Origin of the sequence: Sutterella wadsworthensis 2_1_59BFAA (assembly GCF_000297775.1) — a bacterium.
Taxonomy (GTDB): Bacteria; Pseudomonadota; Gammaproteobacteria; order Burkholderiales; family Burkholderiaceae_F; genus Sutterella; species Sutterella wadsworthensis_A.
Window position 1 is genome coordinate 66,759 of the sequence record NZ_JH815520.1, and the last position, 50,594, is coordinate 117,352.

A 50,594-nucleotide genomic window follows, 5' to 3' on the forward strand; every position below is an offset into this window, starting at 1 on the left:
AGATTTTAGGGCGTACAACCGTGGTTGTACGCCCTAATTTAATTCCCCGCTTTCATGCGCAGGGGGGTGGCACTAAAGTGCTACACACCTCTTAGAACACGAGGCCGGCCATGAGGAAGCCGAACGGGATGGCGGCGACGAGGCCAAGGCAGCCCGGGAGGAAGAACGGATGGTTGATCACGTACGTGCCGGACCACTTGCCCATGAAGGAGCCCGTGTCGTCGCAGGAGATGGCGAAGGCGGAGGTCGGGTAGACGTTCGTGACGAAGATGCCCGAGACGGCCACGAAGCAGGCGAGGATCATCGGGGCGTCGCAGCCGAGGCTGGCGGCAACCGGGACGAGCAGGGCCGAGGTGGCACCCTGCGAGAAGAGCAGAGCGGACACGCAGAAGAAGGCGAGGGCGAGGAGGCCCGGGTACTGGCCGAGGAGGACAGTGGCCTGTTCCTTAATCGTCGGGATGTAGATGCCGATGACCGTGGAGGCGAGCCAGCAGATGCCGAGAATCACGACGAGAGATTCATAACCGCCCTTGAAGATCGAGGAGTTCTTGATCTTGGTGAGCTCGACGTCGCAGAACCAGTACATCAGCATCGAGATGAAGAGCATCGTGATGACGATGATGTCGCGGGAACCGAGGGTGTGGCCGATTTCCTTCTTGAAGAGGAGCATGGCAACGATGAACACCACGGAGAGGAGGAAGATCACGACGGAGAGCTTGGCGCCCTTCGGAAGCGGAGCTTCACGCTGTTCCTGAGAGGACATGGCGACGAGACCGGCCTTCATGCGGGCCTGGAAGATCGGGTCCTTTTCAAGGTCGACGCCCTGGAAGGCGGAGATGAGCGAAGCGACGGCGGCGCCGAAGAGGCCGGCCGGCAGAATCACGCAGAGGACCTGGCCGAAGGAGACGCCCATCGTTTCAACGACAACCCACATGGCGGCGGTGGCGGCCGAAATCGGGGAGGCGGAAATGGCGATCTGGGAGGCGACGACGGCGGAGGTCAGCGGCTGGGACGGACGAACGCCGTTCTGCTTGGCCACTTCCTGAATCACGTTCAGGATGGACATCGTCGTGAAGCCCGTGCCGGAGAGGATCGTCAGAAGGAAGGCGATCGCCGGAGCGAGGATGTTGATGTACTTCGGATTGGCGCGAAGAACGCGGGAGGCAACGCGAACCATGTAGTCCATGCCGCCGGCAACGTGCATGACGGAGCAGGCGAAGAGGACGGACATGATGATGAGGATCACGTCAAGGGGCATGGGACCCGGCGGGATGCCGAGGCAGAAGACGGCAATAGCCATGCCGAAGCCGCCGGCCATGCCGACGCCGATGCCGCCGAGCTTGGCGGCGTAGATGATGCACGCGAAGAGCAGTGCAAAGTGAATGTAGACCATACGATCTCCTTTGGCTGTGGAATCCCGCATCCCGGAGGACAGGGGAACCTGTAAATCTTTGTTATACGTGCGCACCTTATCCGACCCGTCGCCTTAAGTCAACGGGGCAAACGCGGATAAAACGGGTTGAAAGCGCTTCCTGAGGGTAAACGATCCATAGGGTTAACCCGCTGCCAAAATAATTCGATGATCTTTGCAAAGCGCTCTGCGACAGTCGTTTCAGGCGGAAAATCGGTCCGATTTTTCCGTGTTTTTCGTGTCGCTTTGAACTTCTGGGTATTTTCCCCTAAAAGTGACGCCGTGAGGCCTTTTGGGGACACCGGCGGGGCGTCGGGGAGAGTGGCCGGAGGGGATGCGGAAGTCGTGTTTTGGGCGCGGTTTCGCCTCAGAATTGCGTAGTTTTCGGTAGTTTTTCGAGAGTCGTGAGGAGTCGCGGGAAATGTTTCAAGGCATTTCGGGAAAGGCGGGCGGACACGAAAAAGGCGCCGCGTCCACGCTTCGGGAGGCGGCGCCCATGATGGGAGCGGTGCGGGTCAGGCGGCTCTGGTCTCGGGCCAGCGCTCGTTCATCCAGACGGTCATGATGTCGGCGCAGCGCACGGCGGCCTCCTCGATCTCCTCGGGCGTGACCTGCGTCTCGGGCGTGCAGAGAATGCGCATGAGAAGGGGGCCGCGGAGCATCTCGATGAAGCGGGCGGCGGCCTCCTCGAGCTCCTCGATCGGGGCGTCGACGTGGTTCTGCAGGACTCGGGCAAAGCACTGGTAGCTCTTCTTCACGCCCTCGCGATAGAAGAACTCGCCGATGTCGCGGCGGGCGAAGGACTGTGCGAAGACGAGGCGGCAGGCGCCGACGGCGCGTTCGGTGAACATGCCCGTGAGGAAGATGCGGCCGAAGGCCTCGAACTCCTCGCGCAGGCTGCGGCCGGGATGATAGTCGCTCACGTAGGCCTGATAGACGTCGTCGGCCATCATGCCGAGGGCGGCGAGGAAGAGCCCCTCCTTGTTGCCGTAGACCTGGTAGATTACGGTGCGCGAGCCGCCCGAGCGTTCGATGATGCGGGAGAGGGACGCGCCCTCGTAGCCGTACTCGATGAAGACGTCGATGGCGCAACGAAGGAGCTCGACCGCACGGTTGCGGCCTCTGGGTGTTTTCGGAAGTCTGTCGGTCATGTCTTGTTGCGGGTCCTGGTCAGCGGATCCCGATTGAATCGGTTGTGGGCCGGATTCCGTGCATTGTACCCGAGCGGCGCCATGCGGGAATGGCGGCGGGATTCGGGATGCCTCTAAAATGGTGTGATTCTCACCGACCGTCCGAGAGACCGCATGCGCCCGCTTCATTTCGCTCGAGAGCTTCTTCTCCTCGCCGCAGCCTTCCTGCTGCACGCGGGCGAGACGTTCGCGGGCGTCATCCTCACGCCCGAGCAGCTCGAGGCGCAGCCGCACAAGCCCGGCGTCGTGCGCTTCGGCTTCCTCAAGCCGATGAAGGCCTATGGCGACAACAACTACCAGCCCGGCGAAGCCGACATCCGCAGGCCGCTGATGGAGCATCTTGAAAGGACGATGCCCGACGTCACCTTCCAGTTCGTCGAATATCATCTTCCCGAGCTCTATGCGGCCGCAAGGTCCCAGAGGATCGACTTCGGGCTCATGAGCGCGGGCCACTACGTGGAGCTTCGCCCCTACGGCGCCTATGCGCTCGGCACTGTCTTCACGAGCCGCTTTCCCGATCCGAACCGCTTTGCGGGCGCGCTCTTCGTGACGACCGACAGGCATCCCGAGATCAGGACGATCGCCGACATGAAGGGCCGTCGCGCGGTGCTCAACTCGAAGGCCAACTTCATCAACTACCAGATTCCGATGGCCGCGGTCGCCGACGCGGGCTTTGATCCCGACGACTTCTTCAAGTCCGAGATCATCACGCACGACCAGCCTCAGCTCACCGTCGAGAAGCTTTTGAATGGCGATGCCGACGTCTCAGCCTTCCGCATCTGCGAGTATGAGGCGCTCCTCGAGAAGTGGCCCGAACTCGAGGGCCGGCTGCGTCCCGTCGCCCCCGCGCACGAGAACACGCGCGCCTGCCTGCGTTCGACGTCGCTCTTTCCCGGCTGGACCGTTGCACGCACCTCGAGCCTCGTCGAGCCCGCCATGACGAAGCGCATGGTCGAGGCATTGATGTCGATGCCCGTCGATCCGAAGAGCGGCATGGGCTTCAGCGTCGCGACCGAGTTCGACCGCGTCGACCGTGTCTTCAAGACGCTCAGGATTGGTCCCTACGCCTACCTGCGCGAATGGACGCTCGAGCGCATCTGGCAGAAGTATTCGGCCGTCGTCGTGACGGTCGTGCTCCTGCTCCTTGGCGGCTTCGTGCATCTTCGCATCGTCGAGCGTCAGGCGCAGGCCCGTGCGCGCGAGCTCAACGAGGCCTATGTGCGCCAGCGCGAGATCGAGAGCAAGGCGATCGAGACCGAGGAGAGGCTGCGCGCCATGTCGAGGCTCGGCGTCGTGAGCCAGCTCTCCTCCATCTTCGCCCACGAGATGGGCCAGCCGCTTTCGGCCATCCGCTACCGCACCCGCGCCATGCAGGCCCTGCTGAGGCTTCCAGAGCTCAAGAAGGGCATGATGGAGGACTGCCTCAGGACCATCGAGGAGCAGAGCGAGCGCGCCGCAGGCATCCTGCAGAAGGTGCGCGCCTACGCCAAGGGAGAGACCTCAAGGCTCGCGCCCGTAAGGCTCGACCTGCTTGTCGAGGCGACGATCGCCGATCTGAGGCAGTCGGGCAGGATCGCGTGTCCCGTCGAGGTCTCGACCGTCAGGGCTGTCGTCACGGGCGACGAGCTCGAACTCGGGCTTGCCGTGCTCAACATCCTCAAGAACGCCGCCGAGGCGGTCGGCATCGACACCGATCCCGGCATCGCCGTCGCCATGCAGGTCTCGGAGAGGAGCGTCGTCCTCGAGGTGAGGAATCGCGGTGCCGTGGTCGATCCTGCCGAATTCCAGAAGCACATCACCGGCGCGCCGAGCAGCAAGACGGGCGGCACGGGACTCGGCCTCATCATCATTCATTCGATTGCGGAGGCCCACGGCGGAAGCTTCGCGATCAGGCCGTTACCCGAAGGCGGCGCGCAGGCCCGCCTCGAGCTACCGCTCGAAGCGAAACGGGACGGGATCGAAGGAAAGAAGGGAGACGCTTTATAAAGTCGAGCCGAGAAAGCCCGCGGTTTTAACCGCCGGGCTGATAGGCGCTCAAACCCTTTTCGCACAAACTCGTGCGAAGCATGCGTTCTCGAAAGGACGGTGTAGGATTGAAGTCATGAAAGCAAACATCGCCTACAAGTTCGAACTGATGCCTACCCGGGAGCAGAAGCGAATCTTCGCTCAAGCTGTCGGGTGTCGGCGTTTCGTGTGGAACAAGGCGATAGAACTGCAGAAGCGGTGCCTAGAACAAGCGGTTCCTTTTCTCAAGTACACGGAGCTGGCTGGGCGGTTGATGCTGTGGAAAAAGGAGGTTCTTCGCAGATTTAATCACTTCCGCGGAATTCCCCATCCAATGCGAAGCGTTGGGTGGGGATGGATAGCGGGCCGAGCGTCAGCTCGGCAATTTCTGCCCTTGAATATCCCGCTTTATGACTCTATCGAGCGTCCGTCTCCGACAGAAACAGCGTAATAGCTATTGGACCAGAATCGATTTCTCCAAAGAAATGGAGCAATGGCTTTTGCATGTGTTTGGCGAATCGCTCTAGTGGTCGCCGTTTTGATGCGGTTGACAAGATCGGAAATCGCATAGCGAGGCGGAATGGAAACCAAGAGGTGGATGTGATCAGCCTCTCCGGAAAAATCGAGAATCCGAATCTCAAGTCGATCCAGAATGCGGTGTAGAACTTCCTGTATAGTACTGAATATGGCTCTTGTGATTGCTTTCATCGATAAGCTACAACCAGTACCAAATGAATGTTGATGTTGTAGACGCAGCGAAGGTTGGAAACAGAATATCAACCTCGGCAAGGTCAATAACCAAAACTTCGTGAACATTCCCTTCAACCGCCTGATTCACATGATTCGCTACAAGGCGGAGGAGTACGGGATCAAGGTGATCGTTCGAGAGGAACGCTACACTTCTCGCCAGTCGGCGCTAGATTTTGATCAGCTCCCTAATTACGGGGATAAAAATGCGAATCTTGTTCCGAGCTCGGGCAAGCGAATTGGTGGGCTCTTCATTCGATCGAATGGTCAAAAAATCAACGCCGATGTGAACGGATGCTTGAACATCGGAAGAAAAGAACTCGGTGATGGCTGGCTCAAGAAGCTTGGAGGGCTGTTTGATGCAGCCCGTTACTGCCCGTATCGGGTAGTGACTAGAATGGGGGTTCCGCCCCCGACACCCCGGCGTTCGCCGCCACGTGGCTCGGGGAAAAGGCGGGCGTTAACGCCCTTGCTTTCCCCGAACCACAGGCTATTTGCGCTGAATCACCTCGTCAATCTGCTTTCGCGGCATATGCTCGGCCTAACGGCCTGCGCTATTCCACGACAGTTTGACGATTCGATTCCGCGCGGGAATTACCCACATGAAACCGCGAAATGCCATAATCTTTGGGGCATGGAGAGGGACGCCGTCTCGAGCTCCTCTCCCGACCGATTTCCCTGACCAAAGGAGAACAGATCATGAAGCGCGTCTGGGAGGATGTCAAGAAGAAGGCAGCCGACGAGCCGCTCATCCGCATCGTGGACGACGAGGACGAGGTCCGCGAATCGCTCGGATTCATGCTTGAGTGCGAGGGCTTCAGGACGGCGTCCTACGCCTCGGGCGCCGAGTTTCTGAGGGACTTCGATTCGGGAAGGCCGGGCGTCGTGCTTCTCGACGTGCGCATGCCCGAACTTTCGGGCCCCGAGCTTCAGCAGCGCCTCAACGCCATGCACTCGAAGGTTCCCGTCGTCTTCATCACGAGCTACTCGGACATTCAGGCGGCGATCGACACGCTCAAGGCGGGCGCAGCGGACTTCCTGCTCAAGCCCGTGGATCCCGAGAAGCTCATCACGCTCGTGAGGATCCTCACGGAGCGCTCGACCCTTGCGGCCGAAGGCGCAGAGGTGCCCTCGAGCCTCGCTTCGGCCGTCGCGTCGCTCACCGACCGTCCCAGGCGCGTGCTCGAACTCATGATGCAGGGCCTCGACAATGCGGCCATCGCCGAGCATCTCGGCCTGTCCGTGAGGACCGTCGAGGTGCACCGCGCCGCCGTCTACAAGGCGCTCGGCGTCCACAGCGTCAGGCAGTTTCAGAAGCTCATGCCCGACCTAGGGAAAATACTCGGTGAGGCGGGCCCGACCTCTTGACGGCGCCAAAAGTACTTAAGCAAAACGCCGAATAATCTTTGGGTCATGGAGAGGGACGCCGTCTCGAGCTCACCTCCCGACCGATTTCCCTGACCTAAGGAGAACAGATTTTGAAGCGTGTCATTCTTGCCGCCGCCGTTGCGATGTGCTTTGCTCCGGCCTACGCCGCCAACCAGACCTACACCGTCGACCTCGTCGTGGTCGGTGCCGGTGCAGGCGGTTCCGTCGCAGCTCTTTCCGCCGTCGAAGGCGGCCTCAAGACCCTCCTTCTCGAAAAGAACGCCTTCGCGGGCGGCGCCGGCAACTTCATGGAGGGCTCGTTTGCCGCCGAATCCTTCATGCAGAAGGAAGCGGGCGTCAAGCTCACGAAGATCCAGGCCTTCAACGAAATGGCCGCCTACCATCACTGGACCATCAACGCGCCGCTCGTCAAGGCCTTCGTCGATGAATCCGCCGAAACGATCCAGTGGGTCTGGGACCACGGCGTGCACTGGAAGGAAGTAAAGACCGCCTGGCGTGAAAAGGCTGACAAGACCTGGCACATCTATCCGAGCGCCGGCTCCCTGCCCAAGGCCATGATCGAGCAGTTCAAGGCCAAGGGCGGCCAGCTGCTTCTCCAGACGCCGGCCGAAAAGCTGATCTTCAAGGACGGCAAGGTCACGGGCGTCATCGCCAAGAACAAGAAGGGTGACACGATCACCGTCAACGCCAAGAACGTCATCCTGGCCACGGGCGGCTACTCCTTCAACACCGAGATGGTGAAGAAGTACTCCGGCATCGACTCCGTTCCGGTTGGCGCTCCGGGTCGTACGGGCGACGGCATCAACATGGCGTTTGAAGTCGGCGCCGTCGGCGACAACATGGGCCCGATGATGCTCAACGGCGCATTCATGCCCGCCGAAGGCGAAGCCATCTGCAACGGCGCCAATAAGGAAGTCCGCGCGCTCTTCCGCCAGGGCCTCCTCTATGTGGACGCCGTGGGCAACCGCTTCTTCAACGAAGAACTGACGATCGACTGGCCTATGTCTTCCAACGCCATCGCCCGCACCGGCGAATGGACCTACATTGTGTTCGACGAGGCCACGAAGCGTGAATTCTCCACGAAAGGCAAGGGCTATCCGAATCCGTGCGGCAACTTCATTCTCCGCCATCAGGCCGCCACGCAGCTCGACGAGCTCCTGAAGGCCAACGAAGCCAAGGGCAACGTCTTCATCGGCAACACGATCGAAGAAGCCGCCAAAAAGGCCGGCATGGATCCGAAGGTCCTCAAGGCCACGTGCGAAAAGATGACGAAGTACGCCAAGCAGGGCAAGGACGAACAGTTCGACAAGGCCCCGTACTACCTGCGCGGTATCTCCGAAGGTCCGTTCTACATCGTCCGCGGCAAGCTCAATACGCTCACCAGTCTCAACGGCGTCAAGGTCAACGCGGGCCTGCAGGTTCTCGACAAGAACGACCACGTCATTCCGGGCCTTTATGCCATCGGTCATGACGCGGGCGGCGTGTACGGCGAAGCCTATGACCTGAAGATCGGCGAAGGCACCGCCTCCGCATTCGCCATCAACTCGGGCCGCATGGCCGTCAAGACGATCCTCGGCAACAAGTAACCGCGGTTAATCGGCGACATGAGGCAGGCCGTTCCCCTGGACCTGCCGCTCCCCAAAGGATCTTCCTGCGCAAGCGGGAAGGTCCTTTCGATTTCTCGGAAGGCGTACAATCGTCAGACACCAAGACCATTGTTCAAAAAATGGAGAACCCCAAATGGCTCTGCTTCTTCAAGACCGTCTTCTGCCCGGCGTCGCCGAACTCGTGCCCGAGCTCGAGGAGATCCGTCACGACATTCATGCACACCCCGAGCTCGGCTTCGAGACCGAGCGCACCGTGGGCCTGATCTGCGACTATCACAGGAAGAGCGGCATCGTCGAGATCGACACGGAGCTCGTCAAGGGCTGCGTCATCGCCGTGATCGAGGGCAGCCGTCCCGGCCACACCATCGCCATCCGTGCCGACATGGACGCCCTGCCGATGAACGACGGCTGCGGCAAGCCCTGGGCGAGCACGGTTGCCGGCCGCGGCCACTGCTGCGGCCATGACGGCCACACGACGTGGCTTCTCGGCGCCGCCCGCTGGCTCGCCGCGCACAACGACTTCCCCGGCCGCATCGTGCTCGTACACCAGGCCGCCGAAGAGGCCGGCACGGGTGCGAAGGCCCTCGTCGAGGCGGGCCTCATCGAGAAGTACGGCATCGAGGAGATCTACGGCGGCCACACCGAGCCCAATCTTCCCAAGGGCGTGATCGGCTTCAAGCCGGGTCCCCTCCAGGCCGCGAGCGACAGCGTCTACATCACGCTGCGCGGCAAGGGCACGCACGGCGGCCGTCCGCACCTCGGCGTCGACCCGATTCCCGTCGCCGCCCAGATCGTGACGGCGCTCCAGACGATCGTCTCCCGCAAGGTCGACCCGATCGAGTCCGCCGTCGTCTCCATCTGCTCGATCAACTGCGGCAACTTCAAGGCCAACAACGTCGTGCAGAGCGAACTGACGATGAGCGGCACGGTGCGCACCTTCCTGCCCGAGATCCGCGACCTCGCCGAGGAGAACATCCGCGCGATGGTGACGGGCATCGCCACCGCCAACGGCTGCACGGTCGAGCTCGTCTACGACCGCATGATCGGCTCCGTCATCAACGGCGAGGAGCAGACGATCGCCGCCCACGAGGTCACGAAGGCCCTGCTCGGTGAGGACAACGTCCGCATCATCCGTCCGTTCATGTCGAGCGAGGACTTCTCCGAGTACCTCAACCGCATCCCAGGCGCGATCATCCGCGTGGGCATCCGCGACGAGGAGCACCAGGTGTCGCTCCACAATCAGCAGATGGACTTCAACGACGAGGTCCTCCCCGTCGCCGTGAGCGTCGTGGCCAACATGGCCGTCAGGCGCCTCGAGGCGCTCGCCGCCCGATGAGATCCTGAACAAGGATCGGCATTGAAAAGGGGCGTCCGATCTGCATGAACGGGCGCCCCTTCTTCGTGGGTGCGGGCGTTGCGCGCAGCTTTCTTTTCGAGATCCGGATCAGACGAAATGCACGATGAAGAGCATCACGGGCAGGGCCGGGATGATGCCGAGTGTGGTCACGCCGATCGCTCTTGAGGCGAAGCGCTCGTCGCCGCCGTAAGTGCGTGCGAGAACGGCGATGACCGACGAGACGGGCAGGGCGGCGGCCGCGACGAAGACCTTGCGCATGATGGGCTCGAGGTCGAACGGGATCGTGACGAGGTACATCACGAGCGGGCGGATCACGAAGCAGGAGAGGAGCACGAAGACGAGTTCGCGGGGCATGCGCTTCATCTCGGAGACGCCGATTTTGAAGATCGTCATGCCGATGAAGAAGAGCGCGAGCGGCGAGGTGACGGAGCCGAAGCTCTTCACGGTGGCCGCGACGAAGTGCGGGATCGGAATCGAAAGGACGACGAAGGCGATGCCGACGATGAAGGAGAGAAGCGGCGGCGAGAAGAGCATTCTGACGCTCTTCATAGAAACGAGCTTTGGACGCGCGCCGCCCGTCTTCGCGACGCCGTCGGTCTGGATGGCGTAGAGGCCGACGGTCCAGATGAAGACGCAGTTGGCGAAGAAGTAGACGAGCAGGTAGGGAATGCCTTCTTCGCCGAAGAGCGCGGTCGTCATGGGCACGCCCACGAAGAGCACGGTTGAGCCCGTGAAGGCCGCGGTGAAGGTGCCCGAGAGCTCCCTGCGCACGAGGCCGAGCCTGATGAGCGCGAGCGAGATGAGAAGGTTGAGGCAGACCGTCACGAACGGCAGCCAGGCCATGCCGAGGAGCTCGACGAGCTGGTCGTGCGTGAACTTCGTCGTGACGGAATTGAAGAGGAAGAACGGAATCGAGAGATTCACGATCTTCGCCGTCGTGATGCGGCCCGTGTCGTCGAGCTTGCCCGTTTGGGCGGCAAGCCAGCCGATCCCCGCCGTGAGGACGAGGACGAGCACGTTGGAGATCGTATGAAGCAGTGCGTCGGACATTTCGTATGTCGTCTTGTAGGAATCCGAGGATCAAATGATTGTAACAGCACGAGGATTCCTTATCCTCAGGACGGACACCTGCGTCGAAATCGGCGGCGGGGATCCTGATCAGGACGTCGTGCTTCGGGCGGGCGCGAATTTTTCCCGCCCGCAAATCGGTGCGGGACGCGGGCTGCGGTACAATAAGCGGCCGGCGGCAACGCCCGCCTGTCTCCGTACGTCATCTCTGGAAAACCCCGGTCATGCTCACGCAGCTCGTCCTCATCACGCTTCTCATCATAGGCGCGGCGTACTTCGCCATGTCTGAAATCGCCCTCGCAGGCTCCCGCAAGGTGAGGCTCGAGCGCATGGCCGAAGAGGGCGACCACCGCGCCAGGCTCGTTCTCAACCTCAAGGAGAATCCGGGTTACTTCTTCTCGGTGGTGCAGGTCGGCATCAACGCCGTGGCCATTCTCGGCGGCGTGGTCGGCGAGGCGGTCTTCACGGACGTCTTCGCCGCAGTGTTCGCCTACGTCGTGCCGCCGGAGGCCCTCACGCCCGTCTCCTTCTTCTGCTCGTTCCTGCTCGTCACGATTCTCTTCGTGATGTTCGCGGACCTCATTCCGAAGCGCGTCGCCATGAGCTGCCCCGAAAAGGTGGCCGTGCGCTGCATCAGTCCGATGGTGACGCTCATCATGCTCCTCAAGCCGCTCGTCTGGCTCCTGACGGTGCTCGCCAACGCGATCATGCGCATGATGCGCGTGCCGCTCAACAACCAGGACCAGATCACCAACGAGGACGTAATCGCGACGGTCGAGGCGGGCGCCAAGGCGGGCGTCATCGCGCCGCTTGAGCATACCGCCATCACGAACATGATGGGCCTTGAAAACCATCTGGTACCCAGCGCCATGACGGCCCGCGACAGCATCATCTACTTCAGCCTCGACGAGAGTGACGAGAGCATCCGCGAGAAGATCTCGCTCACGCCCCACAACAAGTTCCTCGTCGTCGACGGCGACATCGATCACGTTTTGGGCGTCGTCGACGGGAAGCAGCTCCTCAAGCTCTATGCCGACGGCGAGTCCCTCTCGATCCGCAAGCCCGGCATCGTGCAGCCCATCATCACGATCCCCGACTCGCTCACGCTCACCGAGACGCTCGACCTCTTCAAGAAGGAGAGCTCCGACTTCGCGGTCGTCATCAACGAATACGGCCTCACGGTCGGCATCATCACCCTCAAGGACATCCTCTGGCCCGTGATGGGCAACTACGACGTCTGGGCCGACGACCAGCTCCTCGTCGAGCGCGCCGACGGCACCTGGCTCGTTGACGGCTCGACGCCCGTCGACGACATCGAGCGCGAGTTCGGCATCGAGAGCATGCCCGAGGAGGAGACCTACGAGACGGTCTCGGGCTTCATCATGTACATGCTCCGCCGCGTACCCAAGCGCGGGGACTTCGTCGAGTATGCGGGCTACCGCTTCGAGGTCACCAACATGGACGGCTTCCACATCGACCAGGTGCTCATGCGTCGTGCGGACCACCACGTCAAGCACGCCGACAAGGCCGAGAAGGTCGAGAAGGCCCCCGAGGGCGGCGCCGACGCATCCGCCGCCGACCAGATCAATCCGGGCGGCACGAAGTGACGGGCGCCGTTCGCCTTATTGCGGGCCGCTGCGTGCGTGAGCGGCACGCGGGCGCCAAATGCACCGCCTGCGCCGACGCCTGTCCTGCACGCGCCCTCTCGTTCGAAGGGGCCGCGCTTCGCATCATCTCGCCCGCCTGCGAGGGTTGCGGCGCCTGTGCCGCGGCCTGTCCGCGCGACGCGCTCGAGCTGCCCGGGGCGGGCTGGCGCGAGGCCGTTGCGGCCGTGCCTTCCTCAGGCGTTCTCGAATGCCGCTGCAGTCATGCTGCTCAGGGGCCGGGCACGCCCGTTCCCTGCATCGGAGGCCTTTGTGCCACGACGAGGCTCGAGCTTCTTCGGGGCGGGCTTCGCACGCTCAGGATCGCGACGGGCGTTTGCGAGGGCTGTCCTGCCGAGGTGCGGTGCGAAGGCGTCACGCTGCGGAACGCATTCGTCAGGGATCTCAGGGAGATGGCCGGGGCCTTCGGGCGCACGGTTGACGTCGTCTTTAGCACCGAGCCCGTTCCCGAGGTCGACGGCGGCCGCCGTCATCTTCTGGGCATCGTCGTCAGAAAGTCCACCGCGCCCGTTTCGCCTGAAAGGATTGCGGAGCACGCGCCCGACAAATCCGCGGGCCACCTGCTTGTGACGGAGGGCTCAAGGCGCAGGCTCATGGCGGCAAGGGGGCTTCTTTCGGGCATGCAGGATGCCGAAGGCGTGCGCGCTGCGAAGGCAGCGTGCCTTGCCGGCCTCAGGGTGCCTCAATTCGATTCGGAAAAGTGTACGGCCTGCGGGCTCTGCGCCGCGGCCTGTCCCCAGTACGCGCTCTCGGCGAAAACCGAGGGCGAAGGCTTCACGATCGCGGCTGTCGAGACGGCCTGCACGGGCTGCGGCCTCTGCGCCGACATCTGCACGTCGAAGGCGGTCTCCTTCGGTGCGCCCGACTCGGCTGACGCCTGGCTTTCGGGAAGACCGGTCGTCAAGCTCGCCGTGAAGGGGAGAAGGCGCGCGTCCGCTTGGGAGGGAATCGTGGAGCGAAGCTTCACGTCGGGATACTTCAACCGATAACTGAACAAGAAAAGGGGGCCTGACATCCGGAAGATGCAGGCCCTTCCTTTTGTGAGGCTTCGTCAGGGGCGTCAGCGGATCCGGCCGATCGCTTCGCAGAGCGCGCGGTGGCACTCGTTGAGCGTGGGGATGGCGCCTTCACCGTCGATGAAGCTCTGCACAGAGATGTCGTCCGACTCGGCGATCTCGATGCGGTCGGGTGCGGCCCCCTGGAAGGCCAGGAGCATGTTCCTGAGACCGTCGACGATGTGCAGCGGCGTGCCCACGGGGGCGGAGATTCGCACGAATCCCATGTCGTCGCGCTTGATGCTGAAGCCGATGCCGTTGGCGAGAAGCGCCACGACGCTGTCGGCGCTCCAGAAGACGCTCCCGATCGATTCGGGGTCGTGCAGTTCGGAGTGCACGCGCACGAGGTCGTCGAAGGCGACGCGCAGCGCCATGGCGCCGTCGCGGAACTCGAGTCTGTTGAGGGCGTTGATGCCTGTGAGCACGAAGTTCTTCTTCACGAGAATGCCGAAGTCGGACTCGACGTCGGCTCGCGCGTCGGCAAACTGCTTGGGCGTGATGCGCACGTTGACGAGCTCGGGCTGGTGCTTGAGCCACATGATCACGTCGTCCATCGTGCGGCAGACGCGGTTCTCGCTCTTGAGGCGGCCGTTTTCAAAAAGGCGCACGAACCACTCGAACGAGTTGTGCCAGGCGTTGTACTTGTTGACGAAGTCCTCAAGGATGTCCTCGGGCACGTTCTTCGTGCCGAAGGTCTCGTAGATGCGGTGCACGTCGATCACGGCGACGGCCGAGACGTTGAGCCCCGTGCTCATGTGCTCCTCAAGCGCATCCCTGAAGGGCACGATTCGCAGTTCGCGGCGAAGGTTGATGACGCCGAAGAGGACTGCATAGACGCGCCAGCGCTTGGTATCCTTGGAGAAGAAGCGAAGCCGCTCGGAGATGTCCTCCACCATCTCGGTGTTCCACAGGAGTCCGTAGGAACGCTCGTTCCAGATGAGGACGTGACTGACGAGCGCCTCGAAGTAGGCGCGCATCACGCTGTAGACGATCTCGTGATGAAAGCTCATCACCGAAACGCGCAGCGAACTGTCTTTGAGAAGGAGCGTTTTCATGGTGGAAAACCGTGTTGTGCCGCGTTGAAGTGCCGTTTTATTGAAAACTTCAATTTGACAAGTGGATCCGAAAGAAACCGGCTTGAAAACACTTTAGCCTGTTTTGAGCGTCATTGTGTCGAAAACGTGCCCGAAACGCGCATTTTCTTGCAAAAAAGACGGGAAAGTCCCGATCCCGCGCTCGTTTTCAGACCGCCCGTCACAGAGGCGGGCGGAAATCGTCACATTGATTCGGGCTGAACGAGTCCGAGGCGGCGTGCGGTCTTTCTGAGGGCGGCGGCCCACCACTTCGCGAAGACGGGCGGGACCTCGTCCTTCTTGGTGCGCAGGATGAGGCGCTCGGGCGGCAGGTCGAAGGGGGCCGAGAGGAGCGCGAGAGAGGAGCGCAGGCCCGGCTGCGTCATCGCGACGGCGCGGGGCACGATCGTCCAGCCCACGCCTCTGGCGGCAAGCCCGATCGCCCACTGTGCGCCGTCGACCTCCCAGACGTCGGGGCTCACGGTGATCGGGGACTCCGACTCGCTGTCGCGGGCGTTGACGACGATCTGCCGCACGCCCTGAAGTGCCTCGATCGAGGGGCGCTCGACTGCCGCGAGCGGATGCTTCTTCGAGACCGCCACCGCGCGGGGCGCGAGTCCGATGAGATGCTCCTCGCACTCGGGGTCGGGCCTCGAGGAGAAGATGACCGCCATCGTCATGTGCGAACGCCGGAAGAACCAGTTCGACTCCGAGCTCGAGATGTTCTCGAGCTGCAGGCGCGCCGACGGGAACTGGCGCGAGAAGTCGCGCAGCAGATCAAGGAGAAGCGGCAGCTCGAGCGCCATGTCGATGCCCATGTAGAGAAGGGGCTCGGGCAGCCTGAAGAGCTCCGAGGCGCGGCTCTCGAACCGCTCGGCCTCCCTGAGCACCCGCAGGGCGCCGGGCAGGAGCTCCTCGCCCGCAGGGGTGAGCTTCGCGGGCGTGCCTCTCACGAAAAGCCTGATGCCGAGCTCGTTCTCCATGCCCGCAATGTGGGTCGAGACCACCGACTGGCTGCGCCCGAGAGCACGGGCCGCGGCCGAAAAGGTGCCCTGCGCCGCAACGGCGGCAAAGCTCCTCATCTCTTCGATCGAAATCGTCATGACTGAAAACGCTCCGTTTTGAATGGGACCGAATGCCCGAAGTCCGCCCAGGACGGGCGATGGCGCTTTCAGTCTATCAAAAATCCGATGGAATCCATCTTGAGAGATCGAATTTTGAATGAGAAAATGACGGTGTCCTGACTACCCACGCAGGTCCTTATGTCGATACAAGAACAAAACACCACTCGTCTTTCCAATCAGAACACCCTTCACAACAGCCCGAAGAAGGCTCCGGACAGCACGCCGCAGCATGATGCGAAGATGCGCCGCAGGCTCTTCGCCGCGCGCGCGGGCTTCTTCACCGGCGGCTTCACCGTCGCGAGCTGGGCGCCCATCATTCCCTTCGTGCAGACCGAGCTTTCGCTCGAACCCGCGGTGCTCGGCACGCTGCTCTTCGGCCTCGGCATCGGCTCCTTCTTCGGCATGCCGATTGCGGGCACGGTCTCGACGCGCTTCGGCAATCGCGCGGCGCTTGCCGCCTCGGGCGTGCTCTCCTGCCTGCTGCTCGTCGTGCTGGCGATGATTCCGGGTTTCCGCATCGAGTGTGCGGCCCTTCTTCTCTACGGCGTCACGCTCGGCTGCCTCGAGGTGAGCGCGAACATCTACGGCGCGCAGCTTGAGAAGGAGGCGGGGCATCCCCTCATGTCGGGCCTTCACGCCGCGTACTCCGTGGGCGAAGTCGTCTCCGCGGGCGCCATCACGGGCCTGCTCGTGCTCGGCGTGCCGCTCCTCTGGGTCGTGGGCGGCCTGATGGTCGTGCTCGCCGCCGTTCTTCTGTGGGCGCTTTCGGGCGTCTCCCCCGCCGAGGGCCGTTCGGCTGTGAAGAGCGAGGGCATGGTCTTTGCGCCCGCCAGGGGACGCATCCTGATGCTGAGCCTCGTGTGCATGTCGGTCTTCCTCGCCGAAGGCGCCATGCTCGACTGGTCCGCGATCTACGTCCACCAGGTGGGCGGCGTCGACCTCAAGGCCGCAGGCGTCGGTTACACGCTCTTCGTGATCGCGATGGCCATTGCCCGCCTGATGGGCGACCGTATGGTCGAGCGCTTCGGCCGCGCCCGCGTGCTCGTCACGGGCATGCTGCTCAACATCGGCACGCTCGTCGCGATGGTCCTCACCGACAGTCCGGTCGTGCTCTTCGCAAGCCTCTTCGTGATGGGGCTGGGCATCGCCAACATCGCGCCCGTGCTCATCTCCGCCGCCTCGTCTGTCAAGGGATGCGATCCCACGGCCGCGATCACGACCGTCACGACGATCGGCTACGGCGGCCTGATGGCCGGCCCCGCTCTGCTCGGCTTCATCGCCCAACACAAGTCGCTCGAGACCGCGTTTCTCTTCATCGCCGCGCTGCTCATGATGGCGCTTCTCAACGAAATCCGCGTGAGCAGGCAGCTCACCGCGAAATCTTGAACCGCCGTCAGGCGTAGAATGTGAGTCTCCCGCCGCAGGCGGGCCCGGGACGCCGCCTTCACACAAGCGTGAGGCGGCGTCTTCGACTTGCGTGCGCACGCAAATTCTGCGTCATCCAACCCACAGCCAGCCAAAAAAAGACAAAATGAAGAGCGACGTCCATCGTCCCGTAGACCTCCGGGCCTTCCTCATCTGCGTGGTTCTCAGCATGATCTGGGGCTTTCAGCAGACCGCCATCAAGGCGAGCGCGCCCGACATCGGCCCCCTGATGCAGGTGGCCCTGCGCTCGGGCGGCGCGGCCTTCCTGCTCTGGTGTGCCAACCGCTTCTGGCTCAGGGAGAAGTGGAACATGAACGTGAAGTTCACGGACGCCCTCAAGGTGGGCTTGGGCTTTGCGGGCGAATTCTTCTTCGTGGCGCTCGGCCTCCAGTACACGAACGCCTCGCACATTTCGGTGCTGCTCTACACGGCCCCCTTCTTTGCGGCGATCGGGCTCTCGATCAAGCTCCCCGAGGAGCGTCTCTCGGCCATTCAGTGGGCGGGCCTCGTGACGGCCTTCACGGGCATTGCGACCGCGTTCCTGCTGCCCGTGTTTCTTTCGGGGAGTGCGGTGCCCGAGGGCGAGATGTGGCTGCTCGGCGACTTCTTCGGCCTGATGTCGGGCTTCTGCTGGGGGCTCACGACGATCTCGATGCGCGCCACGACGATGAACGAGGCGCCCGCCTCGCAGATGCTCTTCTGCCAGCTCGCCTCGGGCTTCGCGGTGCTCCTGCCCTGCGCGATCCTCTTCGGACAGACGCACATCGGGCTCACGCCCCTCATGCTCTCGTCCATGGGCTTCCAGACCTTCGTCGTGGCGTTCGCGAGCTACCTCGTCTGGTGTCAGCTCCTCAAGCAGTATCTGGCGGCAAGGCTCGGGATCCTCGTCTTCATGACGCCGCTCTTCGGCGTGCTCTTCTCGGTCTTCATCCTCGGCGACAGGATCGGACTGCCGTTCGTGGCGGGCTCGCTCCTCGTGCTCGCGGGCCTCTTCATGGTTCAGACAAAGCACATTGGCCTCGTGCGCCGCAGAAGGCGCATGTCCGCGCAGGCGGACAAATAGCAGAGGAAATCCGACGGAAAACGAAAAAAGGCGGCTTTGTGAGAAGCCGCCTTTCTTGTCTTGGTGCGCCCTGCTGGACTTGAACCAGCGACCAAGCGATTATGAGTCGCCTGCTCTAACCGACTGAGCTAAGGGCGCAGGAGCGCGAATTGTATCATGAGGCCTCGGCAAGATCAAATGCCGTCTCAAGTCCTGGGGGCGTCGCGCACCGGCGGGAAGGCGTTTTGCGACGGGATGGGATATCATACGGGGACCTTTCCACATACAGGCTTGAGACATGAGCGACACTACCGAATGCCGCATGGTGACGGGCGGCGAAATCGCAGACGAACTCTCGGACGCGTTTCCGGACATTCCGACGAGCAAGGCGCGCGACGCGTTCCGCACCATCCTCCATGCGATGCAGAACGCGCTGATTCGCGGCGACCGCATCGAGATCAGGGGCTTCGGCTCCTTCGCACCTCGCTACCGTCAGGGCGGCATGCGCCGCAATCCGCGCTCGGGCGAGAAGGTCTACGCCCCCGCACGCTGGGTCGTGATCTTCAGGGCCGGCAAGGACCTGCGCGAGGCGATCGACGCGCGCACGGAACGAAAGGCCTGATTGCGTCCTGACGATCCGAATCAAACGAAACGAAGCCCCTGCACCTTGCGGTGCGGGGGCTTCGGCTTTTCCGGGAACCGGTCCCGTGTGCTCGGGACCGGAGGTTCGGTGCATTACGCTGCGTTGGCGGCGCCGGTTGCGTCCTGCTTGCCGCCCTTGAAGAGGCGGCCGACGCAGTGGTAGACGACGAGCAGCGCGAGCACGATGAGCGCGATGGCGATGATGGCCTGCAGACCGTGCGTCATGAAGACGAAGGTGCCTGCGCTCCAGGCGGCGGCGATCTTGAGGAGCGCCTGGACGAGGGCCGTCATCGTGACGACGAACATGACGGTCATCGGAACCCACAGCATCCAGCCCTTGCGGCCCGTGCTCTGGAGGAACACGGCGAGCGCGGTGAGGACGAGGGCGCCGAGGAGCTGGTTGGCGGAGCCGAAGAGCGGCCAGATGTTCATGTAGCCGGCGAGGCAGAGGAACCAGCCGCCGCCCAGCGTGAGCAGCGTGGAGACCCAGGTGTTGCTGAGGAACTTCGCAACGGGGCCCTTTTCCCTGCCGTCGGTCGTGGCGAAGAGCTCTTGGAAGCTCATGCGGCCGATGCGGGCAACGGCGTCGACCGTGGTCATGGCGAGGGCGGAGACGCACATCGTCAGAACGCAGGCGGAGATGTCGGCGGGGAGCCCGAAGGTGTTCGTCAGGAAGCCGGCAACAGCGCCCGAGAAGAGCTGGAACGGGGTGCCCGAGGGCAGCTGGCCCGTCGTGGAGGCGGCGGCGCAGACGATGGTCAGGGCAAGGGCGCCGAGGACGCATTCGACGAGCATGGCGCCGTAGCCGACGGGACGCATGTCGGTTTCATTGGCGATCATCTTGGAGGACGTGCCGGAGGACACCAGGCTGTGGAAGCCCGATATGGCGCCGCAGGCGATCGTCACGAAGAGGATCGGGAAGAGATCAAGCCCCTTCACCTCCCAGCCCACGAAGGCGGGCATGTTGATGGTCGGGTTCGTCACGAACACGCCGACGACGCCGGCGATGATCATGCCGAAGAGCAGGAACATCGAGAGGAAGTCACGCGGCTGCTTGAGGATCCACATCGGCATCACGGAAGCGGCGAAGGCGTAGAGGAAGACCACGACGCGCCAGGTGTCGGCATCGGCGTAGATCGGCCAGGCGATGCCCATGGCGAGCATGGCGATCATCATGGCGATGCCGACGGCGAGCTGCAGGCCGCTCGAGGGCTTGACGTACTTCTGGAAGAGGCCGAAGATCACGGCGCCGACGATGTAGATCATGGAGATCGAGGCGGCGGCAGCGTTGGGCATGTTCTGTTCGCCTGTCTTTGTGAAGCCGTTGAACGTTGCGGCGATCATGTCGGCGAAGGCGGCGATGACGAGAAGCGTGAAGAGCCAGCAGAAGGCGAGGAAGAGCTGGCGGCCGAAGCGGCCGACGTACTGCTCGATGATCATGCCCATGGACTTGCCGCCGTTCCTGACGGAGGCGTAAAGAGCCGTGAAGTCCTGGACGGCGCCGAAGAAGATGCCGCCAATGATGATCCACAAAAGCGCGGGAAGCCAGCCGAACATGGCGGCAATGATGGGACCCGTGACGGGACCGGCGCCCGTAATGGACGTGAACTGGTGCGCGAAAACGGAGAGGCGGGAGGCGGGCTGATAGTCCTTGCCGTCGTTGCGAAGCGCGGCGGGTGTTTTGGCGTTCGGATCGATGCCCCATGTCTTTTCGAGCCAGCGACCGTAGAAGTGGTAGCCGAGCCAGAGGCAGACGATCACGACAGCCATGAGAGTGAGACCGTTCATCTGTAGATCATCCTGAAAAGTTGTTCTTGTATGTCGGGAGGTCGAGAGGGCCTCCTTCATTTGCTACTCTAAATGCCTGTCGCACAGAGGTGACTAGGCTCTTTGCCTTATAAGGCATAGGGCTTAGGGAGAAAGCCTCATGGATGTTCAGCCTAGGCGGCTTGAGGAAAGCTGGCCCTTCCTTGGAACATCGGCTTATCCCGAAAGTGTCGCCTATAAGTGACGGTCAAATGAAAACGCTCGTCGGGAGGTCGTTTTCGGGCGGTCGTCGCTCGAAAACGCATCGGACGTGCGCCCGAAGGGGCGCGGGAGGCGGATATTGCGGAAATCTATCGGAGGATGTTCGCCCTGAGTTTTTCTTGAGGGCGAGAAGGGGATTTCTGCACCGTGAAGGGGAGCGGCGCGAGGCGTTGATGGTGCGTGCGCACGCAGATGGTACGCGGGGGAGGAAAGGAAAAAATCGGGCCGGCTCCCTGCAGGGAGCCGGCCCGATCAAGCACTGACGGCTGGCAAGAATTACTTCTTGAGCGTGACGATGCGGTTCGTGTCGACGACTTCGAACGTGTCGCCCGTCTTCACGAGGCCGCGGACGTCGGTGAGCTCGGCCGGGATCGACCAGGCGTTGACGACCTTTTCAGCGGCCACGTCGATTTCGACGAGGACGTTGTGGTTCTTGGAGACGGCGAAGAGGCTGCCGTTCTCGTAGACCATGCCGGTCACGTAGAGTTCGCCGAGCGTGCGGCCTTCCTTGAGGTCGGCGGACGGGACGAATTCACCGGAGAGCATCCAGTCGGACATGAGGGCCTTCGAGATCACGAAGGTCTTCTTGTTGCGGTTGTCGGGCACCGTGGCGGTGTAGACGTAGCGGCCGTCGGAGGCGGCGGAGTGCACGTAGGAGAACTTGGCGCGTTCAGTGCCGACGCGGGCGCGGCCAAGACCGCCGACATGCTCGACCTGGGTGCGGCCGGCCGTGAAGTTGCCCCAGTTCTTGACGTCGTCGCCGTTCGGGGTGAGACGAGCGCGCAGGAGCGACTTGTTGGAGCCCATGAGGATGAAGGCGTCGTCCTTGTACGGCGTGATGGCCACGAGGTCGAGGACGTTGGCGGAGTACCACGGATCATAAGCGGCGGAGACGACCGGCTTGAGGGACTCGTCAAGAGCCCAGAAGCTGTACTTGGAGCCGATGAGGTACTGGCCGTTGATCTTCGAGATCGTGTTGACCTTGGCGTCCACGCCTTCGATCGGACGGATGTTCGCGATCGAGAGGGCGCCGGTCAGCTTGACGGGCGCGTCGGCGGCGTCATGCTTGAACTCGATGCCGAGCTTGGCGGCATTGGGCTTGTAGGCGAAGTCGGGATCCTTCACGTTGCGCTTGCCGAGGAAGTCGATGCCGGACCACATGCCTTCCCAGCTGTCCGAAGACCAGATCACATACTTCGGGTTGAAGGAGAAGCGGACCGGGTCACCCTGGCCCCAAAACGGAGGAACGCCGGTGGACCAGAGGGCCTGGAAGCAGTTCGAGGCGATGATGGCCGTGACGATGCCGAAGGCGACGCGGTTGAACTTCGTCATCGGACGGAAGGCCTTGCCCTTGAATTCGGCCACGAGGGCGTCGAAGCGCGGGGCGAGGTAGACGGCGAGACCGAAAAGGAAGACGACGCACCAGAAGACGATTTCGGCCCAGAACTGGGTGTGGATGCCGAAGACGTCAAGACCGAAGCCCTGGCCGACGTCACGCATGGCGTGGTTGCCGTAGTGGCGGAAGCTCATGTAGAGGCCGACGGCAGCCATCACGAGCATCGTGGCGAGGTACTTGGGCTTGAAGCCATAGCGCACCATAAAGAGCGCGACGACGCCGATGTAGGCCATTTCCTGACGCTGACCCCAGCACAGCGTGCAGGGAGAGTCGCCCATGAAGTAGCCGAGGATCACGTTGGCGATGCCGACGGGAAGAAGAACGATGAGGAGACCGCCCCAGCAGATGAGGTCGTAGAAGGTCTTGGCCTTCGAGATGTCCTTGTCGTTGACGGGAAGAGCATAGTTCGTCATGATCGGCTCTCCTTAGATGTTGAGGACGCCGAGGATGGCGTTGGAGACGTGACCGACGTACATGAGGACGACGACGGCCCAGGACACGATGAGGAGCCCCCACGCAAGCTTTTCCTTCTCAGGCTTGAAGATGAGAAGCAGCATGGCGGCGGTGAGCATAAGAAATTCCAGGAATTCCATGATCAGCCTATAAGGTTGAGTACTTCGAGCCCGCCGTATCAGGCGGGGAACGGAAATGCACCAAGGAAACATGTACTGCATCGTTGCATAACGCAAACCCCTGCAACACAGTGTTTCTTGACTACGCAGGCCGTGGATTATATACAATGGGCGGGGCTAGGGAGAATGCCGTAGCGTGTATGCGGTACGAACTTTGTATCTCACGCAAACGGCTCTTGCACAGCGTTTTCACCCGCAATGCGTCCGAACGTGAAGACGTCGGAGAGGGCGTTGCCGCCCATGTAGTTTGCGCCGTGGACGCCGCCCGTGACCTCGCCCGCGGCGTAGAGGCGGGGGATGACGCGGCCGTGTCGGTCGAGCACTTCGGCCCGCGGGGTGATGGCAATGCCGCCGAGCGTGCAGTTGACGCACATGGTGACCTTGGCGCCGTAGAAGGGGCGTCGGGCGATGCGGTGCATGAGGACGACGGCCCTGCGGCCGACGGGGTCGTGCCCCGTTTCGACGGCTTCGTTGTAGGCTTCGACGGTGGCGACGAGGGCTTCGGCGGGGATCTGAAGCAGGGAGGCGAGTTCGGGGATGGAGTTCGCCTCGAAGGCGTCGCCGCGCATGAGGGCGCGGTCGAACATGGCGCGCGAGAGCGTGCGCATGGCCGAGTAGCCGTTGGCGTCGAGAACGGGGAAGGCGATGCCGCCGGGCTGGGCGAGGACGGCGGCGGAAAGCTTCGAGCTCGGGCTGTCCTCAGCGATGAAGCGTTCGCCCGCGCGGTTGACGAAGATCATGCGCTCGACGGTGGAGGCGGCGCCGATGAAGCGGCCGTCCTCCGCGCTGCCGGGGAGAAGCTGGAAGAAGTCCATGCCGACGGCGGCCGCGCCGATGTCCTCGAGCGGCGCGATCAGGTCGCCCGTGGTGCCGGGCAGGTTCGTCGAGCGAAGGTGCCCGAGCCTCGGGGCGAAGCGCCCGACGAGTTCGGCGTTCGCGCCGAATCCGCCCGTGGCCACCACGACGCCGCGCCTGGCGCGGATGAAGAGGCGCCGTCCGTTCATGCGCTCGGCTTCGACGCCGAGGACGGGGCCCTCGAGCCCGTTGCGGATGACGCGCAGCACCTTCGTGCCCGTTCTGATCGAGACGCCAAGCTCGCGGCACTTGAAGAGGAGCGGACGGATGTAGCCCGAGCCCTCGGGTTCGGACGGACTGTGCGTGCGGGGCCAGAGGGAGCCGTAGACCTGATAGACGCCGGGCTCGAACCGCACGCCGAGCTCCTTGAGCCAGGCGAGCGCACGGGGCGCACCCGTGGCGACGGTCTCGACGAGCTTCGGATCCGCACACCAGCGGCCCGTCTCGAGCATCTGGCGGGCGTGCAGCTCGGGCGAGTCCTCGATGCCGAGCGGCTTCTGGACCGCGGGGTCGACCGCATTGAAGGCGTCGGCAAGACGCGTGTTGCCGCCCACGTCCTGGGTCTTCTCGAGGACGACGACGTCCTTTGAAATGCTGCCCGCCATGACGGCGGCGGCAAGACCTGCGCCGCCCGCGCCCGCAATCACCACGTCGTGAACCTCGCTCCAGCGGACGGCGTTCGCATCGGCCGCGAGCACGGCGGGTGCGGCAGCGGCTGCGCCCGCCGAGACGGCGGTCTTGAGCAGGGTTCGGCGGTCGATCTTGAGGTCTTCGGGCATGTGGCTCCTGTGCTGGGCAAGTGGAAGGGACAGAAAGTTTCGGCCGCATGGTCCCGACTCTCCGTACAATAGGAGTCCGGGCCACACCCGAAATGCGTTCCACAATGATAAGTCAATCCCGAACACCTGCAGGAATCCTCCGCACGCTCACCGCCATCCTCTGCCTGGCGGCCATTCTGATGTCCGTGACGGGCTCGTCGGCATGGGCGGCGCCCAGAGTCGTGCGCGTCGTCGGCATCCAGGACGGCATCTCCGATTCGCAGGCCGACTACTTCAGGCGCACGATTGCCGAACTCAACGACCTCACCGAGGACCGCATCTTCGTGACGAGACCCATTCCCGCCGCCTCGAGCCTTGACCTCAACGCCTATCAGGGACTCGACTTCGCGATCGTGAGTCCGCGCGTCTTTGCGCTCCTCGAGCGCTACAACGGCTTCATTCCGATGGCGTCGCTGAGCGTGGACATCCCCGACTGTGAGCCCGGCGCCGAGCTTCGCCCCGTCGTCTCCGCGCTCGTCTTCGCGACGCCCGACGCCGATGAGGACGGTCTGGCGAAGCCGCACCTGAGCGACATCGCGGGCGAGACCGTCACCGTGGTCAAGGGCGACGAGGTCGACACGACCTTCCTCCTTCAGAACGAGCTTTCGAGCCGTCGCCTAGCGCCCGTCAAGGTGCGTGTCGCCTCCGATGGCGGGACGCCCTCCGAGATCATCAGAAGGGCGGTCGAGCGCGGCGACAAGCTCTTCGCGGTCTCGACCGACCTATTGCGCGAGACGAGTTCCGACCTCTTCAGCGGCTTCGTCAAGGTCGACATGCGCGTCGACGACGAGACGGGGCTCGTGAGTTCCGTGACCCCGATGCCGGGACGCGTGTTCGCGGCGGGTCTTTCGGTCGCGCGCATGGGGCTGCTCGAATTTGCCGCAACGCTCTTCGCGCTTGACATCGCTCCCGACATCCGCTGGGTGCGTCCTGCGGACTATCGCTCCGTGCATCTGGCGGCCGAGCGCATGCGCGATCCCGTCTACATGAGCTATCAGACGAAGACGCTTCTCGAGGAGATGCGCGAGCACGCCGCCTGGGTGATCCTCGCCGCGGCGATCCTCATCGGCATGATCTGGCATTCGGTCGCGGCCGAGCGGCTCGTGCGTCGCCGCAGCGCCGAACTCATGGAGACGGTCAAGCGCCAGCAGGCCTCCGAGCGCCAGTGCGAGGCCCTCGAGCGCATGACAGCCGTCTCCCAGATGTCGAACATCGTGGCCCATGAGCTCAGGCAGCCGCTCGCCGCCGTCACCAACTTCGCGATGGGCGTCAGGCGCCGCATCGCCAACGGCACGCTCACCGCCGACTCGCTCGAATTCGCGCTCGGCAGGATCCTCGCCGAGAACGAGCGCGCGAGCGACATCGTCGAGCACGTGCGCGACTACGCCCGAAAGCGCCGCCGCCAGATCACCCCCGTAGACCTCACGCAGATGAGCGCCATCGATGCGCGCCTCCAACGCCAGGGTCTCCTTCGAGTCCGAGGTGCCCGCAGGCCTCTTCGTCGAGGGCGATTCGCTCGAAATCGAACTCGTGCTCAGAAACCTCGTGAAGAATGCGGGCGAGAGCGCCGCACAGGCGGACGGGGTGCCCCGCGTCGTTTTGGCGGGCGAAAGGATAGGCGATGAAGTCGTCATCACCGTCACCGACAACGGTCCCGTGAGGACGAAGGCCGAGATCGACGCCTTCCTCGTTCCTCTCAGGAGCGAGAAGTCGGGCGGCCTCGGACTCGGCCTTGCGATCGTTCGCCGCATCATCGAGGCCTACGGCGGTACGATCGTCTTCGACGTCGTCGAGCCGCAGGGCGTCAGGGTGGAGGCGAGGCTTCCCGCCCGCCCCGATCTCTGAGCCTCAACACCAAGAAAATCGAATCATGGAAAAGATCAATCTTTCGGATCTCCTTGAACCGGAGCACATGGATCCCGTCAAGCGCATCGCGCTCATTCGCATCGTCGACGACGACGGCGGCGTGCGCGAGTCCTACAAGTTCCTGATTGAAAGCGAGGGCTGGCGCGTGAAGACCTACCCGAGCGCCGAGGCCTTCCTCGAGGAGGACGACCCGACGGTGCCGGGCTGCGGCGTCTTCGACGTCCGCATGACGGGCATCACGGGCATGGAGCTGCACCAGAAGCTCATCGAGCTCGCAAACCGCCTGCCCGTCATCTTCGTGAGCGCCCACGGCGACATCGAGATGGCCGTCAAGGCGATGAGGCGCGGCGCGGTGGACTTCCTCACGAAGCCCGTCGTCGACGAGAAGCTCCTCTCCTCGATCGACCGCGCCGTCGCAAGAAGCTGCGAGGAAGCGGCCGAGGCCGAAACGGTCCGCGAACTTGCGGGCCTCTGGCAGGCGCTCAGTCCCCGCGAGTGCCAGGTCGCGCAGCTCGCCGCCGAGGGCCTCACCACGAAGGCCGTCTCCGACGTACTCGGCATCGCCGAGCGCACCGCACAGGTCCACGTCGCCCACGTCTGCTCGAAGCTCGGCGTTGAGAACGCCGTGGGTGTCGCGCAGATCATCGCGCGCCTGCGCGCCCGCGGAGTCCTGCAGTGAAGCGGCTCCTCAGATCCGACGGCTTCGACGTCATCGTCGTGGGCTCGGGACTTGCGGGCCTCTCCGCCGCGCTCACCGTCGCCGAGTTCGGCTACAGTCCCGTCATCCTCGAGAAGGCCTGCGAGCCCGGCGGCCTCACCCGCCGCGCCTACGGCTTCTTCAACGCCGCGGACGCCCGCAGGCAGATTGCGCTCGGCATTGACGACAGTCCCGAGAAGCACCTGAGGCAGGCCCTCGAAGTCTCGAGGGGCAAGGCCCGCGAGCCGCTGATGCGCACGCTCTGCTATGAGGCGTACTCGACGCTCCAGTGGCTCGAGGCGCTCGGGCTTGAGTTCGAGCCCGGCATCCGCCGCGTACTGGGCGGCGTCTATCCGCGCACGCACATGCCCCTGAGGGGCGCGGGCGAGGCCTATCTGAGCGCGCTGCGCTCCGCCCTCAGGCCCTTCGGCGTTCCCATCGTCTGCAATGCTGAGGTGACGGCGCTCAGAAAGTCGGGCGACGCCGTGACGGGCGTCGAGGGGCTGCTTTCGGGCGAGCCTTTCAGGCTCACCTCGAGGCTCGGCGTCGTGCTCGCGGGCGGCGGCTTCTCTCGGAACATGGAGATGATGCGGCTTTATGCGCCGGGCCTCTCCGACGTTCTCCCCGCCCTTGACGAAGGTGCGGACGGGAGTCTCATTCAGGCCGCTGCCGACATCGGCGCGGCGCTCGTGGGCATGTCCTATTTCGAGGTCCGACTCTTTGCGTCCACGCTCGGTCTTCCGGGGGATCCGTCCGACTACATCCTCGTCAACGCGCGAGGCGAACGCTTCATGCGCGAGGACCGTCGCCGATCCACGCTCGCCGAGGCCGTCGTCAGACAGCCGGACGGCATGGCCTGGATGGTGATCAATGCACCGGGCGCCGAACCCCTCAGGCCCACGACGGCCTTCAGGGAGACGGTCATCGCGACGATCTCGGGTTACAACGACTGCATTCGTACGAAGGAAAGGGATTCCCTCGGACGCGATCCCCTCACGATGAGGCCGATCGGTCCGGGCGTCGAGATCAGGCCCGTTCTGCCGAGAATCCTCTGGTCCTACGGCGGTCTCGAGATCAACGAGAAGGCCGAGGTGATCGACCGCAGGGGCAGACCCATGAAGGGACTTGCGGCCGCGGGCGACATTACGGGCGGCATTCACGGCGAACACGCCCTCATGGGCGACATGCTCGCGTCGGCTGCGGTCTTCGGACGAATCGCGGCGAGAACACTCGTGAAGAACGGCAGGGCCGTCAAGCGTAAGGACTGAGGGACGGACGGCGAAGAAACGCAGGAAGAAGGGCACGGCTCGAATCGAGTCCGCGCCCTTGTCAGTGTGCTCGGCATGGGCACGTTCTAAGCCGGGAGCAGGCCCGGGCTTCGGAGAGACGCTCGGGATCAGAAGTGGTGCACGAGCCCCGCGCCTACGTCCCAGGCCTTCGTCGGATCCTTTTCGAATTCGCGGGCCTTCTTGTAGAGACCGCCGCTCTGGGAGGTGCTTGCGGACGCCCAGAAGTGCGTGCGCTTGCTCAGGTAGTAGCGGTAGATCGTCGCGGGAATGACGCGCCAACCTTCGCGGTCGCCGTCGACGGCGCTGTCGCCCTTGTATTCGACCTTGTTGCCCATGAGAACGATCGAGATCTTCTGGGCGCCGAAGCGCTTGGAGAAGCCGAGCGAGAGCGCGTGCGTGTCGACGCCGCGTTCGGACTTGGCGATGCCCGGGCCGCCGGCGGCGGCCGGCGTGAAGTAGTTGAAGTAGCTGCCGCCGAGCGCGCGGCCGTCACGAACGAACTGATAGCCGAAGTGCAGGCCCATCGTGGGTTCGGGCCAGTAGCTGCCCAGAAGCGCGATGCCGTATTCGTCATTAGGTGTGACGGTCGCCGTCTTCAGCGAGTCGCTGTCGATGTAGGTCGGAATGACCGCGAACTTGAAGCTCTCGCCGATGTAGGTGAGGGCGAGCGCGCTGAACTGGTCGCTCTTGCCGCGGCTCACGGAGTCGTCGTCACGGCCGTTCGAATACATGGCGGCGACGTGGAAGCCGTTGACGCGGGGCGAGTTGTAGATGACCGAATTGTTGTAGTAGTAGCCCGAGGAGAAGATCGGCGTGAGGCCGGCGTTCGGGAAGTTCGTGCCCATGGGCGACGGGTTGATGTGCGGGCACAGACCGAAGTCGCCGTTGCCCGAGAAGATGTTCGCAAGACGTCCTGCGGCGAGCTCGCCCCATTCGCCGCCCACGGCGACGAAGGCTTCGTTGAAGAGAATCGGATCCCCGGACGTGTTCTTGTTGTTGAATTCGCCGCTGTCGGGCTTGAAGGGCGCGGAGAGCTTCAGACGGACGTAGTTGCCGCCGTGGAGGTTTTCACGGGCGCGCAGGTGGAAGGCCGAGGTTTCGTCACCGTTGGGCATCATGCGGGCGCTCGTGGTGCCGTTGGCGTGATGGATCTGGAAGCCGGTGTCGATGAGGCCGTGGATGCTGAAGCCTTCCTGGAGGGCGGGAGCGGGGAGGTTGATGCCGGGGCCGCCGGCGAAGGCCGCGCCGGCGAAAGCCATGGCGACGGCGGCGGCAAGGGCGCCGCGGGTGCAGAGAACGGGGTCCATGATGGTCTAATCCTTGTGTGTTGGTTGGGTCGCAAAAACGAGGGGGCGCCTGCGTTTGCAGGCGGCCTGAGTTTGGTCGGCCGTTTTTGCGACAAAACGAAGACTAGAGAATGCTGTGGGCCCTGTCTCTTGTGAGGATTCCCGTGCCGATTGTCTGAAAGCGATGTTGTGTTTCTCGAAAATCGGCAAATCCTCGGGAAACTACGAAGTCGGATATTGGAAGGTCGGACCCTCCTTTTCCTCATGAAAGACGTACACGAAGAGTGCCATCACCCAGCGAAGCAACGTGTCGCCGTCGTTGCGTTCGTGCCAGAGAAGGTGCGGCCTGTGCACCATGCCCGAGAAGATGGGCGAGAGCGCCGAAATGGCGATGCCCGCGTCCTGCGCGCCGCGGATCAGGACTTCTCGGGCATGATGCCCACGAGGTCCGTCGCCGCAATGAGCGCGGGCTGAGGCAGGATGTAGGCCGAGCGGACCTGCGTGCGGCCGGGCAGGTTGCGGCGCGCTTGGTCGGTGTGAGCCGGCGGGGCGATCCCGCTCCCGGGCGGAACGTGCACGCTGATGTTGGGCCAGCGCGCGAGGTCCTCCTCGGTGAGCTTCCTTTCGGCGTGGTAGATCGCCTCGAGCGGATGCCCGCGGCGCACGACGTAGCGGTACGGCGACTCGAGAATGCGCACGCTGCGGATCCCGGGCGACGTCTTTTCCGTCGGGAAGATGCCGAAGTCGATTTCGCCCGTGCTCAGCTTGCCGACGAGGTCCGATTCGATTGGCAGGATCTGGAAGTCGAGATGCGGCGCCTTGTCAATGATGGCGGGAATCACCTTCGTGAGAATCGAAACCGCGCCGAAGTCTGCGCAGGCGATGCGGATGAGGCGCTGGGCCTGCGCGGGATCGAAGACGGGAGGCTCGAACAGGTCGTCGAAGCCGTCAAGCAGCATGATCGCCTTGGGCAGAAGGGCCATGGCGCCCGGCGTGGGCATGAGGCCGTTGCGGCTGCGTACGAAGAGCGGCTCTCCGAAGGTCTCGCGAAGGTGCGTGAGCATGCGGCAGGCGGACGACAGGCTGAGGTTGAGCTTTTGGGCGCTGACGGTCAGGGACTGAAGGCGGCAGAGCGTCACGAAGAAGAGAAGGTCCTGCTGGCTCAGGGAGGACTGAATCATGGTGCTGGTCCCGGGCTGAAAAAAAAAAACGACGTTCGGGTGGATGCTCCGAACTCCTTCTGCGGCAGGTGCTTTGATGGATCCATGAGGTTAGCACGAAGCGTTTCTCCGGTGTGGGCGAGCCGGTTGGGAATAACCCGAACGGCGCGCACGAAATCGCCAGATCTGACAAAAGGCTCATGGCCGAATTCGCAAAATGGAGGAGGAATGAGCTTATGGAAGGCAGAAAACACGCTCTGTAACATTCGGAACGTAGGGCGGCGGCTTGACTCGTCCCGCCTCATCCGACCAGTGCGTCGGGCGTTTCGCGGATGCGGACGTCCGCGCGACATTCACAAAGGAATAGAGAAGATGAACCGCAGAAAGTTTTTGAGCTGTGCCGTGCTTGCGGCGACCGCGGGCGCCACGGGCGGCGCCATGGCCATGGGCACCGCCTCGGGCTACAACGTCGTGGGCTTTGCGGCCCTTTACGGTCCGTTGGGCGAAGTGCTCGTCAATCCGTACGGCATTGCGCCGCTCACTGCCATCATCAAGAACGGCGGCTATGAACTTCTCGATGCCGACGTGCGCGTCGTGCCGAAGAAGGGCGGTCAGGAAATCGCCTACAAGGTCTCCCGCTCCCAGCTCCTCACGCACGGCGGCGTGCCGGTCTTCGGTTTGTACGCCGATTACCAGAACCAGGTCGAAGTGACCGCCAAGAAGCGCTTCAAGGGCCAGGTCGAAACCGTCAAGTTCACCTACACGATCTACGCCGGCCCGATCACCGGCATTCCGTCCGGCGCCCCGCACGAAAAGAGCCTGATGTTCAAGGCCAACGTGAAGAAGGTCTCCAAGAAGTTCGCCGACCGCCTCTACTTCGTCAACAACCTCGGCACGCCGAACGCCCAGACCATGCGCACCATCTGGAACAACCCGATGGGCGGCGCCATGACCTGGCAGTTCCCGCCCAAGACGGTCATCATCGACACGAAGGGCGAAATCCGTTGGTTCCTCGACTACCGCGACCTCTGGAAGCCCGAGGATCCGTATTCCAACGGCGTGATGATGGGCTTCCACCAGAATCCGGACGGCTGCCTCACTTTCGGCTTCGGCCAGCGCTACGCCAAGTACGACCTCATGGGCCGCAAGATCTGGAACCGCCGTCTGCCCAACGCCTACGCCGACTTCTCCCACGCCCTGGATCCCGCCCAGAACGGCCACTACTTCCTGCGCGTCTCCTCCGCCGACCTGCGTCGCGCCGATGAAAAGCGCGTGCACACGGTGCGCGACGTGATCATCGAAGTCGACCAGAACGGCACGGTAGTCGACGAATGGCGTCTCTTCGACATCCTCGACCCGTATCGCTCCGACGTGATCAAGGCCCTTGACCAGGGCGCCGTGTGCCTGAACATCGACCCGTCGAAGTCCGGCCACACGCTCTCCGCCGAAGAGCTCGCCAAGCAGGAGGCCGAAGGCGAATTCGGCGACATCGCCGGCGTGGGTCCGGGCCGCAACTGGGCTCACGTCAACTCCGTCGACTACGACCCGACCGACGACTCGATCATCATCTCCTCGCGCCATCAGTCCGCCTGCATCAAGATCGGCCGCGACAAGAAGGTCAAGTGGATCCTCGGCGCGCCCAAGGGCTGGCGCTCTCCCTGGAAGGAGGCTCTGCTCACGCCGGTCTCCGCCAAGGGCCAGAAGCTCAACTGCACGGACGTCGAGTGCACGGACACCGACTTCGACTGGACGTACACGCAGCACACGGCCTTCCGCGTTGATGAAAAGTCCGACAAGCGCTACTGCATGATCTCCGTCTTCGACAACGGCGACGCCCGCAATCTCGACCAGCCGGCCCTCGCCTCGATGAAGTACAGCCGCGCCGTCATCTACAAGATCGACCAGAAGAACATGACCGTCGAGCAGGTCTGGGAATACGGCAAGGAACGCGGCCACGACTGGTACAGCCCGGTCACGTCGCTCACCCGCTACGAAGCCGACAAGGACTCCGTCATGGTGTACTCCGCCACGGCCGGCATGGACTTCAGCCTCTCGGGTGGCTCCTCGACGCCTCCGCGTCCTGTTCTTAATGAATTCGAATGGGGCGCCAAGGAGCCCGCCGTCGAAATTCAGATGAGCCCGGGCAGCGGCTACCGCGCCTTCCCGATCAGCGTGAAGAAGGCCTTCACGGAAAACTGATCCTGAGGCATCCGCACGGGCCTCGTGCGGCCCCATGAAGAAAGAAGGACCTCCGGCGACTGCCAGCGCCGGAGGTCCTTCACATTCCGAGGAATGCGTCCCTGAGTCAGAGGCGCCGCTCGACGAGAAGGCCTGGCTCGCCCGCATGGGGCTCGAGGTCCTCGCGGAACAAGAGCGGGGCGTGCTTTGCGGCCGTCTCTGCGGGAATACGTCCGCCCGAGCCAGGCAGGATCGTCTTGAGTTGTGCGAGAGAGAAGCCCCATCGGAATGTGGGCGAGAAGAATCAGGACGCCCGCCTTGAAGGCAAAACTGTGGGCAGCGAGCGCGCCCTGATAGAACGGCGACTGCTCATGAGGCTGGTGCAGGATGAAGAGGAGCACGCCCGTGCCGATCAGCGTGAGGTTGAGGAGCACGAGGAGCGCGTAGGCGATGCGCTGGCCCGCGTTGTAGCGGCCTTGCGGCGCGGTCGAGGGTTCGGCCTTCGTGAGGCGCAGGAACCTGAGAAGCTTTGTTGGATAGCCGCCGAGATTGTGCAGCCAGGCGAGGAACGGGCGCTCGGTGCGTAGGATTTCGTGCACGAAGCGCCTTGCCCTCGCGTGCGAGAAGACGAGCCATGCGGCGATGACGATGATGAGCGCGAAGCCCGCGATGAAGTGGACGGAGACGTCGAGGCGTTCCGGGCGTATGCCTGCGCGTGCGGCGGATCCGAGCGCAATGCCTGAGGCGGCGAGCGCCCCGGCAGATGAGGTTGAGGAAGTGGACGATCTGGTCGGAGGGATGGAAGCGCTTGACCGAGGCGTGCCTGACGAGCGTTTGCATAAGGGGACTCCTGTACGGGTTGTGCCGCGGAGCGCCCTCAAGGCGGAATGACGGATCTGCGGCGGGTTGAACGAGCGGCGGGGAGCGAAAGGCCTCCCGAGCGTGTTTTCAATCGCGCCACGAGGTCTTGGGGCAATGTTGGTTCAGACCCGTGTAAAGAAGCGCAAGGACGTGTCGGCAAAGTGGGAGGAAATCCGGGAAGGACATGTTGAGGGCATGAAAAGGGCGCGGTTCCCGGCGGGAGCCGCGCCCATGCGTGCATTTGTGAACGGTCTGATGAGTTTGCCGCGGTCAGGCCGACTTGGCGGGCAGGAAGGCCCTGACGGCGAGGATCAGGTCGCGCACGCCGTAGATCGTCATGAAGAAGGCCGAGACGGGGATGGCGGCGTAGGCCCAGCGGACCTGCAGCCAGGGGATCGACTGGAAGGTGGCCTGTGCGCGCAGGACCCAGACGATGCCGTACCAGCAGATGAGCGCGTAGGTGACGAGCTCGATCACGGTGACGGCGAGGCGGCAGCAGTGGCCGAAGTTCGTGCCCGCGACGCGGTCGGTGATGACGTCGACGACGAAGTGGCCGCGCGTGCGCACGAGTTCCATGGCGCCGGGGAAGATCATCCAGACGAGCAGGATCTGGATCCAGTCGTCGGTCTGGGTGAAGTTGTAGACGGGCACGAAGCGCACGAAGACGTTGGCGATGAACATCACGAAGATGCCTGCGAGCGCGAGCGTGCTCACGGTGCGCGCGGTGACGGAGACGCAGCGGTCGGCCGCCTTGAGAAGGTTCATGACGGCGGACATCAGGGCACCCATTTGGCGAAGCCGAGCGAGAGCTCGGGGATGAAGGCGACGAGGATCGCCACGATGATCATGATGAGGACGTAGCCCACGGCCTCCTTCGCGATGGCAAGGACGTGCTCGCCCGTGATCGAGCTCATCACGTAGAGGTTGAGGCCTACGGGCGGCGTGAGCACGCCGATGGCGAGCGAGATGCACATCACGATGCCGAGCTGAACGATGTCGTAGCCGAAGCTCTTGGCGAGCGGCACGAAGATCGGGACGGTGATGAGGAGGATGGCCGTGCCCTCCATGAAGCAGCCCATCAGCACGAGGAGCGCGATGATGAGAAGGAGCACGGGCGCCGCAGTCGCAAAGGAGGTCGACATGAAGGCGATCGCCTGCTGCGGAATGCGGGTGTAGAGGAGTACGTACTGGAAGAAGCCCGCGGTGGCAATGACGAACATCACCTTGGCGGTCTGCTCGACCGTGTTCCAGAAGATGGCGGGAAGGTCGCGCACCCTGAGCGTTCCGTAAACGAAGAAGCCGAGGAACATCACGTAGAGGGACGCGACGGCGGCCGCTTCGGTCGCCGTGAAGATGCCGCCGAACATGCCGCCCATCACGATGACGGGGGTCATGAGCGCGAAGAAGGCCTCCCTGAAGGCCTGAAGGCGCTCGCGCCAGGGCGCTGGCTCGGTCTTGGCGTAGTTTCGGCGCGCAGAGACCCAGGAGGACCAGCCCATGAACATGATGCCGAGCAGGAGGCCCGGCACGGCGCCCGCCGCAAAGAGCGAGTTGACGCTCGTCTGCGTGAGGCCCGCGTAGAGGATGAGCGTGATCGAGGGCGGGATGATGGGGCCGAGGGCGCCGCCCGCCGCGATCGTCGCGCAGCTGAACGGGCGCCCGTAGCCCGACTTCGTCATTTCGTTGATGGCGATCATGCCGATGCCCGCCGCGCAGGCGGCCGCCGAGCCGCTCATGGCGGCCATGACGACGCAGGCGACGATGGCAGCGTTGGAGAGTCCGCCCCAGCGGTGGCCGAGGCAGACGCGTCCGAAGCCGAAGAGCGACTTGCTCACGCCGCCCACGGTCATCAGGTTCCCCATGAGAAGGAAGAACGGAATCGACATGAGCGTGATCCCCGAGACCTGCGCGAACATGCGCTGCGGCACGAGGAAGAGGCGTGTGGGGTCGCCGCCCGCGAAGAGGAAGGTCGCGATCGAGGCGAATCCCATGGTCACGGCCGTGCTGACGCCGAGAAGCATCAGCAGGAGCACCGCCCCGAAAATGACGAACATCAGCATGGATGAGCTTCCGTGCTTACTTGGCGCGGTTGGCCTCGACGGCGTCGAGGAGCTTCTTCATCTCGTCCTTGCCCGCGAGCTCGCCAATCTTGTCGTAGGCGGGCTTCATGAGCTTCACGAAGGAGTCGCGGTCGGGGTTCGTCACGTGCATGCCCTTCTTCTTGAGCTCCTCGATGACGGCGGCTTCACCGTGGCTGATGCGGTCGCGGGTGAGGTTCTGCGCCTTGACGGCCTCTTCCTTCAGGATGGCCTGCAGTTCGGGCTGGAGGCCCTCGAGGAACATCTTGTTGAAGAGAAGGACCTGGCAGTCGAAGTAGTGGTTCGTGAGCGCGAGCTCGTCCTGGGTTTCAAAGAGCGAGTCGGCGAGAATCGTGAAGACGGGGTTTTCCTCGCCCGTCACGACGCCCTGCTTGAGGCTGGTGTAGAGCTCGGAGTAGGCGATCTTCTGCGTGTTGGCGCCGACGGCGTCGAAGGCGGCGAGAAGGCCCGTGGCGGGCGGAACGCGGATCTTGACGCCCTTGAGGTCGGCGGCGGAGTTGACGGGCACGCCCTTGGTCGTCGTCTGGCGGAAGCCGTAGTCGAACATGGAGAGGCCGACGGCGTCGTGCTGGGCGAGGCCCTCGTTCATCCAGGGCATGACGAAGGCGTCGATCGTGCGGTGGGCGTGATCATAGTCCTTGAAGAGGAACGGAGCCGTCATGGCGTTGAGCTTCTTCGAGTACATGGCGAGGTTGCCGAGGCTCACGACCGCGCTGTCGAGCGCGCCGAGCGTGACCTGTTCGGCAAGCGCGGGCTGGTCGCCGAGCTCGCCTGCGGGGTAGACCTCGACCTTGACCTTGCCGCCCGTGCGCTCGGAGACGTTCTTCGCGAACTGAAGCGCGGCCTCGTGGTGGGCGTGCGAGACGGCCGCGGTGTGGGCGAGGCGGATCGTCTGGGCGGAGAAGTCGGCGGCACCGGCGACGGCGCACGCAAGGGCGGCCGCGACGGCCACGGCGGCGGTCTTGATGAAGTTGGGCATTGTGTGGGCTCCCGCTGTTGTCTGTCCTGAACCTCCGCCCATGGGCGAAGGCACATGTCGTTTTTTTGAAGCTAACCATTATAACGGGAGCCGCCTGCGGCCGAAAGACGGTGATAACGCGCGCCCGCAACAGATTCGCGAGGCTCTCCATATGCAGACGACTGCCGCAGAGGGATGAAGAATAGGAGGACAATTTCATGTCATCGTATGGGAGCACGTACCGTATGAAGATTTCGCGGACCATATGATAATTCCCCCGAGGTAGTACTTTGGGGGTAGGCCTCATATGTCCAATGCGCGACTTTTGCCGTATGAGAGGCGCTTCGGGGACGTTTAGACTGTGCTCAAACGGTCGCAAAAGGCGGACGGGTGCCCTCGCTCCCGCTTGCCGGCTCAGACGCACGGACCGTTGAAACGACGGGCCCGGCGCAGCGGGAGAGCTGCCAGGAGGCCCTCACCGGAGAAGATCCTATGTTTGAAACGCAATACGAAGCGCTGCGGCGTCAGGGCATTTCCCGACGCAGCTTCCTGCAGTTCTGCTCCCTCACGGCCGCGAGCCTGGGGATTGGAAGCGCGGGCGCCAAGGACATCGCCGAGGCGATGGAGACGAAGCCCCGCACGCCGGTCATCTGGCTCCACGGCCTTGAATGCACCTGCTGCACCGAATCCTTCATCCGCAGCTACCATCCGGTCGCCAAGGACTTGGTGCTCTCGATGATCTCGCTCGATTACGACGACACGATCATGGCCGCCGCCGGTCATCAGGCCGAGGCCGCCCTCGAGGACACGATCGAGAAGTACAAGGGCAACTACATCCTTGCCGTTGAGGGCAACGTGCCGCTCAACGACGACGGCGTGAACTGCATTCCCGGCGGCGAGACCTTCCTGAGGAAGATCAAGCACGTCGCTGCGGGCGCCAAGGCCGTCATCGGCTGGGGCTCCTGCGCCGCCTGGGGCTGCGTGCAGGCCGCCAAGCCCAATCCCACGCACGCCGTGCCGATCACGGAGATCATCACGGACAAGCCCATCGTGCTCGTGCCCGGCTGCCCGCCGATTCCCGAAGTGATGACGGGCGTGGTCACCTACATCCTCACGTACGACCGCCTGCCGCCGCTTGACCGCATGGGCCGTCCGAAGATGTTCTACGGCCAGCGCATTCACGACAAGTGCTACCGCCGCGCCCACTTCGACGCGGGCCAGTTCGTCGAGAAGTTCGACGACGAGGGCGCCAAGCTCGGCTACTGCCTCTACAAGGTGGGCTGCAAGGGACCGACGTCCTACAACGCCTGCTCGGCCATCCGCTGGAACGAGGGCCTCTCCTGGCCGGTCCAGTCGGGCCACGGCTGCATCGGCTGCTCCGAGCCCAACTTCTTCGACAAGGGCTCCTTCTACGAGCACGAGACGACGGTCCTGCCTCCGGGCTGGGGCGGCATCGAGGCGACCGCCGACAAGGTGGGCCTCGCGACGCTCGGCGTCGTCGGCGTCGCGGCTGCCGCGCACGTGGCCATGTCCGCCGTGTCGCAGGCCCGCGCCAAGAAGACCAACAAGGACATCGGAGGTAAGGAAGAATGAGTGAACGCAGAATTGTTGTGGATCCGGTCACCCGAATCGAGGGTCACCTGCGCGTCCAGGTCACGCTCGGCGACGACGGACGAATCGCCGACTCCATGAGCACCGGCACGATGTGGCGAGGCCTCGAGGTCATTCTCAAGGGCCGCGACCCGCGCGACGCCTGGGCCTTCGTCGAACGCATCTGCGGCGTCTGCACGGGCATTCACGCCCTTGCGGCCGTGCGCAGCGTCGAGGACGCCCTCGGGATCAAGATCCCGAAGAACGCCAACATCATGCGCAACCTGGTCAATGCCACGCTCTACGTGCACGACCATCTGGTGCACTTCTACCAGCTCTCCGCGCTCGACTGGGTCGACGTGGTCTCGGCGCTTGAGGCCGATCCCCGCGAAACCGCGGCGATCCAGCAGAAAATCTCCCCGAGTCATCCGCTTGCCTCCGTGGGCTACTTCCGCGACGTCCAGAACCGCTTGAAGAAGTTCGTCGCGAGCGGCCAGCTCGGCATCTTCAAGAACGGCTACTGGGGCCATCCGGCCATGAAGCTGCCGCCCGCCGTGAACCTTCTTGCCGTCACGCACTATCTTGAAGTGCTCGACTTCCAGAAGGAGATCATCAAGATCCACACGATCCTTGGCGGCAAGAACCCGCATCCGAACTATCTGGTCGGCGGCATGGCCTGCCCGATCAACATGCACGATACGGGCGCCCAGGGCACGATGGTCAACGAGGTGACGCTCAACTACATGCGCGACATTGCGAAGCGCTCGCTCGAGATCGTCGAGAACGTCTATCTGCCGGACATCAAGGCCATCGCGGGCTTCTATCCCGAATGGTTCAAGTACGGCGCGGGCCTCTCCAACAAGAATGTCCTCTGCTACGGCGAATTTCCCGAAATCGCCAACGACTGGTCCGATGCCTCGATGCAGCTGCCGCGGGGCGCGATCATCAACGGCAACCTCAACGAGGTGCACGACGTCGACCTGCGCGACCTCAACGAGATCCAGGAATTCGTGGACCACTCGTGGTACCGCTATCCGGACGCCGGCAAGGGCCTGCATCCGTGGGAAGGCATCACCGAGCAGGCCTTCGAGCTCTCGAAGGGCTCCGTGGGCGACAAGACGAAGTTCGAATGGCTCGGCGCCGACGGCAAGTACTCCTGGATCAAGAGCCCGCGCTGGAAGGGCCACATGATGGAAGTCGGTCCGCTCTCGCGCCTCGTCATGGGCGTCGCCAAGAACGTGCCGCACATCAAGGAGCCCGCCATGGCGCTCCTCGAGGAGCTCAACGCGCCGCTCGAGGCCGTCTTCTCGACGCTCGGCCGTCACGCAGCCCGCGCGCTCGAGTGCCGTTGGGCCGCCCAGAAGATGGTCCAGTACGTCGACGATCTGACGGCCAACATCCGTGCGGGCGACGAATGCGCCGCCAACATGGAGAAGTGGGAGCCCAGCACCTGGCCCAAGGAAGCCCGCGGCGTGGGCTTCTGCGAGGCCCCGCGCGGCGCCCTCGGCCACTGGTGCGTCATCAAGGACACGCGCATCGCCAACTGGCAGGCCATCGTGCCGACGACGTGGAACGCGTCGCCGCGCTCTCCCTCGGGCGAGCTCGGCGCCTTCGAGCAGAGCCTCATCGGCACCCCGGTCGCCGTCGAGGACCAGCCGCTCGAAATCATCCGCACGATCCACAGCTTCGACCCGTGCCTGGCCTGCGCCACTCATCTCCTGAGCCCGAAGGGCGAGGAACTCTGCAGCGTCAAGGTGCGCTGATGGGAGGCCGCTATGAAAATCGATCCCGTCACTTTTGAAGTCGATGCGAGCGGAGGCACCCGGCCCGTATACGTCTGGGAGGCCCCGGTCCGAGTCTGGCACTGGCTGATGGCCGTCGCGATGTTCGCGATGATCATCACCGGCTACCTGATCGGCCGACCGCTTGTCTCCAACCTCGGGGACACGTGGATCACCTACGACTTCGGCTACGTGCGCATGGTGCACTTCGCCGCGGGGCTGTTCTTCACGGCGCTCTTCATCTACCGCCTCTTCTGGGTGGCGGTGGGCAACCGCTACGCGAGGATGATCTTCTTCCCGCCGCTGTTGTCGATGAAGTGGTGGAAGGGCGTGTTCGCCCAGGTCGCCTACTACCTCTTCATGAGGAAGTCCGCACCTGAATACGCCGGCCACAACCCGCTTGCGCAGCTCGCCATGTTCGCGATGTTCGTGCTCGGCTCCTTCGTGATCATCATCACGGGCCTCGCGCTCTACGCGCAGTCCTGGGGCTGGGACACGAGCTGGATGGCCTGGTTCGGCTGGGTGTTCGTCCTCTTCGGAGACGCCCAGGCGGTCCGCACGGTGCATCACGTGATGATGTACGTGTTCATCCTCTTCAGCATCGCCCATATCTACATGAGCTTCCGCGAAGACGTCATGGGCGGCGCCACCACGCTCTCCTCGATGAGCACCGGCCTGCGCATGTTCAAGGAGGACCATCACGGTTGAGCCTGATTGTCTCAGGTGACTGAAGCCGCAAAACAAAGGGGCCCGTTCAGGCAGTAATGCCGGGACGGGCCTCTTTTTGTTGTCTTGTTTCTTCTTTTCTGGTCCTGAAGTGGGTTGGGATGCTGAGGACGCAGTCGGGCGTCCGAGGATGCGGAGCCGGGCCAGCCCGACACTTTTTCCCCTGCGGGCGGCCGCTCCATGGGTCCGCATTATGCTCCTAAAAACCGACTGAGCGGTATTTGTTGTTGAGGGAAAGTGTCATGAGGGAAATTCCGACCTGTGGCACAGATTTTGCATAAGCCTTGATGCTCAAGGGAAGGGTAATCGTTATTGGTGAAAATCCTAAGGGATTGTCCTAGGTTTTTAGCTGATATAAAACCGACCGGACGGAATGTATTGGTGTATGATGCGTACCGTCGTGTTCTCCCACACTCCAAGCAGTTCCTCAGAGGACCGTCCTCAGGGGAACTCATCTTAAGGACCAGCCAAAATGTTCAAGAAGACTCTTCTCTCCGCCGCCGCTCTTCTCGCGGCCGGCACGCTTTCCGCTTCCGTCTTCGCCGCTCCGGTGACCGCTGAGGGCACGGGCGTCGGCAAGCATGGCGACATCACGGTCGCCGTGACGTTCGATGCCGGCAAGATCCAAGACATCAAGATCGTCAAGAACGCCGAAAACCCGATTCTCGCCAAGAAGGTCTTCACGGACCTCAAGGATCAGGTCGTGGCCCTCTCCTCCACGGACGTTGATCTCGTCTCCGGCGCCACGTTCTCCGCCAAGGGCTTCATCGACGCCGTCAACGACGCCGCCAAGAAGGCCGGCGTGACGCTCGCCAAGGCCGACAAGAAGGCTCTCAAGAAGGCCGCCCGCGAACTTCCGAAGACCTCGAACTACGACGTCGTCGTGATCGGTGCGGGCGGTGCGGGCTTCTCCGCCGCCATCACCGCCAGGAATGCCGGTGCCAACGTCGTCCTTCTCGAAAAGATGCCCGCCGTCGGCGGCAACTCGCTCATCTCGGGCGCTGAAATGAACGTCGCCAAGAACTGGGTCCAGCCCAAGCTCGGCATCAACGACGACTCTCCCGAACTGCATGCCCAGGACACGTTCAAGGGCGGCGACGGCAAGGGCGACATGAAGGTCATCAACGTCATGACGCACGAAGCGCTTGACGCCGCCAAGTGGTGCCGCGACTACCTCGGCGTGCGCTTCGAGGACGACAACCTCTTCTTCTTCGGCGGCCACAGCCGCAAGCGCGCCCTGATTCCGGTCGGCCACACCGGCACGGAATTCATCGCCAAGTTCCAGGCCAAGGCCGATGAGCTCGGCATCCCGGTCATCACCAACATGAAGGCCGAAGAGCTCATCAAGGACAAGGACGGCCGCGTCGTCGGCGTCAAGGCCACGATGGACGGCTCCGAATACACCTTCAACGCCAAGGGCGGCGTCGTGCTCGCCACGGGCGGCTTCGGCGCGAACCCCGAAATGGTCAAGAAGTACAACCCGAAGATCGACGAGCGCTTCAAGACGACCGACGCTCCGGGCACCACAGGCGAAGCCCTTTACATGGCCGAACGCGCGGGCGCCGAGCTCGTGAACATGGGCTACATCCAGACCTACCCGATCTGCGACCCGATCTCGGGCGCCATTGAGCTCATCGCCGACGCCCGCTTCGACGGCGCCATCATGCTCAACCAGGAAGGCAAGCGCTTCGTCGAGGAACTCCAGCGCCGCGACGTGCTCTCCGAAGCCATCCTCAACCAGACCGGCCGCTACTGCTGGGTGCTCTGGAACGACAAGATCGGCAGCATCTCCAACACGGTCAAGGCTCACGCCAACGAGTACGAAGCCTTCACGAAGCAGGGCGTCATGACGACCTGCGACGACCTGAAGTGCATCGCCGACTTCACGAAGATCCCGTTCGACCAGCTCCAGAAGACGGTCAAGCGCGTCTCCGACATGGCCGGCAAGGGCAATGACAAGGACTTCAACCACCGCTCCGGTCTCGTCGACATGCAGCAGGGCAAGTACTACGTCATCAAGGCCGTCCCGTCCACCCACCACACGATGGGCGGCGTGCGCATCAACGAAAAGGCCGAGGCCCTGACGGCCGAAGGCAAGGTCATCCCGGGTCTCTGGGCCGCGGGTGAAGTGACCGGCGTCACGCACGGCACGAACCGCCTCGGCGGCAATGCCTACACGGACATCATCGTCTTCGGCCGCATCGCCGGTGAAGCCGCCGCCAAGGCTGCGAAGTAATTCGCGAAAAGGCTCCTTCAGGGTCCCATGCCTCCTCTCCGGGACCCTGATCAAGGTCAGCGGCCCGCGCCAGTCTCCGGCGCGGGCCGTTGTCCATATGCGGCGTCCTCCCTGCAAACCCATGCGCCGCGCCCGTTTCAACGCATCAGGGCGTAAAATCGGGTCAGTGACCACCATCTACCTACATTTCCGGCAAGCATTTCCCATGAGCAGTGAAAAGGCCCTCCGAACCCGCGCAGCCATCATCGCCGCCGCCCGCGGCATCATCCTCAAGGAAGGCATCGGTGCGCTCACCATGGACCGCGCGGCCCAGGCCGCAGGCATGAGCAAGGGCGCGTGCATGTACCACTTCAAGAACAAGCGCGCGCTCCACGCCGCGCTCATCGAGGACTACGCCGCTCATCTCGACGGCCAGATGAAGCGCCACGAGGCGCTCTTCGAGGGCCGTCCCGACGAGACGCTCGTGCCGGGATTCGTCGAGTGGTTCAAGACCTTCGAAGCCGACAGCCGCGACTGGGCCGACGTGGGCGTCGCGCTGCTCTCCAACTTCGTGCACGACGACGAGCTCATGAAGCCCGTGCACGACTGGTACCAGAAGCTCTGGTTCCGCATCCAGGCGCTGCCCGAAGCGGAGCGCCTGCCTCGATTCGTGGCCATCATGGCGCTCGAGGGCTTCTTCTATACTCGCAAGTTCGGCGTCAATCCGCCCTTTGCGGAACTCAACGCGCAGGCCTACGGCTTCATCAACGAAAAGCTCGTGGGCGAGGGCGCCGTCAGAAGAACGAAGGACGTCGCCTGATTCACGTCTTCCCCAAGCATGCATTGTCCTGCGGCCCGGAGCGCCGGCTTCGGGCCGTCTTCGTTGCGCGTTTTGCGCATCCCGAAGAATGCGCATAGACTTTGCAGTCTCACCACTCAGGTTTTTTTCAAGGAGCCGTCCATGACCGCCATGACCGAACTTTTCTATCGTGACCCCTATGCCTGCAAATTCACTTCGAAGGTGACCTCGTGCGTGGAAGGCGAAATGGGCTTCGAGGTCATGCTTGAAGACACGGCCTTTTATCCGGAAGGCGGCGGACAGCCTGCGGACCACGGCACGATCGACGGCGCAGCCGTGTTCGACGTGCGCCGCACGCCGGCGGGCATCGTGCACTATTGTGAAAAGGCGTTCGATGTCGGGCAGGACGTCAAGGGAGTGCTTGACTGGGAGCGCCGCTTTGACAACATGCAGAACCACACGGGCGAGCACGTCTTCTCGGGCATCGTCAACGCGAAGTTCGGCTTTGACAACGTGGGCTTTCACATGGACGACGATGTTATTACCTGCGACTTCAGCGGCGTGATGACCGAAGAGGAGGTGGCCGAAGTCGAGCGCATCGCAAACGATGCCGTCATAGCGAACGTTCCCGTCAACGTGTCCTTTCCCGATGCGGAGGCGCTCGAGAAGCTCGTCTACAGAAGCAAGAAGGCCCTCAAGGGCGACGTGCGCATCGTGGACGTGCCCGGATGCGACCGTTGCGCATGCTGCGGCGTGCACGTGAGGAGCACGGGCGAGATCGGCCTCATCAAGGTGCTCTCCTCGATGAAGCACCGCGGCGGCACCCGCGTCTTCTTCGTATGCGGCATCCGCGCCCTCAGGGACTACGAGGCCCGCATCCGCGAGACCCGCGCCGTCTCCGCGCTTCTCTCCGCGAAGCCCCTCGAGATCTCCTCGGCCGTCGAGCGCGTGCTCGCCGAGTCGGCCGCCAAGGACGCGAGGATTGCGGCGATGAACCGCACGATCTTCGACCTCAAGGCCGACGCCATTCCCGCTCAGGAGACGCCGCTCGTCGTCCTGGAGGAAGGCTTCCCCCCGTTTGAGCTCCGCCAGTTCTGCGTGCAGCTCTCCGAAGCGAAGAAGGCTCCCTTCATCGCCGTCATGTCCGAGACCGAGCCCGGCGTCATGAGCTACGTCTGCGCCATCCCCGACGACCTTCTGCGCCCCGTGAGCATCGCGCTCAACAAGCGCCTCAACGGCCGCGGCGGCGGTGCGAAGGGCTTCGTGCAGGGCAGTTGGAAGGCGGACGAGACCGCCGTCAGGGAGGCGGTCGCCGCCGTCTGGGCCGAGCACACCGCTTAACACTAATATTGCAAGGAGGAACGGCCTTGATCCGCTCCGTGAGCCTCCGCGGCTTTATGAACATCAATGACGGGCGCCATGCGTTTGCGCCCGGTCTCAACGTCATCGTCGCGCCCAATGGCGCAGGCGGACACAACCTGCTCAAGCTGCTGTGCGCCGTCGAGTCCGCGGGCGCCTTCACGACGCGCTGGATGACGAAGCTCGGATACGCGCAGTCGATCACGGGCCGGCTGAGGGAGAACTTTCGTCCGGGCTGCGTGGGCGACCTCGCGCGCGGCGAGTGCGCCGTCGAGCTCGAGCACGAGGAGGCCCAGGGCACGCTCGCCTTCGGCTTCAAGAGCGGCTCCGAATTCGTCTCCGTCGACGCCATGCCGTCGGGCACGGCCCCTGGCCGCCCCGTCTTCATTCCCATGCAGGAGCTCGCCTCCTTCGTGCCCTGGTTCCCGAAGCTCTTCGAGATGTGGCATGTCGGGTTCGAGGGCGTCTGGCGCGACACCTGCTCGGTGCTCGGCGCCGAGGACACGAAGTCCGAACCCGCAGCCCCGCTTGCGGCGCTCCTTGACCGACTCGAAAAGAGGCTCGGCGGCCGCGTCGCCGAGCATCCTGACGACAAGAGTCTGGTCGTCATCCGTGGGGGCGCCGTGGTGCCGATGTCTGAACTCGACTCGGGCGAGCGCAGGATCGTGATGCTCGCGAGGCTCGTTCGCAACGGCATGATCTCGCCGGGCATGATCCTCTTCTGGAACGAGCCCGACGCCTGCATGGACGACGAGTTGCGCAGGCTCGTCGCAGCCTCCGCGGCCGCCTTCGTCGAAGCCGGCGTGCAGGTCTTCGCGTGCACGCACTCCGAGGCGCTCGCCGACCTGATGATCGGCCGTTGCCCGCCGGGACTAGCCGCGCGCATCAGGCTGTGACGCAAAGAAGACTGTGAAAACGGAATGCGGGACGTCCATGGTTAGGCGTCCCGCATTTTTTGAGCAGGATGAAGAGGACGGCGGGTTTTCGTCCTTGACGGAAGACGGCGGGCGTATCATGTCGGAAAGTCCCGCACGGTCCGCCGCGCACACGGCGCGTCATGCGCACTCCCTCGGTTACACCCATCAATACAAGACGACAACACGGTCATGCTTGACTTCATCGAGCTCTTCATTCTCGGCATCGGCGTCGGCTCCTTCGGCGCTCTCGTCGGCATCGGCGGCGGCCTCATCATGGTGCCGCTCTTCATGTACTTCATGATGCCGCCTTCGGGCAGCACCTTCGCGAACGTTCAGGAGGTCGTGGGCACGAGCCTCTTCGGCGTGCTCCTCAATGCCCTCTCGGGCACCTGGGCCTACTTCAGGCAGAAGCGCATCATCCTTAGCGTGGCGATGCCCTTTGCACTCGCCACGGTGCCGGGCGCCTTCCTCGGGAGCTACGTGAGCGAATGGTTCTCGGGCCCCGCCTTCTCGATCACCTTCGGCGCGTCGCTCGCCTTCCTCGGCTGCTTCATGTACTGGAGCTCCCGCAACAAGGCCGCCAACCGCTCGGCCGACGAGTTCGATCCGAACGAGCTCCCCAGAAGCAAGATCTGGCTCGGCATCGGCTGCTCCTTCTTCGTGGGCTTCATCAGCTCCATTCTGGGCATCGGCGGCGGCGTCGTGCACGTTCCGATGATGGTCTTCCTGCTCGGCTTCCCGCCGCTCGTCGCCGTGGCCACCTCTACCTTCGTGCTCATGGTGAGCGCCGCCATCGGCGTCGTCGGCCATGCGCTACTCGCCCACATCGTCTGGGCCCCCGCCGTCGCAGTGGGCTGCGGCGCCATCGTGGGCGCACAGCTCGGCGCACGCCTTGCTCGAAAGAGCAAGCCCCGCCTCATCGTCATCCTGCTCTCCTGCGTGATGGTCGCCCTCGGCTGCCAGCTTGTCTGGCGCGGATTTTCGCTCTGATCAGGGACAGACTACTTCCGTCCCGCATGTCTTTTCCACGCCCGGCCCAGCGCCGGGCGCGTCCCTTCAGGGGCTGTGCCTTCTTCGCCGTTCTCCAAAGTTCCGGACTCCTCGTGTGAGAATGGTTTGCATCAGGACCGCTCATCTGCTACATTATCCCGACAAATTTACTCGGGTATGACCGTAGCCGTCTCCGGTCCGCTCGCTCCGACATGAACCGTTCATCGCTTCCTTTACTGGGCCTTGTCATCCCGGCGGCGCTTCTTGCCGCCTGGTGGCTCGCCGCGCACTCGGGCGGGATCGCGCCCGTTCTCCTGCCGTCGCCCGAGGCGGTGTGGGAGGCGTTCGTGCGCATGGCGGCCGACGGGTCGCTGGCGGCGCACATCGGCATGAGTGCGATGCGCACGATGACGGGCTTCGTGCTTGCGGCCGCCTTCGGGATCGGCTGCGGCGTCTGGTTCGCGGTGAGGCCCGCAGCCGCGGCGGCCTCGCATTTCGTCATCGAATTCCTGAGGCTCACGCCTCCGCTTGCGCTCATTCCCGTTCTCATTCTCTGGCTCGGCATCGACGAGGCGCCCAAGATCGCGATCGTCTTTCTCTCGAGCTTCTTTCCGATCTATCTGAGCGCGCTCACGGCGGTGAAGGGCATCGACCCGAAGCTTGCCGAAGTGGCCGAGCTTCTCAGGTTTACGTCCGCCGAGCGCTTCAGGATGCTCACGCTTCCTGCGGCCATGCCCGGGATTCTGGCGGGCCTTCGCATGGGCTTCGGGTACAGCTGGCGCGCCCTCGTAGGTGCCGAGCTCATCGCCGCCTCATCGGGGCTGGGTTTTCTCATTACGGAGAGCTCCGAATTCGGCAAGACCGACGTCGTGTTCGTCGGCATCTTCACGATCGTGGGGCTCGGCATTGCGGCCGACGCCGTGATCTCGAGGCTCGTTTCGGCGCTCTCGCGCCGCATTTCGGAAGCTGCGTAGATGGTGAAGGTTGAAATCAGAAATCTCAGGAAGGCCTTTTCGTCCGACAGCCGCACGACGGCTCCGATCGACGGACTGTCGCTCGAGATGCCCGCGGGCGGCATCACGGCTGTGATCGGCCGCAGCGGCTGCGGGAAGACGACGCTGCTGAGGCTCCTTGCGGGACTTGAGAAGCCCGATTCGGGCGAAATCCGCATGGAGGACGCGCAGGGTCGCGCCGCCGCGCCCCGCACGGCCGTGGTCTTTCAGGAGCACAGGCTGTTTCCCTGGATGAGCGTGAGAAGAAACGTGGAGGTGGCCGTGAGACACCTGCCCGCCGACGAGCGGCGCGCGAAGGTCGACGCCGTGCTTGCGCTCACGGGCCTCGCGCATGCCTCCGAGTCGATGCCCGCCGCGCTCTCGGGCGGCATGAGCCAGCGAGTGGGCCTTGCCCGAGCGCTCGCCGCCGAGCCCGAACTCCTCCTGCTCGACGAGGCGTTCAGTTCGCTCGACGCTCTGACTCGCCGCCAGCTCTATGACGAATTCGTTCGCATTCACGCCGCGCGTCCCGTCACGACTGTGCTCGTCACGCACGACGTGACCGAGGCCGTGCTGCTCTCGAGCCGCATCTGCAGGCTTGAGAACGGCGTGATCGCGCGCACCTACGACAATCCCGCGCCTTATCCGAGGAGCTTCGCGACTCCTGGACTCGGCGCGCTTTCCGAAGAAATCCTCCGCGGCTTCCTTGAAGAGGAGCCGCTTCTATAAAAAGGAAATCCTGAAAATGATGAAGAAGCTTCTTGCCGCCGCCGTCTGCGGCGCCTTTGCCGCGTCCGCCCTCGCCGCCATGCCCGAAAAGGTGACGATCGTCTACGTGAAGAGCCCGTTCAACCTTCAGAACATGGTCATGAAGGAAAAAGGCATGCTCGAGAAGGCCTTTGAGAAGGACGGCGTCAAGGTCGAGTGGAAGTCCATCAACTCGGGCGCCAAGCAGGCCCAGGCCATGGCGGCCGGCGCCGTCGACGTCTCCGCCGTCATGAACACCGCCTCGCTCCTCATGGCCAACGGCTCGGGCAATCCCGTCTACGTCGCCTCGGGCGTCTCGCACCCGACGGACACCTTCGCCATCGTGGGCAAGCCCGGCGCCAGTCTCTCCGTGAAGGACCTCAAGGGCAAGAAGGTCGCGGGTCCCCGCGGCACCGTGCTCCATCAGCTCCTCATCGCCGCTCTGGTGAAGGAAGGCATGTCGGCCGATGACGTCGAGTTCCTCTCCATGGACATTCCCGCCGCCATGACCGCCGTCACGAGCGGCCGCGTCGACGCGGCGCTTCTTGCCGCGAGCGGCATCATCAAGGCCGAGGAGGCGGGCTGCCGCGTCGTGACTACCGCCAAGGGCCTCGTCGACGTCAACCTCGTCATGACCGCCTCGAAGCAGTTCGCCGAAAAGCATCCCGAGGCGCTCGAAACCGTCGTGCGCGTCGAGCGTGAGGCCGACGAGTGGATCAAGGCCAACTGGCAGGAGGCCGTCGCCATCGGCGCGAAGGAACACGGCATCTCGCTCGCCGACGCCGAAAAGCTCGCGGGCTGGTCCCACTACTACGGCGTGCTGACCGACGCCGACGTCAAGGGCCTTGAGGCCGACCAGAAGTTCCTCATCGAGAACGGCCTGATGACGACGCCCGTCGACGTGAAGAGCATCGTGCTTCCGATCGCTCTGGGCAAGTAAGCCCGGACAGCGTTCAAGTTCAGCGCCGTCACGAAGGTCCGGCCCGCATTCCGGCGGCGTCCCGGGCCTTTTTTCTGATTGTTCAGGAGGATTTTCCGGGTATTGCTCTTTTAGGGTTGGATCCTTGAGAAGATCCAGCCCTTTTTTAGGTTCATCTCGGAAGTCCGTGGAACGCGGCCTTGACTTTTAAGAAAAAGTCTGGTCGGCTCCCTCCAAGGAAAAAAAAGTAGCGCTCACTCCAAATTTCAGGCAGATTCAAGTTACTAGAGAAGAACCGCGAAAAAAGGATGAGCGCTATGACCAATATTGTAGGGCAACTTTTCAAATCTCTCGATCCATGGCCCGGCTTCCAGATCACTTCTTTCAAGATTCAAGTCTCGCCCGTAGATGGCAGGAAGACTCTCATTCTTGATTTGCGACCTGTCGAAGGATCAATGCCGATATGTTCGCGCTGCCGCCATGAGGCACCGCTCGTTCACAGCTATGTTTCCAGAAGAATCAAGGAGTGCTCCCTTTTAGGGTATTTTGTTGAGCTCAACGTGACATTTCGACGAGTGGACTGCCTTCATTGCAAAGGACATCCAATGGAAGCCGTAGAATGGCTTGCGCCGTTCAAG

General features: G+C 63.4%; 42 protein-coding genes, 1 tRNA gene and 2 pseudogenes. 28 read left to right on the forward strand and 17 right to left on the reverse strand.

All coding sequences use genetic code 11. The features are described from left to right. Positions 1 to 91: 91 nt before the first annotated feature. Both HMPREF9465_RS10400 and HMPREF9465_RS13490 read right to left on the reverse strand, forming a co-directional pair. Positions 92 to 1,393 carry an anaerobic C4-dicarboxylate transporter gene (locus HMPREF9465_RS10400; protein ID WP_005436757.1) on the reverse strand — a complete coding sequence of 434 codons (1,302 nt, stop codon included), beginning with the start codon at positions 1,391 to 1,393 and terminating at the stop codon, positions 92 to 94. Positions 1,394 to 1,926: 533 nt separating this feature from the next. After that, positions 1,927 to 2,562, reverse strand: a complete 636-nt coding sequence (locus HMPREF9465_RS13490; RefSeq protein WP_005436759.1) for a TetR/AcrR family transcriptional regulator — start codon at positions 2,560 to 2,562, stop codon at positions 1,927 to 1,929. Between the two features lie 153 nt (positions 2,563 to 2,715). Between HMPREF9465_RS13490 and HMPREF9465_RS10410 the strand changes: the two genes are divergently transcribed. Both HMPREF9465_RS10410 and HMPREF9465_RS10415 read left to right on the forward strand, forming a co-directional pair. Further along, complete coding sequence (locus HMPREF9465_RS10410; protein WP_005436761.1) at positions 2,716 to 4,587, forward strand: sensor histidine kinase; 1,872 nt, start codon at positions 2,716 to 2,718, stop codon at positions 4,585 to 4,587. A 115-nt stretch (positions 4,588 to 4,702) separates the two neighbouring features. After that, positions 4,703 to 5,056, forward strand: coding sequence for a helix-turn-helix domain-containing protein (locus HMPREF9465_RS10415; protein WP_038007682.1), 354 nt, complete (start codon positions 4,703 to 4,705; stop codon positions 5,054 to 5,056). On the opposite strand, the gene tnpA is transcribed toward HMPREF9465_RS10415, so the two are convergent. Beyond that, positions 5,014 to 5,421 carry an IS200/IS605 family transposase gene (tnpA, locus tag HMPREF9465_RS14070; protein WP_081579498.1) on the reverse strand — a complete coding sequence of 136 codons (408 nt, stop codon included), beginning with the start codon at positions 5,419 to 5,421 and terminating at the stop codon, positions 5,014 to 5,016. The two genes, HMPREF9465_RS10415 and tnpA, sit on opposite strands and share 43 nt — an antisense overlap. On the opposite strand from tnpA, the pseudogene HMPREF9465_RS13310 reads away from it, so the two are divergent. The 4 genes and pseudogenes from HMPREF9465_RS13310 to HMPREF9465_RS10430 all read left to right on the forward strand — a co-directional run. Then, a pseudogene (locus HMPREF9465_RS13310) lies at positions 5,378 to 6,034 on the forward strand (zinc ribbon domain-containing protein); the annotation flags it as partial. The gene tnpA and the pseudogene HMPREF9465_RS13310 sit on opposite strands and share 44 nt — an antisense overlap. Positions 6,035 to 6,051: 17 nt before the next feature. Further along, the gene (locus HMPREF9465_RS10420) at positions 6,052 to 6,720 is read left to right on the forward strand and encodes a response regulator transcription factor (protein ID WP_005436765.1); all 669 of its coding nucleotides are present in this window, start codon (positions 6,052 to 6,054) and stop codon (positions 6,718 to 6,720) included. Positions 6,721 to 6,830: 110 nt separating this feature from the next. After that, a complete protein-coding gene (locus tag HMPREF9465_RS10425; protein ID WP_005436766.1) occupies positions 6,831 to 8,327 on the forward strand; it encodes an FAD-dependent oxidoreductase in 1,497 nt (498 codons plus the stop codon). A 154-nt stretch (positions 8,328 to 8,481) separates the two neighbouring features. Further along, a complete protein-coding gene (locus tag HMPREF9465_RS10430; protein ID WP_005436767.1) occupies positions 8,482 to 9,684 on the forward strand; it encodes a M20 metallopeptidase family protein in 1,203 nt (400 codons plus the stop codon). Between the two features lie 108 nt (positions 9,685 to 9,792). Here the strand turns inward: HMPREF9465_RS10430 and HMPREF9465_RS10435 are convergent, their stop codons facing one another. Further along, the gene (locus tag HMPREF9465_RS10435; RefSeq protein ID WP_005436768.1) at positions 9,793 to 10,755 is read right to left on the reverse strand and encodes an AEC family transporter; all 963 of its coding nucleotides are present in this window, start codon (positions 10,753 to 10,755) and stop codon (positions 9,793 to 9,795) included. A 242-nt stretch (positions 10,756 to 10,997) separates the two neighbouring features. On the opposite strand from HMPREF9465_RS10435, the gene HMPREF9465_RS10440 reads away from it, so the two are divergent. Beyond that, positions 10,998 to 12,380, forward strand: coding sequence for a hemolysin family protein (locus HMPREF9465_RS10440; protein WP_005436769.1), 1,383 nt, complete (start codon positions 10,998 to 11,000; stop codon positions 12,378 to 12,380). After that, entirely contained in the window at positions 12,377 to 13,426 is a 1,050-nt protein-coding gene (locus tag HMPREF9465_RS10445; RefSeq protein WP_005436770.1) for a 4Fe-4S binding protein, read from the forward strand. The genes HMPREF9465_RS10440 and HMPREF9465_RS10445 overlap by 4 nt, the downstream gene beginning before the upstream one ends. A 71-nt stretch (positions 13,427 to 13,497) precedes the next feature. On the opposite strand, the gene HMPREF9465_RS10450 is transcribed toward HMPREF9465_RS10445, so the two are convergent. Together HMPREF9465_RS10450 and HMPREF9465_RS10455 are read right to left on the reverse strand one after the other, a co-directional pair. Beyond that, on the reverse strand, positions 13,498 to 14,547 hold the full coding sequence (locus tag HMPREF9465_RS10450) for a hypothetical protein (RefSeq protein WP_005436771.1): 1,050 nt from the start codon (positions 14,545 to 14,547) through the stop codon (positions 13,498 to 13,500). A gap of 221 nt (positions 14,548 to 14,768) precedes the next feature. Then, on the reverse strand, positions 14,769 to 15,668 hold the full coding sequence (locus HMPREF9465_RS10455) for a LysR family transcriptional regulator (protein WP_005436773.1): 900 nt from the start codon (positions 15,666 to 15,668) through the stop codon (positions 14,769 to 14,771). A 159-nt stretch (positions 15,669 to 15,827) separates the two neighbouring features. Between HMPREF9465_RS10455 and HMPREF9465_RS10460 the strand changes: the two genes are divergently transcribed. Both HMPREF9465_RS10460 and HMPREF9465_RS10465 read left to right on the forward strand, forming a co-directional pair. Beyond that, positions 15,828 to 17,075 carry an MFS transporter gene (locus tag HMPREF9465_RS10460; RefSeq protein ID WP_005436774.1) on the forward strand — a complete coding sequence of 416 codons (1,248 nt, stop codon included), beginning with the start codon at positions 15,828 to 15,830 and terminating at the stop codon, positions 17,073 to 17,075. Positions 17,076 to 17,220: 145 nt separating this feature from the next. Continuing rightward, positions 17,221 to 18,177 carry a DMT family transporter gene (locus tag HMPREF9465_RS10465; RefSeq protein ID WP_005436776.1) on the forward strand — a complete coding sequence of 319 codons (957 nt, stop codon included), beginning with the start codon at positions 17,221 to 17,223 and terminating at the stop codon, positions 18,175 to 18,177. Positions 18,178 to 18,238: 61 nt separating this feature from the next. Here the strand turns inward: HMPREF9465_RS10465 and HMPREF9465_RS10470 are convergent. Next, positions 18,239 to 18,315: transfer RNA gene (locus tag HMPREF9465_RS10470), tRNA-Ile, on the reverse strand. 139 nt (positions 18,316 to 18,454) lie between these two features. Between HMPREF9465_RS10470 and HMPREF9465_RS10475 the strand changes: the two genes are divergently transcribed. Continuing rightward, positions 18,455 to 18,778, forward strand: a complete 324-nt coding sequence (locus tag HMPREF9465_RS10475) for an HU family DNA-binding protein (protein WP_005436778.1) — start codon at positions 18,455 to 18,457, stop codon at positions 18,776 to 18,778. 113 nt (positions 18,779 to 18,891) lie between these two features. Here the strand turns inward: HMPREF9465_RS10475 and HMPREF9465_RS10480 are convergent, their stop codons facing one another. The 4 genes from HMPREF9465_RS10480 to HMPREF9465_RS10495 all read right to left on the reverse strand — a co-directional run bounded on the left by HMPREF9465_RS10480 (position 18,892) and on the right by HMPREF9465_RS10495 (position 24,488). Further along, positions 18,892 to 20,586, reverse strand: coding sequence for a carbon starvation protein A (locus HMPREF9465_RS10480; RefSeq protein WP_005436780.1), 1,695 nt, complete (start codon positions 20,584 to 20,586; stop codon positions 18,892 to 18,894). A gap of 516 nt (positions 20,587 to 21,102) precedes the next feature. Then, positions 21,103 to 22,635, reverse strand: coding sequence for a disulfide bond formation protein B (locus HMPREF9465_RS10485; protein WP_005436788.1), 1,533 nt, complete (start codon positions 22,633 to 22,635; stop codon positions 21,103 to 21,105). A 12-nt stretch (positions 22,636 to 22,647) separates the two neighbouring features. Then, entirely contained in the window at positions 22,648 to 22,794 is a 147-nt protein-coding gene (locus HMPREF9465_RS10490; protein WP_231289389.1) for a dihydroneopterin aldolase, read from the reverse strand. A 221-nt stretch (positions 22,795 to 23,015) separates the two neighbouring features. Beyond that, entirely contained in the window at positions 23,016 to 24,488 is a 1,473-nt protein-coding gene (locus tag HMPREF9465_RS10495; RefSeq protein ID WP_005436790.1) for a flavocytochrome c, read from the reverse strand. A gap of 104 nt (positions 24,489 to 24,592) precedes the next feature. Between HMPREF9465_RS10495 and HMPREF9465_RS10500 the strand changes: the two genes are divergently transcribed. From HMPREF9465_RS10500 to HMPREF9465_RS10515, 4 genes are read left to right on the forward strand one after another with little or no spacing between them, the layout of a single operon-like run. Continuing rightward, the gene (locus HMPREF9465_RS10500) at positions 24,593 to 26,152 is read left to right on the forward strand and encodes a histidine kinase dimerization/phospho-acceptor domain-containing protein (RefSeq protein ID WP_147645354.1); all 1,560 of its coding nucleotides are present in this window, start codon (positions 24,593 to 24,595) and stop codon (positions 26,150 to 26,152) included. Next, complete coding sequence (locus HMPREF9465_RS12920) at positions 26,073 to 26,372, forward strand: sensor histidine kinase (protein WP_231289391.1); 300 nt, start codon at positions 26,073 to 26,075, stop codon at positions 26,370 to 26,372. The genes HMPREF9465_RS10500 and HMPREF9465_RS12920 overlap by 80 nt, the downstream gene beginning before the upstream one ends. A gap of 25 nt (positions 26,373 to 26,397) precedes the next feature. Then, positions 26,398 to 27,072, forward strand: a complete 675-nt coding sequence (locus HMPREF9465_RS10510; RefSeq protein WP_005436793.1) for a response regulator transcription factor — start codon at positions 26,398 to 26,400, stop codon at positions 27,070 to 27,072. Further along, positions 27,069 to 28,358, forward strand: coding sequence for an FAD-dependent oxidoreductase (locus tag HMPREF9465_RS10515; RefSeq protein ID WP_005436795.1), 1,290 nt, complete (start codon positions 27,069 to 27,071; stop codon positions 28,356 to 28,358). The genes HMPREF9465_RS10510 and HMPREF9465_RS10515 overlap by 4 nt, the downstream gene beginning before the upstream one ends. Positions 28,359 to 28,486: 128 nt before the next feature. Here HMPREF9465_RS10515 and HMPREF9465_RS10520 read toward each other — a convergent pair whose 3' ends face one another. Both HMPREF9465_RS10520 and HMPREF9465_RS10525 read right to left on the reverse strand, forming a co-directional pair. Then, on the reverse strand, positions 28,487 to 29,686 hold the full coding sequence (locus HMPREF9465_RS10520) for a porin (protein ID WP_005436796.1): 1,200 nt from the start codon (positions 29,684 to 29,686) through the stop codon (positions 28,487 to 28,489). 395 nt (positions 29,687 to 30,081) lie between these two features. Continuing rightward, positions 30,082 to 30,846 (reverse strand): LysR family transcriptional regulator, encoded by a 765-nt coding sequence (locus HMPREF9465_RS10525; protein ID WP_005436798.1) that lies wholly within the window; start codon positions 30,844 to 30,846, stop codon positions 30,082 to 30,084. A gap of 351 nt (positions 30,847 to 31,197) precedes the next feature. Here HMPREF9465_RS10525 and HMPREF9465_RS10530 point away from each other — a divergent pair, with 351 nt between their 5' ends. Beyond that, complete coding sequence (locus tag HMPREF9465_RS10530) at positions 31,198 to 33,024, forward strand: aryl-sulfate sulfotransferase (RefSeq protein WP_005436800.1); 1,827 nt, start codon at positions 31,198 to 31,200, stop codon at positions 33,022 to 33,024. On the opposite strand, the gene HMPREF9465_RS13495 is transcribed toward HMPREF9465_RS10530, so the two are convergent. The 4 genes from HMPREF9465_RS13495 to HMPREF9465_RS10555 all read right to left on the reverse strand — a co-directional run bounded on the left by HMPREF9465_RS13495 (position 32,976) and on the right by HMPREF9465_RS10555 (position 36,942). Then, on the reverse strand, positions 32,976 to 33,884 hold the full coding sequence (locus HMPREF9465_RS13495) for a cytochrome b/b6 domain-containing protein (RefSeq protein ID WP_331270988.1): 909 nt from the start codon (positions 33,882 to 33,884) through the stop codon (positions 32,976 to 32,978). The genes HMPREF9465_RS10530 and HMPREF9465_RS13495 overlap by 49 nt on opposite strands. Positions 33,885 to 34,134: 250 nt before the next feature. Further along, positions 34,135 to 34,653, reverse strand: a complete 519-nt coding sequence (locus HMPREF9465_RS10545; protein ID WP_005436802.1) for a TRAP transporter small permease — start codon at positions 34,651 to 34,653, stop codon at positions 34,135 to 34,137. After that, positions 34,641 to 35,924: a TRAP transporter large permease gene (locus tag HMPREF9465_RS10550; protein ID WP_005436803.1), complete on the reverse strand. Its 1,284-nt coding sequence runs from the start codon at positions 35,922 to 35,924 to the stop codon at positions 34,641 to 34,643. The genes HMPREF9465_RS10545 and HMPREF9465_RS10550 overlap by 13 nt, the downstream gene beginning before the upstream one ends. A gap of 16 nt (positions 35,925 to 35,940) precedes the next feature. Continuing rightward, positions 35,941 to 36,942, reverse strand: a complete 1,002-nt coding sequence (locus tag HMPREF9465_RS10555; RefSeq protein WP_005436804.1) for a TRAP transporter substrate-binding protein — start codon at positions 36,940 to 36,942, stop codon at positions 35,941 to 35,943. Positions 36,943 to 37,413: 471 nt separating this feature from the next. Here HMPREF9465_RS10555 and HMPREF9465_RS10560 point away from each other — a divergent pair, with 471 nt between their 5' ends. From HMPREF9465_RS10560 to HMPREF9465_RS13805, 12 genes and pseudogenes are all read left to right on the forward strand, one after another. Beyond that, entirely contained in the window at positions 37,414 to 38,514 is a 1,101-nt protein-coding gene (locus HMPREF9465_RS10560; RefSeq protein ID WP_005436805.1) for a hydrogenase small subunit, read from the forward strand. After that, complete coding sequence (locus HMPREF9465_RS10565; protein WP_005436806.1) at positions 38,511 to 40,274, forward strand: nickel-dependent hydrogenase large subunit; 1,764 nt, start codon at positions 38,511 to 38,513, stop codon at positions 40,272 to 40,274. Before HMPREF9465_RS10560 ends, HMPREF9465_RS10565 begins: the two co-directional genes overlap by 4 nt. Positions 40,275 to 40,286: 12 nt before the next feature. Further along, on the forward strand, positions 40,287 to 41,000 hold the full coding sequence (gene cybH, locus HMPREF9465_RS10570) for a Ni/Fe-hydrogenase, b-type cytochrome subunit (protein ID WP_005436811.1): 714 nt from the start codon (positions 40,287 to 40,289) through the stop codon (positions 40,998 to 41,000). A 490-nt stretch (positions 41,001 to 41,490) separates the two neighbouring features. Beyond that, the gene (locus HMPREF9465_RS10575) at positions 41,491 to 43,254 is read left to right on the forward strand and encodes a flavocytochrome c (protein ID WP_005436813.1); all 1,764 of its coding nucleotides are present in this window, start codon (positions 41,491 to 41,493) and stop codon (positions 43,252 to 43,254) included. Between the two features lie 205 nt (positions 43,255 to 43,459). Then, entirely contained in the window at positions 43,460 to 44,053 is a 594-nt protein-coding gene (locus tag HMPREF9465_RS10580; protein WP_005436815.1) for a TetR/AcrR family transcriptional regulator, read from the forward strand. 141 nt (positions 44,054 to 44,194) lie between these two features. Beyond that, positions 44,195 to 45,373 (forward strand): alanyl-tRNA editing protein, encoded by a 1,179-nt coding sequence (locus HMPREF9465_RS10585; protein ID WP_005436817.1) that lies wholly within the window; start codon positions 44,195 to 44,197, stop codon positions 45,371 to 45,373. Positions 45,374 to 45,399: 26 nt separating this feature from the next. Next, positions 45,400 to 46,287 (forward strand): ATP-binding protein, encoded by an 888-nt coding sequence (locus HMPREF9465_RS10590; RefSeq protein ID WP_005436819.1) that lies wholly within the window; start codon positions 45,400 to 45,402, stop codon positions 46,285 to 46,287. A 210-nt stretch (positions 46,288 to 46,497) separates the two neighbouring features. Further along, on the forward strand, positions 46,498 to 47,298 hold the full coding sequence (locus tag HMPREF9465_RS10595) for a sulfite exporter TauE/SafE family protein (protein ID WP_005436821.1): 801 nt from the start codon (positions 46,498 to 46,500) through the stop codon (positions 47,296 to 47,298). A 212-nt stretch (positions 47,299 to 47,510) separates the two neighbouring features. Next, positions 47,511 to 48,272 carry an ABC transporter permease gene (locus HMPREF9465_RS10600; protein ID WP_005436822.1) on the forward strand — a complete coding sequence of 254 codons (762 nt, stop codon included), beginning with the start codon at positions 47,511 to 47,513 and terminating at the stop codon, positions 48,270 to 48,272. Then, a complete protein-coding gene (locus HMPREF9465_RS10605; protein ID WP_005436824.1) occupies positions 48,273 to 49,019 on the forward strand; it encodes an ABC transporter ATP-binding protein in 747 nt (248 codons plus the stop codon). A 16-nt stretch (positions 49,020 to 49,035) separates the two neighbouring features. Then, the gene (locus HMPREF9465_RS10610; protein WP_005436826.1) at positions 49,036 to 49,977 is read left to right on the forward strand and encodes an ABC transporter substrate-binding protein; all 942 of its coding nucleotides are present in this window, start codon (positions 49,036 to 49,038) and stop codon (positions 49,975 to 49,977) included. Positions 49,978 to 50,273: 296 nt separating this feature from the next. Then, a pseudogene (locus tag HMPREF9465_RS13805) lies at positions 50,274 to 50,594 on the forward strand (hypothetical protein); the annotation flags it as partial.

Coding starts and splice junctions, on each gene's coding strand:
- HMPREF9465_RS10400 (WP_005436757.1), bottom strand. CDS start 1,393: ATGGTCTACATTCACTTTGCACTGCTCTTCGCGTGCATCATCTACGCC.
- HMPREF9465_RS13490 (WP_005436759.1), bottom strand. CDS start 2,562: ATGACCGACAGACTTCCGAAAACACCCAGAGGCCGCAACCGTGCGGTC.
- HMPREF9465_RS10410 (WP_005436761.1), top strand. CDS start 2,716: ATGCGCCCGCTTCATTTCGCTCGAGAGCTTCTTCTCCTCGCCGCAGCC.
- HMPREF9465_RS10415 (WP_038007682.1), top strand. CDS start 4,703: ATGAAAGCAAACATCGCCTACAAGTTCGAACTGATGCCTACCCGGGAG.
- tnpA (WP_081579498.1), bottom strand. CDS start 5,421: ATGTTCACGAAGTTTTGGTTATTGACCTTGCCGAGGTTGATATTCTGT.
- HMPREF9465_RS10420 (WP_005436765.1), top strand. CDS start 6,052: ATGAAGCGCGTCTGGGAGGATGTCAAGAAGAAGGCAGCCGACGAGCCG.
- HMPREF9465_RS10430 (WP_005436767.1), top strand. CDS start 8,482: ATGGCTCTGCTTCTTCAAGACCGTCTTCTGCCCGGCGTCGCCGAACTC.
- HMPREF9465_RS10435 (WP_005436768.1), bottom strand. CDS start 10,755: ATGTCCGACGCACTGCTTCATACGATCTCCAACGTGCTCGTCCTCGTC.
- HMPREF9465_RS10440 (WP_005436769.1), top strand. CDS start 10,998: ATGCTCACGCAGCTCGTCCTCATCACGCTTCTCATCATAGGCGCGGCG.
- HMPREF9465_RS10450 (WP_005436771.1), bottom strand. CDS start 14,547: ATGAAAACGCTCCTTCTCAAAGACAGTTCGCTGCGCGTTTCGGTGATG.
- HMPREF9465_RS10455 (WP_005436773.1), bottom strand. CDS start 15,668: ATGACGATTTCGATCGAAGAGATGAGGAGCTTTGCCGCCGTTGCGGCG.
- HMPREF9465_RS10460 (WP_005436774.1), top strand. CDS start 15,828: ATGTCGATACAAGAACAAAACACCACTCGTCTTTCCAATCAGAACACC.
- HMPREF9465_RS10465 (WP_005436776.1), top strand. CDS start 17,221: ATGAAGAGCGACGTCCATCGTCCCGTAGACCTCCGGGCCTTCCTCATC.
- HMPREF9465_RS10475 (WP_005436778.1), top strand. CDS start 18,455: ATGAGCGACACTACCGAATGCCGCATGGTGACGGGCGGCGAAATCGCA.
- HMPREF9465_RS10480 (WP_005436780.1), bottom strand. CDS start 20,586: ATGAACGGTCTCACTCTCATGGCTGTCGTGATCGTCTGCCTCTGGCTC.
- HMPREF9465_RS10485 (WP_005436788.1), bottom strand. CDS start 22,635: ATGACGAACTATGCTCTTCCCGTCAACGACAAGGACATCTCGAAGGCC.
- HMPREF9465_RS10490 (WP_231289389.1), bottom strand. CDS start 22,794: ATGCTCACCGCCGCCATGCTGCTTCTCATCTTCAAGCCTGAGAAGGAA.
- HMPREF9465_RS10495 (WP_005436790.1), bottom strand. CDS start 24,488: ATGCCCGAAGACCTCAAGATCGACCGCCGAACCCTGCTCAAGACCGCC.
- HMPREF9465_RS10500 (WP_147645354.1), top strand. CDS start 24,593: ATGATAAGTCAATCCCGAACACCTGCAGGAATCCTCCGCACGCTCACC.
- HMPREF9465_RS10510 (WP_005436793.1), top strand. CDS start 26,398: ATGGAAAAGATCAATCTTTCGGATCTCCTTGAACCGGAGCACATGGAT.
- HMPREF9465_RS10520 (WP_005436796.1), bottom strand. CDS start 29,686: ATGGACCCCGTTCTCTGCACCCGCGGCGCCCTTGCCGCCGCCGTCGCC.
- HMPREF9465_RS10525 (WP_005436798.1), bottom strand. CDS start 30,846: ATGATTCAGTCCTCCCTGAGCCAGCAGGACCTTCTCTTCTTCGTGACG.
- HMPREF9465_RS10530 (WP_005436800.1), top strand. CDS start 31,198: ATGAACCGCAGAAAGTTTTTGAGCTGTGCCGTGCTTGCGGCGACCGCG.
- HMPREF9465_RS10545 (WP_005436802.1), bottom strand. CDS start 34,653: ATGGGTGCCCTGATGTCCGCCGTCATGAACCTTCTCAAGGCGGCCGAC.
- HMPREF9465_RS10550 (WP_005436803.1), bottom strand. CDS start 35,924: ATGCTGATGTTCGTCATTTTCGGGGCGGTGCTCCTGCTGATGCTTCTC.
- HMPREF9465_RS10555 (WP_005436804.1), bottom strand. CDS start 36,942: ATGCCCAACTTCATCAAGACCGCCGCCGTGGCCGTCGCGGCCGCCCTT.
- HMPREF9465_RS10560 (WP_005436805.1), top strand. CDS start 37,414: ATGTTTGAAACGCAATACGAAGCGCTGCGGCGTCAGGGCATTTCCCGA.
- HMPREF9465_RS10565 (WP_005436806.1), top strand. CDS start 38,511: ATGAGTGAACGCAGAATTGTTGTGGATCCGGTCACCCGAATCGAGGGT.
- cybH (WP_005436811.1), top strand. CDS start 40,287: ATGAAAATCGATCCCGTCACTTTTGAAGTCGATGCGAGCGGAGGCACC.
- HMPREF9465_RS10575 (WP_005436813.1), top strand. CDS start 41,491: ATGTTCAAGAAGACTCTTCTCTCCGCCGCCGCTCTTCTCGCGGCCGGC.
- HMPREF9465_RS10580 (WP_005436815.1), top strand. CDS start 43,460: ATGAGCAGTGAAAAGGCCCTCCGAACCCGCGCAGCCATCATCGCCGCC.
- HMPREF9465_RS10585 (WP_005436817.1), top strand. CDS start 44,195: ATGACCGCCATGACCGAACTTTTCTATCGTGACCCCTATGCCTGCAAA.
- HMPREF9465_RS10595 (WP_005436821.1), top strand. CDS start 46,498: ATGCTTGACTTCATCGAGCTCTTCATTCTCGGCATCGGCGTCGGCTCC.
- HMPREF9465_RS10600 (WP_005436822.1), top strand. CDS start 47,511: ATGAACCGTTCATCGCTTCCTTTACTGGGCCTTGTCATCCCGGCGGCG.
- HMPREF9465_RS10605 (WP_005436824.1), top strand. CDS start 48,273: ATGGTGAAGGTTGAAATCAGAAATCTCAGGAAGGCCTTTTCGTCCGAC.
- HMPREF9465_RS10610 (WP_005436826.1), top strand. CDS start 49,036: ATGATGAAGAAGCTTCTTGCCGCCGCCGTCTGCGGCGCCTTTGCCGCG.